44 protein-coding genes, 2 pseudogenes and 1 riboswitch (1 of these 47 only partly in view) are annotated in these 57,671 nt (G+C 56.7%); of the genes and pseudogenes, 21 read left to right on the top strand and 25 right to left on the bottom strand.

What is annotated here, in order from left to right; all coding sequences use genetic code 11:
- On the top strand, window positions 1-1,187 hold the 3' portion of the coding sequence (locus ENTHG_RS16785; protein ID WP_044182171.1) for an MFS transporter. Its footprint begins 28 nt before the window's first position; only the last 1,187 of its 1,215 coding nucleotides appear in the window; its start codon lies beyond the left edge, outside the window; it ends in the stop codon at window positions 1,185-1,187.
- Window positions 1,188-1,218: 31 nt separating this feature from the next.
- Entirely contained in the window at window positions 1,219-1,974 is a 756-nt protein-coding gene (gene aroD, locus ENTHG_RS16780) for a type I 3-dehydroquinate dehydratase (RefSeq protein ID WP_044182553.1), read from the top strand.
- A 37-nt stretch (window positions 1,975-2,011) separates the two neighbouring features.
- Here the strand turns inward: aroD and ENTHG_RS16775 are convergent, their stop codons facing one another.
- A complete protein-coding gene (locus ENTHG_RS16775; RefSeq protein ID WP_044182169.1) occupies window positions 2,012-2,908 on the bottom strand; it encodes a LysR family transcriptional regulator in 897 nt (298 codons plus the stop codon).
- Between the two features lie 228 nt (window positions 2,909-3,136).
- Between ENTHG_RS16775 and ENTHG_RS16770 the strand changes: the two genes are divergently transcribed.
- The gene (locus ENTHG_RS16770) at window positions 3,137-4,447 is read left to right on the top strand and encodes an MFS transporter (protein ID WP_044182166.1); all 1,311 of its coding nucleotides are present in this window, start codon (window positions 3,137-3,139) and stop codon (window positions 4,445-4,447) included.
- A 37-nt stretch (window positions 4,448-4,484) separates the two neighbouring features.
- On the opposite strand, the gene ENTHG_RS16765 is transcribed toward ENTHG_RS16770, so the two are convergent.
- The gene (locus ENTHG_RS16765; protein WP_044182163.1) at window positions 4,485-5,663 is read right to left on the bottom strand and encodes a sugar efflux transporter; all 1,179 of its coding nucleotides are present in this window, start codon (window positions 5,661-5,663) and stop codon (window positions 4,485-4,487) included.
- 223 nt (window positions 5,664-5,886) lie between these two features.
- Here ENTHG_RS16765 and sgrR point away from each other — a divergent pair, with 223 nt between their 5' ends.
- The 4 genes from sgrR to thiQ all read left to right on the top strand — a co-directional run bounded on the left by sgrR (window position 5,887) and on the right by thiQ (window position 10,958).
- Complete coding sequence (sgrR, locus tag ENTHG_RS16760) at window positions 5,887-7,542, top strand: HTH-type transcriptional regulator SgrR (protein ID WP_044182162.1); 1,656 nt, start codon at window positions 5,887-5,889, stop codon at window positions 7,540-7,542.
- A gap of 36 nt (window positions 7,543-7,578) precedes the next feature.
- A riboswitch (TPP riboswitch) is annotated at window positions 7,579-7,678 on the top strand.
- A gap of 31 nt (window positions 7,679-7,709) precedes the next feature.
- Window positions 7,710-8,693 carry a thiamine ABC transporter substrate binding subunit gene (gene thiB, locus ENTHG_RS16755; protein ID WP_044182159.1) on the top strand — a complete coding sequence of 328 codons (984 nt, stop codon included), beginning with the start codon at window positions 7,710-7,712 and terminating at the stop codon, window positions 8,691-8,693.
- Complete coding sequence (thiP, locus tag ENTHG_RS16750) at window positions 8,669-10,279, top strand: thiamine/thiamine pyrophosphate ABC transporter permease ThiP (RefSeq protein WP_044182157.1); 1,611 nt, start codon at window positions 8,669-8,671, stop codon at window positions 10,277-10,279. Before thiB ends, thiP begins: the two co-directional genes overlap by 25 nt.
- Window positions 10,263-10,958, top strand: coding sequence for a thiamine ABC transporter ATP-binding protein ThiQ (thiQ, locus tag ENTHG_RS16745; RefSeq protein ID WP_044182154.1), 696 nt, complete (start codon window positions 10,263-10,265; stop codon window positions 10,956-10,958). Before thiP ends, thiQ begins: the two co-directional genes overlap by 17 nt.
- Here the strand turns inward: thiQ and ENTHG_RS16740 are convergent.
- The 7 genes from ENTHG_RS16740 to araC all read right to left on the bottom strand — a co-directional run bounded on the left by ENTHG_RS16740 (window position 10,951) and on the right by araC (window position 18,159).
- On the bottom strand, window positions 10,951-11,715 hold the full coding sequence (locus tag ENTHG_RS16740) for a DedA family protein (RefSeq protein WP_044182151.1): 765 nt from the start codon (window positions 11,713-11,715) through the stop codon (window positions 10,951-10,953). The two genes, thiQ and ENTHG_RS16740, sit on opposite strands and share 8 nt — an antisense overlap.
- 146 nt (window positions 11,716-11,861) lie before the next feature.
- Window positions 11,862-13,355, bottom strand: coding sequence for a tripartite tricarboxylate transporter permease (locus ENTHG_RS16735; RefSeq protein WP_044182148.1), 1,494 nt, complete (start codon window positions 13,353-13,355; stop codon window positions 11,862-11,864).
- Window positions 13,356-13,363: 8 nt separating this feature from the next.
- Window positions 13,364-13,801, bottom strand: coding sequence for a tripartite tricarboxylate transporter TctB family protein (locus ENTHG_RS16730; protein ID WP_044182145.1), 438 nt, complete (start codon window positions 13,799-13,801; stop codon window positions 13,364-13,366).
- Window positions 13,802-13,856: 55 nt separating this feature from the next.
- Window positions 13,857-14,807 (bottom strand): tripartite tricarboxylate transporter substrate binding protein, encoded by a 951-nt coding sequence (locus ENTHG_RS16725; protein ID WP_044182143.1) that lies wholly within the window; start codon window positions 14,805-14,807, stop codon window positions 13,857-13,859.
- Window positions 14,808-14,857: 50 nt separating this feature from the next.
- Window positions 14,858-15,784 carry a dihydrodipicolinate synthase family protein gene (locus tag ENTHG_RS16720; protein WP_044182140.1) on the bottom strand — a complete coding sequence of 309 codons (927 nt, stop codon included), beginning with the start codon at window positions 15,782-15,784 and terminating at the stop codon, window positions 14,858-14,860.
- Between the two features lie 27 nt (window positions 15,785-15,811).
- Window positions 15,812-17,044 carry a PfkB family carbohydrate kinase gene (locus ENTHG_RS16715; RefSeq protein ID WP_044182137.1) on the bottom strand — a complete coding sequence of 411 codons (1,233 nt, stop codon included), beginning with the start codon at window positions 17,042-17,044 and terminating at the stop codon, window positions 15,812-15,814.
- A 269-nt stretch (window positions 17,045-17,313) separates the two neighbouring features.
- Window positions 17,314-18,159, bottom strand: a complete 846-nt coding sequence (gene araC / locus ENTHG_RS16710) for an arabinose operon transcriptional regulator AraC (RefSeq protein WP_044182134.1) — start codon at window positions 18,157-18,159, stop codon at window positions 17,314-17,316.
- A gap of 335 nt (window positions 18,160-18,494) precedes the next feature.
- On the opposite strand from araC, the gene araB reads away from it, so the two are divergent.
- The 7 genes from araB (at window position 18,495) to rluA (ending at window position 29,475) form a co-directional block, all read left to right on the top strand.
- Window positions 18,495-20,189 carry a ribulokinase gene (gene araB / locus ENTHG_RS16705; RefSeq protein WP_044182131.1) on the top strand — a complete coding sequence of 565 codons (1,695 nt, stop codon included), beginning with the start codon at window positions 18,495-18,497 and terminating at the stop codon, window positions 20,187-20,189.
- Window positions 20,190-20,199: 10 nt separating this feature from the next.
- The gene (gene araA, locus ENTHG_RS16700) at window positions 20,200-21,702 is read left to right on the top strand and encodes an L-arabinose isomerase (RefSeq protein ID WP_044182129.1); all 1,503 of its coding nucleotides are present in this window, start codon (window positions 20,200-20,202) and stop codon (window positions 21,700-21,702) included.
- Between the two features lie 137 nt (window positions 21,703-21,839).
- Window positions 21,840-22,535 carry an L-ribulose-5-phosphate 4-epimerase gene (araD, locus tag ENTHG_RS16695; RefSeq protein WP_044182126.1) on the top strand — a complete coding sequence of 232 codons (696 nt, stop codon included), beginning with the start codon at window positions 21,840-21,842 and terminating at the stop codon, window positions 22,533-22,535.
- Window positions 22,536-22,682: 147 nt separating this feature from the next.
- Complete coding sequence (locus tag ENTHG_RS16690; RefSeq protein WP_044182123.1) at window positions 22,683-23,312, top strand: YdcF family protein; 630 nt, start codon at window positions 22,683-22,685, stop codon at window positions 23,310-23,312.
- Window positions 23,313-23,335: 23 nt separating this feature from the next.
- Window positions 23,336-25,714 (top strand): DNA polymerase II, encoded by a 2,379-nt coding sequence (polB, locus tag ENTHG_RS16685; RefSeq protein ID WP_071825894.1) that lies wholly within the window; start codon window positions 23,336-23,338, stop codon window positions 25,712-25,714.
- A 183-nt stretch (window positions 25,715-25,897) separates the two neighbouring features.
- Window positions 25,898-28,804 carry an RNA polymerase-associated protein RapA gene (rapA, locus tag ENTHG_RS16680; RefSeq protein WP_044182120.1) on the top strand — a complete coding sequence of 969 codons (2,907 nt, stop codon included), beginning with the start codon at window positions 25,898-25,900 and terminating at the stop codon, window positions 28,802-28,804.
- 11 nt (window positions 28,805-28,815) lie between these two features.
- Window positions 28,816-29,475, top strand: coding sequence for a bifunctional tRNA pseudouridine(32) synthase/23S rRNA pseudouridine(746) synthase RluA (gene rluA / locus ENTHG_RS16675; protein WP_044182117.1), 660 nt, complete (start codon window positions 28,816-28,818; stop codon window positions 29,473-29,475).
- A 108-nt stretch (window positions 29,476-29,583) separates the two neighbouring features.
- Here rluA and djlA read toward each other — a convergent pair whose 3' ends face one another.
- A complete protein-coding gene (gene djlA / locus ENTHG_RS16670; RefSeq protein WP_044182114.1) occupies window positions 29,584-30,396 on the bottom strand; it encodes a co-chaperone DjlA in 813 nt (270 codons plus the stop codon).
- Between the two features lie 197 nt (window positions 30,397-30,593).
- Between djlA and lptD the strand changes: the two genes are divergently transcribed.
- Genes lptD through apaH form a run of 6 tightly spaced genes read left to right on the top strand, consistent with a single transcriptional unit; the run spans window position 30,594 to window position 37,311 of the window.
- Window positions 30,594-32,936, top strand: a complete 2,343-nt coding sequence (lptD, locus tag ENTHG_RS16665; protein WP_044182111.1) for an LPS assembly protein LptD — start codon at window positions 30,594-30,596, stop codon at window positions 32,934-32,936.
- A 56-nt stretch (window positions 32,937-32,992) separates the two neighbouring features.
- Window positions 32,993-34,279 carry a peptidylprolyl isomerase SurA gene (surA, locus tag ENTHG_RS16660; protein WP_044182108.1) on the top strand — a complete coding sequence of 429 codons (1,287 nt, stop codon included), beginning with the start codon at window positions 32,993-32,995 and terminating at the stop codon, window positions 34,277-34,279.
- Window positions 34,279-35,265, top strand: a complete 987-nt coding sequence (pdxA, locus tag ENTHG_RS16655) for a 4-hydroxythreonine-4-phosphate dehydrogenase PdxA (protein WP_044182105.1) — start codon at window positions 34,279-34,281, stop codon at window positions 35,263-35,265. Before surA ends, pdxA begins: the two co-directional genes overlap by 1 nt.
- Window positions 35,262-36,080 (top strand): 16S rRNA (adenine(1518)-N(6)/adenine(1519)-N(6))-dimethyltransferase RsmA, encoded by an 819-nt coding sequence (rsmA, locus tag ENTHG_RS16650; protein ID WP_044182102.1) that lies wholly within the window; start codon window positions 35,262-35,264, stop codon window positions 36,078-36,080. Before pdxA ends, rsmA begins: the two co-directional genes overlap by 4 nt.
- Window positions 36,081-36,458 (top strand): Co2+/Mg2+ efflux protein ApaG, encoded by a 378-nt coding sequence (gene apaG, locus ENTHG_RS16645; protein WP_044182098.1) that lies wholly within the window; start codon window positions 36,081-36,083, stop codon window positions 36,456-36,458.
- A gap of 4 nt (window positions 36,459-36,462) precedes the next feature.
- The gene (gene apaH / locus ENTHG_RS16640; protein WP_044182093.1) at window positions 36,463-37,311 is read left to right on the top strand and encodes a bis(5'-nucleosyl)-tetraphosphatase (symmetrical) ApaH; all 849 of its coding nucleotides are present in this window, start codon (window positions 36,463-36,465) and stop codon (window positions 37,309-37,311) included.
- Between the two features lie 35 nt (window positions 37,312-37,346).
- Here apaH and folA read toward each other — a convergent pair whose 3' ends face one another.
- The 8 genes and pseudogenes from folA to ecpA form a co-directional block, all read right to left on the bottom strand.
- The gene (gene folA, locus ENTHG_RS16635) at window positions 37,347-37,826 is read right to left on the bottom strand and encodes a type 3 dihydrofolate reductase (RefSeq protein ID WP_044182088.1); all 480 of its coding nucleotides are present in this window, start codon (window positions 37,824-37,826) and stop codon (window positions 37,347-37,349) included.
- Between the two features lie 154 nt (window positions 37,827-37,980).
- The gene (gene kefC / locus ENTHG_RS16630) at window positions 37,981-39,843 is read right to left on the bottom strand and encodes a glutathione-regulated potassium-efflux system protein KefC (RefSeq protein ID WP_044182086.1); all 1,863 of its coding nucleotides are present in this window, start codon (window positions 39,841-39,843) and stop codon (window positions 37,981-37,983) included.
- Complete coding sequence (gene kefF / locus ENTHG_RS16625; protein WP_044182083.1) at window positions 39,836-40,366, bottom strand: glutathione-regulated potassium-efflux system oxidoreductase KefF; 531 nt, start codon at window positions 40,364-40,366, stop codon at window positions 39,836-39,838. The genes kefC and kefF overlap by 8 nt, the downstream gene beginning before the upstream one ends.
- Before the next feature lie 106 nt (window positions 40,367-40,472).
- Entirely contained in the window at window positions 40,473-41,171 is a 699-nt protein-coding gene (locus ENTHG_RS16620; protein WP_044182080.1) for a fimbrial biogenesis chaperone, read from the bottom strand.
- Window positions 41,140-42,773, bottom strand: a pseudogene (gene ecpD, locus ENTHG_RS16615) (fimbrial adhesin EcpD). Before ecpD ends, ENTHG_RS16620 begins: the two are co-directional and overlap by 32 nt.
- Window positions 42,763-45,241: pseudogene (locus ENTHG_RS16610) on the bottom strand (TcfC E-set like domain-containing protein). The pseudogenes ecpD and ENTHG_RS16610 overlap by 11 nt, the downstream one beginning before the upstream one ends.
- A gap of 76 nt (window positions 45,242-45,317) precedes the next feature.
- Entirely contained in the window at window positions 45,318-45,986 is a 669-nt protein-coding gene (locus ENTHG_RS16605) for an EcpB family pilus assembly chaperone (RefSeq protein ID WP_044182547.1), read from the bottom strand.
- Between the two features lie 61 nt (window positions 45,987-46,047).
- On the bottom strand, window positions 46,048-46,632 hold the full coding sequence (gene ecpA, locus ENTHG_RS16600) for a common pilus major fimbrillin subunit EcpA (RefSeq protein ID WP_044182077.1): 585 nt from the start codon (window positions 46,630-46,632) through the stop codon (window positions 46,048-46,050).
- 651 nt (window positions 46,633-47,283) lie between these two features.
- On the opposite strand from ecpA, the gene ENTHG_RS16595 reads away from it, so the two are divergent.
- Window positions 47,284-48,291, top strand: a complete 1,008-nt coding sequence (locus ENTHG_RS16595) for a hypothetical protein (protein WP_044182074.1) — start codon at window positions 47,284-47,286, stop codon at window positions 48,289-48,291.
- A gap of 2 nt (window positions 48,292-48,293) precedes the next feature.
- Here ENTHG_RS16595 and ENTHG_RS16590 read toward each other — a convergent pair whose 3' ends face one another.
- The 7 genes from ENTHG_RS16590 to ENTHG_RS16560 all read right to left on the bottom strand — a co-directional run.
- Window positions 48,294-48,527: a YgdI/YgdR family lipoprotein gene (locus ENTHG_RS16590; protein WP_044182072.1), complete on the bottom strand. Its 234-nt coding sequence runs from the start codon at window positions 48,525-48,527 to the stop codon at window positions 48,294-48,296.
- A gap of 140 nt (window positions 48,528-48,667) precedes the next feature.
- The gene (carB, locus tag ENTHG_RS16585) at window positions 48,668-51,892 is read right to left on the bottom strand and encodes a carbamoyl-phosphate synthase large subunit (protein WP_044182069.1); all 3,225 of its coding nucleotides are present in this window, start codon (window positions 51,890-51,892) and stop codon (window positions 48,668-48,670) included.
- A 17-nt stretch (window positions 51,893-51,909) separates the two neighbouring features.
- A complete protein-coding gene (gene carA / locus ENTHG_RS16580; RefSeq protein ID WP_044182066.1) occupies window positions 51,910-53,058 on the bottom strand; it encodes a glutamine-hydrolyzing carbamoyl-phosphate synthase small subunit in 1,149 nt (382 codons plus the stop codon).
- Window positions 53,059-53,514: 456 nt separating this feature from the next.
- Complete coding sequence (gene dapB / locus ENTHG_RS16575) at window positions 53,515-54,336, bottom strand: 4-hydroxy-tetrahydrodipicolinate reductase (protein WP_044182062.1); 822 nt, start codon at window positions 54,334-54,336, stop codon at window positions 53,515-53,517.
- 261 nt (window positions 54,337-54,597) lie between these two features.
- Window positions 54,598-55,506 carry a triphosphoribosyl-dephospho-CoA synthase CitG gene (gene citG, locus ENTHG_RS16570; protein ID WP_044182059.1) on the bottom strand — a complete coding sequence of 303 codons (909 nt, stop codon included), beginning with the start codon at window positions 55,504-55,506 and terminating at the stop codon, window positions 54,598-54,600.
- Between the two features lie 22 nt (window positions 55,507-55,528).
- A complete protein-coding gene (citF, locus tag ENTHG_RS16565) occupies window positions 55,529-57,064 on the bottom strand; it encodes a citrate lyase subunit alpha (RefSeq protein ID WP_044182056.1) in 1,536 nt (511 codons plus the stop codon).
- Between the two features lie 10 nt (window positions 57,065-57,074).
- Window positions 57,075-57,671, bottom strand: a 597-nt coding sequence (locus tag ENTHG_RS16560) for an aldolase/citrate lyase family protein (protein WP_044182053.1), incomplete at its 5' end; no start/stop codon positions are given.

Genomic DNA, 57,671 nt, shown 5'->3' with positions numbered 1-57,671 from the left:
CTGGGCTATATCTTAATTACCTGATTCACGGTATGGGGGTATTGTTAATTACCCTCAACATGGCGAATCTGCAGGAACAATGGGGAACCGACGCTGCCGGCGTCTCCATTGTCATTTCGTCGCTCGGGATTGGTAAGCTCGCTACGATCGTGACAGGCTTCCTGTCCGACCGTTTCGGTCGTAAACCTTTTATCTATCTCGGCATAGCCAGCTATGTGGTGTTCTTCCTCGGTATTCTGCTGACGAAAAACATCTATCTGGCTTATTGCTGCGGCATTATGGCGGGTCTGGCGAACAGCTTCCTCGATTCCGGTACTTATCCGGCGCTGATGGAATCTTTCCCTAACTCCGCCAGCCGGGCAAACGTGCTGATCAAAGCCTTTGTTTCTGCCGGGCAGTTCCTGTTGCCGTTCATTATCAGCGCGCTGATTTGGGCGAACATGTGGTATGGCTGGTCGTTTATCATCGCTGCAGCACTGATGGTTCTGAGCGCGATCTATCTGATAAAAATGCCTTTCCCGGACCATCGGGCGAAGAAGGAAACCGCAGAAAAATCACCAGCCGCCGCCGTTGCCCCGAAAGCGGACTCCGGCAAGCTGGATATGGTCATCTTTACCCTGTACGGCTATATCGGTATGGCGACTTTTTATCTGGTCAGCCAGTGGTTAGCGCAGTACGGCGAGTTCGTTGCCGGGATCCCGCATGAGTCAGCAATCAAGCTGCTGAGCGTCTATACCGCCGGTTCCCTGACATGCGTATTTGTCACTGCGGCCTTTGTCAAAGAGGTATTTAGCTCAGCCGTCGCCATGATCATCTACACCTTCCTGTCGATGATTTCACTGCTGATCGTCTGCCTGTTCCCTACGCCAATGATTGTGACCGGCTTCGCCTTTATCATCGGCTTTGCCGCCGCTGGCGGCGTGCTGCAGATAGGCGCGACCATTATGGCTATGAGCTTCCCCAATGGAAAAGGCAAAGCCACCGGGATCTTTTATACCGCTGGAAGCCTGGCAAGCTTTACGATCCCACTTATCACGGCAAAACTATCGAAGATGGGTATCGCCAGCATTATGTGGTTCGATCTTCTGATCGCTATCGTCGGCTTTGTTATCGCCCTGTATATCGGTTATCGTCAGCTACAGGCGCGTGCGGCTCTGAAATCTTCCGGCGTAGCGGCAACAGCCTGATTGCCCGGAATAAAGAATAATGGATACCAACATGATTCAAGCAGTAACAGTTAAAAACGTCACTTTTCAGGAAGGCCAGACCCTGATTTGTGTGCCGCTGATCGGCAAAACCCTGGAAGAAGTGCAGCGCAACGCTCAGGCGCTGGCCACCTCCGGTGCGGACATCATCGAATGGCGTGTTGATCATTTCAACGGCGTTGAAGAGATGGCGCAGGTGCTCAACGCGCTGGCAGAAATCCGTCGCGCGCTGACAGATATGCCGCTGCTGTTCACCTTCCGCAGTAAAAAAGAGGGTGGCGAAAAGGAAATCAGCGACGAAGCCTACTTTGCGCTCAATCGTCAGGCTGCCGCCAGCGGCCTGGTGGATGTTATCGACATTGAACTGTTCAATGACGAAGCGCAGGTTCGCGCGGTAGTGAACGATGCCCATGCCAGCGGCGTGAAGGTGATCATGAGCAACCATGATTTCCATAAAACGCCCGCTCAGGAAGACATTATCCACCGTCTTCGTCGCATGCAGGAGCTGGGGGCGGATCTGCCGAAGATCGCGGTGATGCCGCAGTCGCCGCAGGATGTACTGACCCTGCTGTCGGCCACGCTGACCATGAAAGAAAAGTACGCCACCCGTCCGATCATCACCATGTCGATGGGCAAAATGGGCGGCGTCAGCCGTGTGACCGGCCGTCTGTTCGGCTCAGCGATGACCTTCGGCACCGTTGGCCAGGCCTCGGCGCCGGGACAGATCGCCATTGCTCAGCTGCGTGAAGTGATGGATATCTTGTCCTGATGATCACCGTGCCCGGAGCAAACCTCCGGGCGCGTTTTCAACCGGTGCGTTGGCTGTCATCAATAACAAACTCTTTAAACGACTGAATAGCAGGGGAAAGCACTCGCTCTTTCATTGTGGCGAGATAAATATAGCGCGGAGGGATCTTATTTTTTATCGTCAGGATATGGACATTGTAATTGGCGAGCGCGGAGATCCGCGGCATGATCGCTATCCCATAATCGATACTGACCAGCCCCGCCATCGCCGTGTCCTCTTCAACATAACAGGCGATATCCGGCACCATTTTTTGCTGCATGAAAACATTATCGATAAACGGGCGTAATCCGCTATTTTCTGCAAAGTAGACGTAGGGATAATGAATCGTCTCAGCCAGCTCGACCTCATGTTGATATAAGCGCGCCAGGGGATGATCTTTAGCGGTAACGACAACCAGCTCCTGCTGAATGATCGGAATAAAATCGATATCCGGCTCATCGGCAATATAGGAACAGAGTGCTAAATCCGTCTTACCCGCTTTCAGTTCCTGTAATAAATTGAGCGAGGTTCCCTGGGTAAAGGAAAAGGTTACGTTGTGATGAGAAGGTGAAGCAGAATACTTCTGAATTAACTGCGGTACAACATATTCGCCCATTGTATAAATAAAAGCGATGCGGATATTCTCCTTGCTTTCCAACCCGCTTTTTTGCAATGTCAACCGCCCCTTCTCCAGCGACGCCAGCGCATCTTCTACATAGGGAAGAAAACGTTTCCCGTTCTGCGTAATCTCTACGTTGCGCCCTTTACGGGCAAAGAGCGAGACGCCGAGTTCCTTCTCCAGTTCAGATATGGCATGGCTTAGCGAGGGTTGAGTGATAAAAAGGCTCGATGCCGCCTCCGTGTAATGCTGCGTTTCCGACAAACGCTTGAAATAGTAAAGTTGCTTTAGGTTCATTATTTTTGACCGTATAATATAAAAATCAATCACTGCAACAAATATAACATACCCACACCTATTAAGCGGGTATAAAAGCGTAAATATCGGCATAACCGACGAAAACCATTCAGGTGTGTGAATATGATGTAAAAGAACAGAAACAATATGCTGAATAAAGGCCTCAATAAAATATTTCTGCATGTATGGTTACATACAAAAATATTTTAAATCTTAAAGGAAAATAATATGAGGACGATAGACAGCCAGCAAAGCGCTGTTCCCTTAGCGGGCCAGCCACGGAGAAGCCGGGCGCGTATTGTTATTTTACTGTTACTGTCTGTTGGTACAATGATCAACTATCTCGATCGTACCATTTTGGGCATTGTTGCTCCGGCGCTGACCAAAGAGATCCATATCGATCCGGCGATGATGGGCATCGTCTTTTCCGCCTTCGCCTGGACTTATGCGCTGGCGCAAATTCCTGGCGGTATGTTTCTCGACCGTTTCGGCAATAAAATTACCTATGCGCTCTCTATCTTTTTCTGGTCGCTGTTTACCTTATTACAGAGCTTTTCCGTGGGTCTGAAATCGTTACTGCTGCTCCGTCTGGGGCTGGGAATTAGCGAAGCGCCCTGCTTTCCGGTCAATAGTCGGGTGGTCGGCACATGGTTCCCACAGCATGAAAGGGCGCGGGCAACGGCAACGTATACGGTTGGTGAATATATTGGGCTGGCCGCTTTCTCGCCGTTGCTTTTCCTTATTCTTGAACACCATGGCTGGCGCACGCTATTTTTCCTGACCGGCGCGCTAGGTATTATTTTCACTTTTATCTGGTGGCGTTTTTACCGCGAGCCGCATGAATCCACCCTCGCCAATAAAGCGGAACTGGAATATATCGGCGCGAATAACGGCCAGAAAACCGCTGAAAACGTGCCTTTTAACTGGCCGGATGCAAAGCGTCTGCTGTGCTGCCGACAGGTTATTGGCGCCAGCCTTGGGCAGTTCGCGGGGAATACCACGCTGGTCTTCTTCCTTACCTGGTTCCCGACCTACCTTGCCCAGGAGCGCCAGCTGCCGTGGCTTCACGTCGGCTTCTTCGCCACCTGGCCATTTATGGCGGCAGCGGTCGGCATTATTTTCGGCGGCTGGGTTTCCGACAGATTATTAAAGAAAACGGCATCCGTAAATTTCAGCCGTAAGCTGCCTATTATTGCCGGTTTATTACTGTCGAGCTTTATTATCACCGCGAACTGGGTTTCCAGTAACACGCTGGTCATTATTATTATGTCGGTTGCTTTCTTTGGTCAGGGCATGGTTGGCCTGGGCTGGACGCTTATATCCGATATCGCGCCTAAGAATATGGCCGGGCTGACGGGCGGTATTTTTAACTTCTGTGCAAATATGGCATCCATTATCACGCCGCTAATTATCGGCTTTATTATCTCCGGCACCGGTAATTTCTTTTATGCGCTGATCTATATTGGCGTAACGGCTCTGGTTGGCGTGGTGGCTTACGTGTTTATCATTGGCGATATCAAGCGCATCGTCCTGCAATAACGTACAGCTCCCGGCGTCACGCCGGGAGCGTGCTCGACTACACGTCTTTTACCCTGCTGGTCAGAAAAAGCGTCAGCAGCGAAATCGCCGCAATCACCCAGTACACTCTGGCATGGCCGAAGCTTTGCGCCAGCGCACCCTGGATTACGCCTGCCAGGATCACCCCGGTTGAGATGCTGTTGGTGAACAGCGTAGTGGCGGAGCCTGCGCGGCCCGGCATCAAATCCTGAAACCACAGCATGCCGATCCCGGCGATAATGCCGATAAAAATCGCATTAAAAATTTGCAGGCCAAGCAGCGCCTCATGGCTGTGAAACATCAGTAGCCCAAGGTAAAACACCACCCCGGAGGCGACCGCGCTTACCATCATCCTGCGCTTGCCAAAACGCTTAACGTAGTAGCCCGCCAGGATCATCGCCGGGATCTCCAGCCCTGCCGCCGTGCCCATCAGTACGCCTGCCAGGCTGTCCGGCAGACCAAGCTCGCTGCTGATCCATAACGGCATATCAATGATGTACATGGTGTTGCAGGTCCACATCAGCGTGGAGGCAATAAACAGCATCCTGACGTTGCGATCGCTCCAGCCTTTCACCTCAGTTACGGCAACGTCCGTGGGCTGTTCAATGCGTTTAGCCGACGGCAGCCATAGCGCAATCACCGCCAGGCTCAGGGCGAATATCCCGGCGGCAACGACGTACATGGCGGTAAACCCGTAATTGAGCGCCAGCATAAATGCCAGCGGCGGGCCAATGACCCAGGCAACGGAGATTTGCGCACGCATGATCGAGCTGAACATCACCACTTCCCGCGCGGAGCTGTCGGCATACTCCCGCGCCAGCGCGAACAGTTGCGGCATGGCCGTGCTCGCCAGCGAGGCCAGCATTACGCCGCAGGTGATAAGCGTCAGGTAGTGGCGGTTGAAGGCGAAAAGAAGGGCGTTACCTACCGCCATCAGGCAACAGAACATAATCAGCTTTTTGCGATCGCCCTGCCTGTCGGAGCGGTGGGCCAGCGTCAGGCTTACCGCAATACCCGCGATGGCGTTGACGGTATAGAACAGTCCAACCCAGAAAGGCTGTACCCCCACCTCGCGGCTTAAAAAGAGGCTCAGCGTCGGTGACTGTAACGCTCCTGCCACCCCAACCATAAACGTGACGACCATAAAAGCGAGGTAGACACCGTTCAGGCGGCGTCCCATCGTCATCAACCAAAGCATAGTGTTCCCTTGCGTGAGTAGAAACGAAAAAAGCCAGCAGATAATAACTGCTGGCGTGGTGATTAGCACCAATACTCAGTCACACATGATAGCTGCGGTTCAGCGTTGAGGAACTGATTTTGTCACTTCCTTCTCCCACCGCTTCCTCGCTTCATCACGGACAATTATTGGCTTAATATAGGGATTAATAAATTGCTGACTTTTTATCAGGAGTTCCCCTTTTATGTCGTCAGGTCGTCTGCAACAGCAGTTCATTCGTCTATGGCAATGCTGCGAGGGAAAATCCCAGGAGACCACGCTCAACGAGCTGGCGGACTTACTTAGCTGCTCGCGGCGGCATATGCGCACGCTGCTCAACACGATGGAGTCCCGCGGCTGGCTGACCTGGCAGGCAGAGGCCGGGCGCGGCAAGCGTTCACGCCTTACCTTTCTCTATACGGGCCTGGCGCTCCAGCAGCAGCGAGCGGAAGATCTGCTGGAGCAGGATCGCATCGATCAGTTGGTCCAACTGGTGGGCGATAAAAACGCCGTCCGCCAGATGCTGGTATCGCACCTGGGCCGCAGCTTCCGCCAGGGGCGGCATATTCTGCGGGTGCTCTACTATCGTCCACTGCGCAATCTTCTGCCGGGCAGCGCCCTGCGCCGCTCTGAAACCCATATGGCGCGCCAGATATTCAGCGCCCTGACGCGCATAAATGAGGAAAATGGGGAACTGGAAGCGGATATCGCCCATCACTGGAAGTCACTTTCCCCGCTGCACTGGCGTTTTTATCTGCGCCCCGGCATCCATTTTCACCACGGGCGGGAACTGGAGATGGACGATGTCATCACCTCCCTTGACCGGGTGCGCGCTTTGCCCCTTTATTCGCACATTACACAGGTGGTTTCGCCTACGCCCTGGACGCTGGATGTCCATCTTAACCAGCAGGACTGCTGGCTTCCGTGGCTGCTGGGTCAGGTGCCCGCCATGATCCTGCCGCAGGAGTGGCCGACGATGGCCAACTTTTCCAGCCATCCGGTAGGCACCGGCCCTTACGCGGTAACCCGCAATAACGCCAGCCAGCTCAAGATCCATGCCTTTGACGACTATTTTGGCTACCGGGCGCTGATTGATGAGGTCAACGTCTGGGTGCTGCCGGAAATTGGCGAGGACCCTACCGGCGGCCTGACGCTGGAGGGGCCAACCGAGGGCGAAAAAGCGGTGGAAAGCCGCCTCGAAGAGGGGTGCTACTACCTGATGTTTGATAACCGTTCCCACCGCGGCGCCAGCCAGGCGGTGCGGGAGTGGGTAAGCCAGATTTTGTCGCCTAACAACCTGCTTTATCACGCCGACGCGCAGTACCAGCGCTACTGGTTCCCGGCCTACGGCCTGCTGCCGCGCTGGCATCATGCCTGTCCAGGCAGAGGCGAAAAACCGGCCGGGCTGGAGACGCTAACGCTCACCTTCTATCGTGACCATAACGAACATAAAGCGCTTGCCAGCACCATGAGCAAGCTGCTGGCGCAGCAGGGCGTGCGCCTGGAGATCGTGGAGGTGGATTACGATGAGTGGCACCGGGGCGAGGTCATCAGCGATATCTGGCTCAACAGCGCCAACTTTACCCTGCCGCTGGATTTCTCGCTGTTCACCCACCTTTATGAAGTGCCGCTTATTCAGCACTGTATTCCCATCGACTGGCAGGCCGACGCCGCCCGCTGGCGCGCCAAAGAGATGAATCTTGCCGCCTGGTGCCAGCAGCTGCTGGCCACCAAGGCTATCGTGCCGTTAACCCATCACTGGCTGATGATACAGGGGCAGCGCAGTATGCGCGGCCTGCGGATGAACACGCTGGGCTGGTTTGATTTTAAGTCGGCGTGGTTTGCGCCGCCGGATCCATAGCCCTTTGCGAAAACGAACAAAGTCATTACACTGTTGCCGTGCTCAACGGGGTGCTGCGCGTAAGCGTGTGCTGAGAAAATACCCGTCGAACCTGATCCGGATAACGCCGGCGAAGGGATTTGAGGCTCTCGCTCAAAAACCTTTGCCACCTATTTTCGAGGTGCAAAGTGCTCAAGAAAGTTCTGCCGTTCCTGCTGCTTGTCGCAGCGCCTGTTTTCGCTAAGCCCACGCTGACCGTCTACACCTATGACTCCTTTGCCGCCGACTGGGGGCCTGGCCCGGCGGTAAAAAAAGCCTTTGAAGCCGACTGCGGTTGCGAGCTGAAATTCGTGGCGCTGGAAGATGGCGTCTCGCTGCTCAACCGCCTGCGTATGGAGGGCAAGAACAGCAAGGCTGACGTGGTGCTGGGGCTGGATAACAACCTGATTGAAGCAGCAACGCAAACGAAACTGTTTGCGAAAAGCGGCGTCGCGGCCGGGGCGGTGAATGTGCCCGGCGGCTGGAAGAACGATACCTTCGTCCCGTTTGATTACGGCTGGTTTGCCTTCGTCTATGACAAAACTAAACTGAAAAACCCGCCGAAAAGCCTGAAAGAACTGGTCGAAAGCGAGCAAAAATGGCGCGTGATTTATGAAGATCCGCGCACCAGCACACCGGGGCTTGGCCTGCTGCTGTGGATGCAAAAAGTCTACGGCGACGAAGCGCCGCAGGCGTGGCAGAAACTGGCGCAGAAAACCGTCACCGTCACCAAAGGCTGGAGTGAAGCCTACGGCCTGTTCCTGAAAGGGGAAGGCGATCTGGTGCTGAGCTACACCACCTCTCCGGCTTACCACATCATCGAAGAGAAAAAGGATAACTACGCGGCGGCAAATTTCAGCGAAGGGCACTATTTGCAGGTTGAAGTTGCCGCCCGCACCGCTGCCAGCAAGCAGCCGGAGCTGGCGCAGAAATTCCTGCAGTTTATGCTCACACCTGGCTTCCAGAATGCCATCCCTACCGGCAACTGGATGTATCCGGTCAGCAATGTCTCCCTGCCGGCTGGCTTTGAGACGCTGGTAAAACCGCAGAGCTCGCTGGAATATACCTCGCAGGACGTCGCCGCCGGGCGCAGCGGCTGGATTAGCGAATGGCAACGCGCCGTCAGCCGTTAATCCCAGGCTGGCTGATCCCCGGCCTCAGCGCCGCCGCCCTGATGGTGGCGGTGGCGCTGGCCGCCTTTTTCGCCCTGTGGCGCTACGCCCCGGAGAGCGCGCTGTCCACGCTCTGGCAGGACAGCTACCTCTGGCACGTGGTGCGCTTTTCGTTCTGGCAGGCCTTTCTCTCTGCCCTGCTCTCCGTCGGCCCGGCAATTTTTCTCGCCCGCGCCCTCTACCGCCGCCGCTTTCCCGGCCGTCTGGCCCTGCTGCGCCTGTGCGCGATGACGTTAATCCTGCCGGTGCTGGTGGGGGTGTTCGGTATTCTGAGCGTCTACGGGCGTCAGGGATGGCTGGCGTCCCTCTTTGCCTCGTTCGGTATGGAGTGGCGTTTCTCGCCATACGGATTACAGGGCATTCTGCTGGCGCATGTTTTCTTTAACCTGCCGATGGCCGCCCGGCTGCTGTTGCAGACGCTGGAGCAGATCCCCGGCGAACAGCGGCAGCTGGCGGCGCAGCTGGGTATGCGCGGCTGGTCGTTCTTCCGTTTTGTCGAGTGGCCGTGGCTGCGGCGGCAGATCCCCTCCGTCGCCGCGCTGATTTTTATGCTCTGCTTCGCCAGTTTCGCCACCGTGCTGTCGCTGGGCGGCGGACCACGAGCGACCACTATTGAGCTGGCTATTTACCAGGCGCTCAGCTACGACTTCGATCCGGGCCGCGCGGCGCTGCTGGCGCTGATTCAGATGAGCTGCTGTCTGGGCCTGGTTTTACTCAGCCAGCGGCTCAGTAAAGCGATAGCGCCAGGCAGCCATCAAATCCAGGGCTGGCGCGACCCCTACGACCGACGCTGGAGCAAAATCGCCGATATCGTGCTGATCACGCTGGCGCTTATGCTGCTACTGCCGCCGCTGCTGGCGGTGATTCTCGATGGCCTTAATCTGAGCCTGCCCAGGGTGCTGGCCCAGCCAGTGCTCTGGCAGGCTATCTGGACGTCGGTGCGCATTGCGCTGGCGGCGGGGCTGCTCTGCGTTACGTTTACGATGATGCTGCTCTGGAGCAGCCGCGAGCTGCGCGCCCGCCAGCAGCAGCTCGCCGGGCAGGCGCTGGAGCTGAGCGGCATGTTGATTCTGGCGATGCCGGGCATTGTGCTGGCGACCGGCTTCTTTCTGCTGCTCAACGACACCGTCGGCCTGCCCGCCTCCGCCGACGGCATTGTCATTTTCACCAATGCCCTGATGGCAATACCTTACGCCCTGAAAGTGCTGGAAAACCCGATGCGCGACACCACCGCCCGCTACAGCCTGCTGTGCCAGTCGCTGGGGATGAGCGGTTTTCGCCGTTTACGGGTGGTGGAACTGCGGGCGCTGAAGGTGCCGCTGGCCCAGGCGATGGCCTTCGCCTGCGTGCTCTCCATTGGTGATTTTGGCGTAGTGGCGCTGTTTGGCAATGACGATTTCCGCACGCTGCCCTTCTATCTTTACCAGCAAATCGGCTCATATCGCACCCAGGACGGCGCGGTCACCGCGCTGATACTGCTGCTGCTCTGTTTCCTGTTATTTACCGTTATTGAAAAACTTCCGGGCCGCCATGCTAAAACTGATTGATGTCACCTGGCTATACCAGCATTTACCCATGCGCTTTACCCTGTCGGTCAGGCAGGGGGAGCAGGTCGCGGTGCTCGGCCCAAGCGGCGCGGGGAAAAGCACGCTCCTGAGCCTGATTGCCGGTTTTCTGCCGCCTGCCAGCGGTACCATCATGATTGCGAATCAGGATCACACCCGCACCCCGCCAGCGCGCCGCCCGGTCTCGATGCTGTTTCAGGAAAATAATCTGTTCACCCATCTCACCGTGCGCCAGAACATGGGGCTGGGGTTAGACCCCGGCCTGAAACTGTCGGCGACGCAGAAGAGTAAGCTTGACGCCATCGCCGCCGCCATGGGGCTGGAAGATCTGTTGAACCGCCTGCCCGGTGAACTTTCCGGCGGCCAGCGTCAGCGGGTGGCGCTGGCGCGCTGCCTGGTACGCGAGCAGCCTTTACTGCTGCTGGACGAGCCCTTCTCCGCTCTCGACCCGGCTCTGCGTCAGGAGATGCTTACGCTGGTCAACGAGGTGTGCGAGCGCCAGCAGCTAACGCTACTGATGGTGTCGCATAACGTGGAGGAGGCCGCGCGCATCGCATCAAGGGCGGTGGTGATTGCCGACGGGCGGATTGCCTGGGATGGGGAGACCCGCACCCTGCTGAGCGGCAACGCGCCGGTCTCCGGGCTGCTGGGGATCAGGTAACCACTTTCGCCAGAATATCAATATAGACCGGCATCAGCGGATGGCGCACCAGCAGGAAAACGGCAATCCCGGCGGCGCACAGCAGCGCCGGGGCCAGCCAGAGCAGCCGCTGTCGCGGCAGGTACTGCGTCAGCCTGTCGATGCCGGACCGGCCGCTGCGCCACAGTCGCCAGCACAGCCAGAACGCCAGCCACAGCAGGAGCGCCGCTGCCAGCAGCAGCCATTTAAAACCGCCGCTCTGTTCATCGGCGGGGATATCAATTGCCGCTCCGGCGAGAATTCCGGGCAGAAAGTAGAACGGCGGCCAGAACAGGCAGCCAATCAAATTAGGCGGGATAAACTTCCTGACCGGCAGATCCAGCATCCCGGCGACCATTGGCACCAGCGGCCGCGTCGGGCCGACAAAACGCCCCACCAGAATAGTGAACATGCTGTGCTGATGCAGCGCATGCTCCGTTTTATCCAGCAATGCTTTGTTTTTGCGTAAAAAAGACCAGCGATGCAGCGGCTTCTTAAACCGCCACCCCAGCCAGAACGAGATCCAGTCGCCAAGCAGACAGCCGACAATGCCCGCAAGCCAGGCGTGCCAGAAATTCACTTCGCCGCTGCCGATCAGCGCGCCCAGCCCGGCCATCATCACCGTTCCCGGTAAAATAAGCCCCACCAGCGCCAGCGACTCCAGAAAGGCGACCAGCAGAACGGCTATCAGGGTATAGGCCGCGGATTGCGTAATAAAATGATCCAGCAGTGCTTGCATAACGTACCCGGCAGTATGATCAGCAGAGGATTGTGCGGTGAGGCACTATTTGCGTCAATACATGATTTGTATCAATGAATTTAGCAGCAAGACAGGAATTTACGTAGAAGAAAACGGACCGCTCCCGGTAGAAGCGGTCCGTTTTATCAGGCCCGGCGCTGGAACGACCGGAAGATATTAATCAGCTGTAGAGCGACCACCAGGAAGAAGCAGGCAGCCAGAACCATCGAAATCGGCCTTGCAACGAACGCCATCGGATCGCCCCCGGCCTTAATCATTGAGGACAGAAGGTTTTTCTCAAGCATTGGCCCAAGGATCATGCCCAGAATAATCGGCGAAATAGGATACTCTTTGCGCTGTAGCCAGTACCCGATCACCCCCATCACCAGCATCACCACCACCGAAGAAACGGAATTATCAATGGCAAAGGAGCCGACAATACTGAAGATCAGGATAATCGGGTACAGAATGGCTTTATCGATCCAGATAATGCGCTTGATGAAGCTTACGGCCAGCGTCGCCAGCGGCAGCAGCGCCAGGTTGGCAATCAGGAACAGAATAAACACCGCGTAGAGTTTATCGGCCTGAAACAAAAACAGCGTTGGCCCAGGGTTCATATCCTTCATATACAGCACGCCAATGATAATCGCCGCGGCAGAGTCGCCGGGAATACCGAACACCAGCGAGGGGATCCAACTGCCCGCCAGGCTGGCGTTATTGCTGCTGGAGGAATCAACAATCGCCTCTTCCGAACCGTGGCCGTAGAGCTGCGGCTGTTTAGAGAATTTCTTTGAAATCGCGTAGCTAATCCACGCCGCGATATCCGCACCGGCGCCAGGCAGCGCGCCGATCAGCGTGCCGATAATACTGCTGCGTCCAAGATTTAACTTACGCGACCAGACAACCTGCCCCATCCCCTTGAACAGATTTATCCCCGACTGCGTTTCCGGCACGTTGCGCACCGCTTCCGTTACCCGGTCGCGGTAATACTCTATCGCCCCGGAAATCGCGAACAGACCGATCATGGCGGGAATAAAGTTCACCCCTTGCAGCAGGCTTATCTGATCAAAAGTAAAACGCGGCACGCCGGAGATTTGATCGTAGCCAATACAGGCCATTAACAGCCCCAGGCATAACGTAACCATCCCCTTTAGCGGATGGTTGCCAACCACCAGCGTGGCGCAGGTCAACCCCAGCAACGACAGCCAGGTATATTCATAAGAACTAAACTTGAGGGCGAATTTCGCCAGCACCGGCGCTGCGCCCATCAGAATAAACGAACCAATAATACCGCCGATCACTGAGCTGACCAGGCCAATCCCTAATACCCGGTTAACCTTGCCCTGCTTCACCAGTTCATTGGAATCTGCAACATAGGCGGCGGAGGCTGGCGTTCCCGGTATTCTTAACAGCGCTCCAGGAATATCCCCGGCATAAATCGACGAAGCCCCAACGGAGATCATCAGCGCCAGCGCCGGAATCGGGTCCATAAAAAAGGTAAAAGGCACCATTAACGCCACGGCCATCGTCGCCGTTAAGCCAGGGATAGAGCCAACAAATAAGCCAAATGCGCTGGCCGCCAGCACCGCTAAAATAGCGCTGAGATTAATATAGGCAAGTGCCTGAATAAAGATGTCCATATCCCCCCCTAAAACCCGATGCCCGCAGGCAATGCCACCAGCAGCACTCTGGCAAACACGTAATAGATAATGAGCGATGCGGCAATAGATACTACCGCAGCCAGCGGGAGCTTAACGCCGCGGATCTTCATTAAAATAAACAGCAATAAGCAGGAGCAGATAACAAAGCCTAAAATATCCAGCAAAAAGACGAACAGCATCACCACAATAATAATCAGCGCCAGCGCTTTACATTCCGCCATGCTGAATAGTGACTGCCGCTGGCCTCGATTTTTGATATCAACAGCGGCATCGATGGCGGTAAAAAGCAGCAACAATCCGCTAATCAGCGTTGGCATAAACCCCGCGCCATGCTGCCCGATACCGCCGTATTCCGTCACGCTGATAGAAAAAATGGTGATGGCGAAAATAAGAATAATAAAAGGGGTTAACGGTAATGCACGCATAGACATATCCCTTCATAGCGGCGACGGCTCAAAGCCGCCGCCAGGCTTATGGTGACTATTTTATTTTGCTAATTAACTTGCCGTATTTTTCATCTTCCTGGGCCATAAAGGTCTGCATTTCAGCGCCGAAGAGCGGATAAACTTCAAAACCTTGTTTAGTTGCGAACTCCTGCAATTTACCGTCGGCGAAAACCGCCTTCATCGCCTCGGTTAATTTCTGCGTGACTTCGTCTGCCGTTCCGGCGGGGACAACCAGCGAGTTCCAGGTGGCAAGGCTATATTTATAGGGTGTAGCCTGCTGGAACACCGGGATATCCTTATACAAACCTTCCGGTTTTTCCGCCATTGTGGTCAGGTTACGCACCATTTTGGCGTCAACCATGCTTTTGGCTTCGCCCGGCGAAGAGGTCGTAAAATCGATCCCGCCGGACACCAGTTCCATCAGCGCCGAGTTCGCGCCCTCAGACGGAACCCAGGTCACCGCGGAAGGCGGCAGCCCCATGCTATCCAGCATCCCGATTAAATTAAGATGCCAGCCGGAGTTCAGGCCGCTGCCGGACGCCTTCAGCTTGCCGGGATTCGCCTTGATGTAATCGGTCAACTGGACAATATTTTCAAACTGAGAATTCGCCGCCACCTGTACGCCGCCAAGATTCACCGCCAGGCGGGTGATCGGCGTGTAATTTTTATAGCTCAGGTTGGTCATGCCCTGATGATGCATCATCGCAATTTCGACCGTGGCGATCCCCAGGGTATAACCATCCGGTTTCGCCCGCGCAATCGCATCATGGCCGACGACGCCTGCGCCGCCGGTACGGTTCACCACGTTGACGTTAACGCCAAGCTGCTTCTGTAAACCTTCCGCCACCAGCCGCGCTACGGTATCGGTATTGCCGCCCGCGCCCCAGGGAACGATTATCTGGATCGGTTTATCCGGCCATGCGGCCAGCACGGAAGAAGAAACAAAGAGTGAAGCAACAGCCAAACCAGTGAGGATACATTTCATATTCAGGACTCCTGTCAGATGTTCTCGTGTAGGTAACAGAGCGTTGGTTGTTATTTTTTCGCGAGCTGTTTACGCTGCCATTCCGCGCCGTCGGCAATCTGCTGCAAAATCACTCCCAGACCCCAGTATTTTTTCAGCACATCATCCGCCGTCACGCGACAGTGCGTGCTGGAGAAGGTGCCGATGCGCTGATGGAAAATTTTGGCGTTTTTCGGATAGCCGAGCGTTTCAGTCACGGCGCTAAGGGATAAAAACAGGGACAGCGGCTCAGCGACATCCGGGTGCTGCGCGCCGTGGTGATAGAGCCAGTGATAGAGGTCCGGATGAAAATTGGTAAACACGCCGCAGAAACCTTTCGAGCCGGCCAGCATCGCGTCCCAGGCGATGGCGGCATTGGCATTGACAATCGCCATCGGCGTCTCTTTTACCAACGCTACCCGGCGCGTCACGGTCGGCAGGTCGCAGCTTACATCTTTCAGCACCCGGAAACGGCCGCTATTGGCGCAGTACATCAGTTCTTCATCAGAAAGCAAACGGCGGTACGGCGCCGGACACTCATACAGCCCCAGCGCCATGGTCGGCGGTAGCGCGGCCAGAATCGCGTCCAGATGGTGTTTGAAAACCTCGGTTCCTTCGTTTTTAGGATCAAGGTGGTTGGTCACCAGCACCAGCGCATCAATACCGGTCTGGGCCATCGCCGTCAGCTCGCTAATTTGATCGTCCAGACCGTCAGAAATATGGCCAGACGCAATCACCGGTACCCGCTGCCGGGTATGTTCAACAACGAATTTCGCCAGCGCGACGCGCTCTTCAAGGCTTAAAAACTGCATTTCGCTGGACTGACAGACGGCGAATAAGGCATCGGCACCGTTGGCGATATACCAGTCAATTAATTTTCCGAGGCCCGGATAATCAATTTTATTATCCTCCGTGAAGGGCGTTAACATCACCGGAATAATTCCCGCAATACTTTTCATTCTTACAATCCTTGCATGAGCTATAAGTTAGAATGTCTGAATGGCGACATTCTGTTGTTTAATTCTGGCGGCGACTAATGCTTCATCCGGCATATTCGCTGCGCCTTCCTGCTCTACCGCCAGCGACGCAAAGGCGCTGGCGTACCAGGCGGACTTAACCAGCGATTCCCCCCTCGCCAGCGAGGCGGCCAGCGCGCCGTTGAACGCGTCGCCTGCGCCCGTGGTATCCACTGCCACGGCGGAGAACGCCGGAATATGCGAGTAGTGCTGACCATCAAAAATTAAAGCGCCCTGCTTGCCCATCGTAATAATGACGGCGCACTGGGCGGCATCATAAATATGCCTTGCCGCCTGCATGGCGCTGGGGATGTCGTGGACCTGTACGCCGGACATCGCCATCGCTTCGGTTTCATTCGGCGTCACAATATCCGCCAGAGGTAATAAGCTCGCCACCTCAGGCGACCACGGCGCGGGGTTTAATATCGTCGTTACGCGGAGTTCTTTGGCGCATTTCAGCGCTAATTTCGTTGCCGCCAGGTTATTTTCCATTTGCACAACGAACACATCAGACTCGGCAATAAAAGGGGTAAGCTGAGCAATATCATTCTCGCTAATTTTATGGTTAGCGCCCGGGAGAATAGCAATCATATTCTCACCTTCATCGTTAACATAAATAACGGCGCTGCCGGTGATCGCGTCTTCTGATTCATACAGGGTAAACGAACTCATCCCCACCGATTCGATATGCTTTCGGGCGAACGCGTTGAACTGATCCCCCCCTACTTTGCTGGCAAAATGAACCTGAGCGCCCGCGCGATGGGCCGCCAGCGCCTGGTTAGCGCCTTTTCCGCCGGGCCCGATAGTCACTTCCCTGGCGATGAGCGTTTCGCCGTGCTGAGGAAAACGGTGTACTTTGGCGACGATATCAACGTTAAACGAACCCAATATACAAACTTTCCCAACCATAACGCGTCCTTTTTCATCCTGAGGTGTTAAATAGTCAATACCTTGTTGCCGCGGGTTGAGCAGCAGGCGCATATCGATTCCGCCCTGCTGAAACAAGGCATTTTGCATCAAGTGTTTTTTTAACGAGGCGCCGCCATGATGCCGTACCACAATTCCCTTATTTTGCAGCCACGTCAGATCGCTGCGAATAGTCTCTTTCGTCACCTTAAAATAGTCAGCGAGATCGTTTACGCTGCATTCGTCTTTTGTGCGTAGTAATAAGATGATTTTTTCACGGCGGGTCTCTCGATACATAATCATTCCTTTTATTTTTATTATGGCGTTCAAAAAGAAGATTACCGCGAGTTAACTCAAGAAAAAAACAGAGAAACAAAAACAAGCAAAAATACACAAACAATTCATCATTCATATGAATGAATCAACGTAAATGCATCATCGAAATATATATAAAATTATTGTGTATTTATATTAATTACATTCATCGTAGTGATAAATAAGAGGCGAAGGCATTACCCCACTAGCTTGATGCTGAGGAAGAGGTAAACCTCAGCATCGGTTTAGTTTTACTCGCACCCGGCACGAAATTCGCTGGGGCTGGCGCCGGTACATTTTTTAAACACCCGTGAAAAATAGAGCTGATCTTCGAAGCCGACGTTGCGCCCGACGCTGGCGATGGGCATTCGGGTGGTGCTTAGCAGCAGCTTGGCCTGGCTGATGCGCTGATCCTCACGCCAGCTCAGGACGCTGACGCCCAGCTGCTGGCGAAACAGGTGCGACAGGCGGGAAGGCGACAGACAGACATGCTGAGCGACGCTTGCAATATCAAACTGGCTGTCCGCCAGATGATCGCTGATGTACTGACAGGCGTCGCGCACGCGGTTATCCAGCGGCGGATGCAACGATTCATTAATGGCATCCATACGGCGCAGGAGGAGCTGTTCCAGCAGATTGATCGCCAGCAGTTCCGCATAGCGCCCTGCACTCTGCCCGGCATCGATAATTTGCGCGAACAGGTCGCTAAACTGCGCGATATAGGCCTCATCCGGGCGGTAAAAACCGGTGTGCGCAAAGATAGTCGGCCAGCTGAGCCATTCGTTCCAGTAGGCTCTGGGACGGAAATAGACCCACTGGTGATACCACTCTTTGGCATCGGGGTGGCGGCCATAGTGGTGAATTTCCCCTGGCGGGAACAGCAGCATATCGCCGGGGCGGCAAATATACTGTTCGCCATGGTTATTGACCACGCCTTCGCCGCGCAGGGTGAAGTTGAGGATATACCCCTTCATGCCAAGCGGGCGGTCGATGAAAAAATCGAGGTAGCCGTCAGCTTCAATGGGGGTCAGCCCGGCCACCAGATGGGCGTTGAACGAGTAGCCAGGCAGCAGTGGATCGTTTTGCGATTCAGCCATAAACGCAATACTCCGGTTATCTCAAAGGAAACCAATTGTCCATATTGAGACGCTTTTCATATTTCAGGCAATTTACATCCATTCCGGGGAACAGGCACCACTTTTAACCCTTCCAGATAAAAGAAGTTACGCTATTTCCCCCTTTCCAGGCCAGAAAAAAGCATCAACCAAAGTGTCTATAAAGGCGGCAGAAATGTCCACATCGAATCTTTGCACGGCGTCACACTTTGCACAGCCATAGCATTTTCATCCATAAGATTAGCGGATCCTGCCTGACGTTTTTCTCCCCCGATCACTATGTTTCTCCCTAAGGTTATTTTTCATGGAGCAACACGATGGCAATCACAATCGGCCTCGACTTCGGCAGCGACTCGGTACGCGCCCTGGCGGTAGACTGCGCATGCGGCGATGAGATCGCCACCAGCGTGGAGTGGTATCCGCGCTGGCAGGAGGGACGCTACTGCGACGCCCCGCACAACCAGTTTCGCCACCACCCGCGGGATTACATCGAATCGATGGAGTCCGCCATAAAAGGCGTTCTGGCTCAGCTCAGCGCCGAACAGCGCGCGGACATCAAAGGCATCGGCGTTGACAGCACCGGCTCAACCCCGGCCCCCATTGATGCCGAAGGCCGCGTGCTGGCGCTCCGCCCGGAATTCGCTGATAACCCCAACGCGATGTTCGTGCTGTGGAAAGACCACACTGCGGTGGAAGAGGCGGAGGCCATTACCCGTCTTTGCCATACGGCGGGCAAAACCGATTACTCCCGCTACATCGGCGGCATTTACTCCAGCGAATGGTTCTGGGCGAAAATCCTGCACGTAACTCGCGCCGACAGCGCCGTCGCGCAGGCCGCCGCCTCATGGATTGAACTGTGCGACTGGGTGCCGGCCCTGCTTTCGGGCACCACCCGCCCGCAGGATATTCGCCGCGGTCGCTGCAGCGCCGGGCATAAATCCCTGTGGCACGAAAGCTGGGGTGGCCTGCCGCCTGCCAGCTTCTTTGACGAGCTGGACCCGCTGCTTAATAAACATCTCCCCTGCCCGCTGTTTAGCGAAACCTTCACCGCCGATATTCCGGTAGGCACGCTGACCGCCGAGTGGGCGCAGCGCCTGGGGCTTTCTCAGGAAGTGGTTATCTCCGGCGGCGCGTTCGACTGCCATATGGGTGCGGTGGGCGCAGGCGCGCAGCCCAACACGCTGGTGAAGGTGATAGGCACCTCCACCTGCGACATTCTGATTGCCGACAAGCCAAGCGTTGGCGACCGTGCGGTTAAAGGCATTTGCGGCCAGGTCGACGGCAGCGTGGTGCCGGACTTTATCGGTCTGGAAGCGGGCCAGTCCGCCTTTGGCGATATCTACGCCTGGTTTGGCCGAGTGCTTGGCTGGCCGCTGGAACAGCTTGCCGTTCAGCATCCTGAACTGAAAACGCAGATCAAGGCCAGCCAGAAAGCCCTGCTGCCCGCCCTCACCGACGCCTGGGCGAAAAACCCTTCCCTCGAACATTTGCCGGTGGTGCTCGACTGGTTTAACGGTCGCCGCACTCCCAACGCTAACCAGCGCCTGAAAGGGGTGATTACCGATCTGAACCTGGCCACCGACGCCCCGGCGCTGTTCGGCGGGCTGATTGCCGCCACCGCCTTCGGCGCGCGGGCGATTATGGAGTGTTTCACCGAACAGGGCATCAGCGTGGATAACGTGATGGCGCTGGGGGGCATCGCCCGTAAAAACCGGGTCATCATGCAGGCCTGCTGCGATGTGCTTAACCGCCCGCTGCAAATTGTCGCCTCCGATCAGTGCTGCGCGCTGGGCGCGGCGATTTTTGCCGCCGTCGCCGCCGGGGTTCACAAAGATATTCCCGCCGCACAGCAGCAGATGGCCAGCCAGATTGAAGACACCCTGCAGCCTGCTTCTGCGCAGGCGAAACGCTTCGAACAGCTCTATCGCCGCTACCAGCAGTGGGCGGAAAGCGCCGAGCTTCACTATCTCCCCGTAGCCGCGCCGACGCCGCAGGCAGCGCTTACTCATTAAGGAAACGATAATGACGATTTTTAATAACTATGAAATATGGTTTGTGATTGGCAGCCAGCACCTTTATGGACCGGAAGCGCTGCGCCAGGTGACTCAGCACGCCGAACAGGTGGTGAACGCCCTGAATGCGGAAGCCAAACTGCCCTGCAAACTGGTCTTAAAACCGCTCGGCACTTCGCCGGATGAGATCACCCATATCTGCCGCGACGCCAACTACGATGATAAATGCGCCGGTATGGTGGTGTGGATGCATACCTTCTCGCCTGCCAAAATGTGGATCAACGGCCTGACTATCCTCAACAAGCCGCTGCTGCAGTTCCACACCCAGTACAATGCCGCCCTGCCCTGGGACAGCATCGATATGGACTTTATGAACCTCAACCAGACCGCCCACGGCGGCCGCGAGTTTGGTTTTATCGGCGCGCGTATGCGCAAGCAGCATAGCGTCGTTACCGGCCACTGGCAGGACAAACGCGCCCATGCGCGTATCGGCGGCTGGATGCGTCAGGCCGTGTCGAAACAGGATACCCGCCAGCTGAAAGTGTGCCGCTTCGGCGACAATATGCGCGAAGTGGCGGTAACCGACGGCGATAAAGTGGCCGCGCAGATGAAGTTCGGCTTCTCGGTGAACACCTGGGCGGTGGGCGACCTGGTACAGGTGGTGAACGAAGTGAGCGACGGCGACGTGAGCGCGCTGATCGACGAATACGAAAGCAGCTACCGCCTGACGCCAGCGGCGCAAGTCAACGGCGACAAGCGCCAGAACGTGCTGGATGCCGCCCGCATTGAACTGGGCATGAAACGCTTCCTCGAACAGGGTGGCTTCCACGCCTTCACCACCACGTTTGAAGACTTACACGGCCTGAAACAGCTGCCGGGCCTGGCGGTACAGCGCCTGATGCAGCAGGGCTACGGCTTTGCCGGGGAAGGCGACTGGAAAACCGCCGCTCTGCTTCGCATCATGAAGGTGATGTCAACCGGTCTGCAGGGCGGCACCTCATTTATGGAGGATTACACCTACCACTTCGAAGAGGGCAACGATCTGGTGCTCGGCTCTCATATGCTGGAAGTGTGCCCCTCCATCGCGCTGGACGAAAAACCGATCCTCGACGTGCAGTTCCTCGGCATCGGCGGCAAAGCCGATCCGGCGCGCCTGATCTTCTCCACCAAAACCGGCCCGGCCATTAACGCCAGCCTGATCGATCTGGGGGACAGGTTCCGCCTGCTGGTGAACTGCGTCGACGCGGTAAAAACCCCGCACGACCTGCCGAAACTGCCGGTGGCTAACGCGCTGTGGAAAGCGCAACCGGATCTGCCTACCGCGTCCGAAGCCTGGATTCTGGCAGGCGGCGCGCACCATACCGTCTTTAGCCATGCGCTGGATCTCAACGACATGCGCCAGTTCGCCGAACTGCATGAAATTGAGCTGGCAGTGATCGATAACGACACCCGTCTGCCTGCGTTCAAAGACGCCCTGCGCTGGAACGAAGTCTATTACGGTTCGAAACGTTAAGAGGCTCTCCCCTCACCCTAACCCTCTCCCCAACGGGGAGAGGGGACCGATCGGGCGCGGGCTGCTTGCCCCCTTCGTCCCGCCGGGAGAGGGCCGGAGTGAGGGGAACCTGACTCGTCAGCTATTCGGAGCACATTATGTTAGAAGATCTCAAACGCCAGGTGCTGGAAGCCAACCTGGCCCTGCCAAAGCACAATCTGGTCACCCTGACCTGGGGGAATGTCAGCGCCGTTGACCGCGAGCGCGGCGTGCTGGTGATTAAACCTTCCGGCGTCGACTACAGCGTCATGACCGCTGAGGATATGGTCGTGGTCAGCCTCGATACCGGAGAGGTGGTGGAAGGCAGCAAAAAACCCTCGTCCGACACGCCGACGCACCGCCTGCTCTATCAGGCTTTCCCCACCATTGGCGGCATTGTGCATACCCACTCGCGCCACGCAACCATCTGGGCGCAGGCGGGGCAGCCAATCCCTGCGACCGGCACCACCCACGCTGATTACTTCTATGGCGCGATCCCCTGCACCCGGAAAATGACCGACCAGGAGATCAACGGCGCTTACGAATGGGAAACCGGCACGGTGATTGTGGAAACCTTCCGCGAAAAAGGCATCGATCCGGCGCAGATGCCCGGCGTGCTGGTGCACTCCCACGGCCCTTTCGCCTGGGGTAAAAACGCCGATGATGCGGTGCATAACGCCATCGTGCTGGAAGAGGTCGCCTATATGGGTATCTTCTGCCGCCAGCTTGCGCCGCAGCTGCCGGAGATGCAGCAAACGCTACTGGATAAACACTACTTGCGTAAGCACGGCGCAAAAGCCTACTACGGCCAGTAACGCAAACCCGGAGCAGGCGTTTTTATGCCGCATCCGGGTTCCCTGTCTCTTTGTATATTCCGAATTCCTTATTCCACGCCGTGAAGATGTTGAATCTGCGCACGGAAACGGTAACCCTGTCGCCTGATTTTACAGGCTGGGGGCAACGTGACGCGTAAAAATCTACTTAAACTGGCGCTGTTGTGCATCGTGACCGCGATAATCATCATCGTCTATAACGCCGTGGCTATCTGGCAATTTAGCAAACAGGATCAGACTCGCCACGCCGACTGCGCGATTGTCGCCGGGGCGGGCGTCAAAGGCTCCCGGCCCGGCGCGGTGTTTCAGGCAAGGCTGGATCATGCCATCTGGCTCTATCACGAAGGCTTTGTCGAAACGCTGGTTCTGACCGGAGGGTTTAGCCCCGGCGCCGCGCGCTCTGACGCCGCCATCGCCAAAGAGTATGTACTGACCCGGAATGTGCCGGCGTCGGCCATTTTTATCGAAGAGCGCTCGACCGTTACCCGGGAAAACCTGCGCTACGCCGCAGAAATTATGGCGCAGCAGCGGCTGAAAACGGCGCTGCTGGTGAGCGATCCTCTGCATATGATGCGGATGCGTTTTATCGCCTGGGATAACCGAATTGAAGGCTGGAGTTCGCCCGTCACCGCCAGCCGCTACCAGAGCTGGTCTACCCAACTGCCGTTTTTACTGCGGGAAGCCTTCTATTACACCGGCTATCGTATCCTGCGCTACATGCCGCTTATACCTGTACAAAAAGTCAGTATTGGTGAATAAACCAGGCTATAATCTCGCCGATTATGGCACAGAGAGAACACGGCGTGGCGCAGGCGCAAGAAGGCTTTTTACTGACCCGACACTGGCGGGATACTCCCCAGGGCACCGAGGTGGAATTCTGGCTGGCGACGGACAGCGGGCCGCTACAGGTGCGCCTGCCGCCTCAGGAGTCAGTGGCGTTTATCCCCTCTTCGCAGGTCAGCCTGGCGCAGCGTCTGCTTGCCGGTGAAAGCCAGTATCGTCTGACACCGCTGCAGCTTAAGGATTTCCATCGCCAGCCGGTGCACGGGCTTTACTGCCGGGCGCACCGTCAGCTTATGCGCTATGAAAAACTGCTGCGCGATGGCGGCGTTACCCTCTACGAAGCGGATGTCCGCCCGCCGGAGCGGTTTCTGATGGAGCGCTTTATCACCGCGCCGGTGTGGGTAGATGGCGATATGCAAGGTGACAGGTTGCTTAACGCTCGCCTGAAACCCAACCCCCACTATCGCCCTTCCCTGAAATGGGTATCGCTGGATATCGAAACCACCCGCCACGGCGAGCTGTACTGCATCGGTCTTGAGGGCTGCGGCGACCGCACGGTGTATATGCTCGGCCCGGAGAATGGCGATGCCAGCGGGCTCGATTTTCGCCTGGAGTACGTTAACAGCCGTCCACAGCTGCTGGAAAAGCTCAACGCCTGGTTTGCCGAATACGACCCGGATGTCATTATCGGCTGGAACGTGGTGCAGTTTGACCTGCGGGTGCTGCAAAAAAGCGCCGATCGCTACCGCATCCCGCTGGTGCTGGGCCGCGGTAATGCCCCGCTGGAGTGGCGCGAACACGGCTTCAAAAACGGCGTTTTCTTCGCCCAGGCGGCAGGCAGGCTGATTATTGACGGTATCGACGCGCTGAAATCCGCCTTCTGGAGCTTCTCCTCCTTTTCGCTGGAGGCGGTGTCGCAGGCGCTGTTAGGCGAAGGGAAGGCTATCGATAACCCATGGGATCGCATGGACGAGATCGAGCGCCGTTTCGCCGAAGATAAACCCGCCCTCGCCACCTACAATCTTAAGGATTGCGAACTGGTAACCCGCATCTTCCATAAAACGGAGATCATGCCGTTTTTACTGGAGCGGGCGACGGTAAACGGGCTGGCGGTAGACCGCCACGGCGGGTCGGTGGCGGCTTTCAGCCACCTCTATTTCCCGCGTATGCACCGCGCGGGGTTTGTCGCGCCCAACCTCGGCGATGTGCCGCCGCAGGCCAGCCCCGGCGGCTACGTGATGGACTCGCGCCCCGGCCTGTACGACTCGGTGCTGGTGCTGGATTATAAGAGCCTCTACCCTTCAATCATTCGCACTTTTCTTATCGATCCCGTCGGGCTGATCGAGGGAATGGCGCAGCCGGATAAATCGCACAGCGTCGAGGGGTTTCTCGGCGCATGGTTTTCCCGCGAGAAGCACTGCCTGCCGGAGATCGTCACCGGGATCTGGCAGGGCCGTGATGAGGCCCGTCGCACGGGCAACAAGCCCCTCTCTCAGGCGCTCAAGATCATCATGAACGCCTTTTACGGCGTGCTCGGCACCAGCGCCTGCCGCTTTTTCGATCCCCGGCTGGCCTCGTCGATCACCATGCGCGGCCATGCGATCATGCTGCAGACCAAAGCGCTGATCGAAGCGCAGGGCTATGACGTCATTTATGGCGATACGGACTCCACCTTTGTATGGCTGAAAAAGGCGCATAGCGAAGAGGACGCCGCCCGTATTGGCCGCGAGCTGGTAGCGCAGGTCAACGACTGGTGGGCGTCGCATCTGGCGGCGGAGGGGCTGACCAGCGCGCTGGAGCTGGAGTTTGAGACCCATTTTTGTCGCTTTTTGATGCCGACGATTCGCGGCACGGAGACCGGCAGTAAGAAGCGCTATGCCGGGCTGATTCAGGAAGGCGAATCCCAGCGCATGCTGTTTAAAGGGCTGGAGACGGTACGCACCGACTGGACGCCGCTGGCGCAGCAGTTCCAGCAGTCGCTCTATCTGCGTATTTTTCGCAACGAGCCTTATCAGGACTACGTGCGCGAGACCATCGCGCAATTGATGGCGGGCGAGCTGGATGACAAGCTTATCTACCGCAAACGCCTGCGCCGTCCGCTGGCGGATTACGAACGCAACGTGCCGCCCCATGTTCGCGCGGCGAGGCTGGCGGATGAACAAAATCTTAAAAGAGGCCGCCCGGCACAGTATCAGAATCGCGGCACCATCAAATATGTCTGGACCACGCAGGGGCCGGAACCGGTGGATTACCAGCAGGCGCCGCTGGACTACGATCACTACCTGACAAAGCAGCTCCAGCCGGTTGCCGATGGAATATTGCCTTTCCTCGAAGATGATTTTGCTACACTACTGACTGGGCAGCTGGGACTGTTTTAACATCCTGGCCACAGCGGCCCGCAAGCGACAACCTGAAAGAGAACGGCGACAACGAGTAGTGACGAAAGCATTGCCATCCATTACCATAGCGCCCTTTCTATTCCTGGCCCCAAATTTAGACGCCCGCCTGCTTTTCAGGCGGTGACGAACTATTGCCTGCAATCTGAGATATAGAGTTCATTTATGCCTTTTAAACTTGGTCAACGCTGGATAAGCGATACGGAAAGCGAACTCGGACTGGGAACAGTCGTTGCGATGGATGCGCGAACCGTTACGCTGCTTTTTCCCGCAACAGGTGAAAACCGCCTGTATGCCCGTAGCGACTCCCCCGTCACCCGCGTCATGTTCAATCCTGGCGACACGGTGACCAGCCACGAAGGCTGGCAGTTGGCTGTTGAAGAGGTACAAGAAGAAAACGGCCTGCTCGCCTACATCGGCATGCGTCTGGACACCCAGGAACCCAACGTGATGCTGCGCGAGGTGATGCTCGACAGCAAACTGGTGTTCAGCAAACCGCAGGATCGCCTGTTCGCCGGCCAGATTGACCGGATGGATCGCTTCTCTCTGCGTTATCGCGCCCGCAAATACCAGAGCGAGCAGTACCGGATGCCGTGGAGCGGCCTGCGCGGCCAGCGCACCAGCCTGATCCCGCATCAGTTGCATATCGCCCACGATGTTGGCCGCCGTCACGCTCCGCGCGTGCTGCTGGCGGATGAAGTCGGCTTAGGTAAAACCATCGAAGCCGGGATGATCCTGCACCAGCAGCTGCTGTCAGGGGCGGCGGAGCGGGTGTTAATCATCGTGCCCGAAACCCTGCAACACCAGTGGCTGGTAGAGATGCTGCGCCGCTTCAACCTGCGCTTCGCGCTGTTTGACGATGAGCGTTATGCCGAAGCCCAGCACGACGCCGATAACCCGTTTGAGACCGAACAACTGGTGCTCTGCTCGCTGGACTTTGTGCGTCGCAATAAGCAACGCCTTGAACACCTGTGCGACGCGGAGTGGGATTTGATGGTGGTGGACGAAGCGCACCACCTCGTCTGGAGCATGGATGCCCCGAGCCGCGAGTATCAGGCCGTTGAACAGCTGGCCGAGCGGGTGCCGGGCGTCCTGCTGCTGACCGCAACGCCGGAACAGCTGGGGCTGGAAAGCCATTTCGCCCGTCTGCGCCTGCTCGATCCGAACCGTTTTCACGATTTTGAACAGTTTGTCGAAGAGCAGCAGAACTATCGCCCGGTGGCCGACGCGGTGGCGATGCTGCTGGCGGGCAAACGCCTGAGCGACACGGAACTCAATACCTTAAGCGATCTGATTGGCGAGCAGGATGTTGAACCGCTGCTGCAAGCCGCCAACAGCGACCGCGACGGCGCGGCCGATGCGCGCCAGGAGCTGATTTCCATGCTGATGGACCGCCACGGCACCAGCCGCGTGCTGTTCCGTAACACCCGTAACGGCGTGAAAGGCTTCCCGAAGCGGGAACTGCATACCGTTAAGCTGCCGCTGCCGACCCAGTATCAGACGGCCATTAAAGTGTCCGGCATTATGGGCGCGCGCAAAAGCGCCGAAGAGCGGGCGCGGGATATGCTCTACCCGGAGCAGATTTACCAGGAGTTTGAAGGCGATACCGGCACCTGGTGGAACTTCGATCCGCGCGTTGAATGGCTGATGGGCTATCTCACCAGCCACCGCTCGCAGAAGGTGCTGGTTATCTGCGCCAAAGCCGCTACCGCGCTGCAGCTGGAACAGGTTCTGCGCGAGCGTGAAGGCATCCGCGCCGCCGTGTTCCACGAAGGCATGTCGATTATCGAACGCGACCGGGCCGCCGCCTGGTTTGGCGAAGAGGACAGCGGCGCGCAGGTGCTGCTGTGCTCGGAGATCGGCTCCGAAGGGCGTAACTTCCAGTTCGCCAGCCACCTGGTGATGTTTGACCTGCCCTTTAACCCGGATCTGCTTGAACAGCGTATTGGCCGTCTGGATCGTATCGGCCAGGCCCATGATATTCAGATTCACGTGCCTTACCTGGAAAAAACCGCCCAGAGCGTGCTGGTGCGCTGGTTCCATGAAGGTCTGGACGCCTTCGAGCACACCTGCCCGACCGGACGCGCCATCTATGACCGGGTGCATACCGATCTGATTGGTTACCTGGCCGCGCCGGAAGAGACCGAAGGCTTTGACGAGCTGATTAAATCCTGCCGCGAACAGCACGAGGCGCTGAAAGCACAGCTGGAGCAGGGGCGTGACCGCCTGCTGGAGATCCACTCCAACGGCGGCGAGAAAGCCCAGCAGTTGGCGGAAAGCATTGAAGAGCAGGATGACGATACCGGCCTTATCAGCTTCGCCATGAACCTGTTCGATATCGTGGGTATCAACCAGGATGACCGCGGCGAGAACCTGATTGTGCTGACCCCTTCTGACCACATGCTGGTGCCGGATTTCCCCGGCCTGCCGGAAGATGGCTGCACTATCACCTTTGAGCGTGACGTGGCGCTGTCGCGCGAAGACGCACAGTTTATTACCTGGGAGCACCCGCTGATTCGCAACGGGCTGGATCTGATCCTCTCCGGCGATACCGGCAGCAGCACCATCTCGCTGCTGAAAAACAAAGCGCTGCCGGTCGGCACGCTGCTGCTGGAGCTTATCTATGTGGTAGAAGCCCAGGCGCCGAAGCAGCTGCAGCTCAACCGCTTCCTGCCGCCTACGCCGATCCGCCTGCTGGTGGATAAAAACGGCACCAATCTGGCCGGGCAGGTGGAGTTTGAGAGCTTCAACCGTCAGCTGAGCGCGGTCAACCGCCATACCGGCAGCAAGCTGGTAAATGCAGTGCAGCAGGATGTTCACACCATTCTGCAAAAAGGCGAAGCGCAGGTGGAGAAAGCGGCCCTGACGCTTATTGAGGCGGCGAAACGCGAGGCGGATGAGAAATTGTCGGCAGAACTTTCCCGTCTGGAAGCGCTAAAAGCCGTCAACCCGAACATTCGTGATGACGAACTCGCCGCGATTGAAAGCAACCGCCAGCAGGTTATGGAAAGCCTGTCGCAGGCGGGCTGGGGTCTTGACGCGCTGCGTCTCATTGTGGTGACGCACCAGTAACGGAGCAGGCTATGGTAATGGAGTCCTACAATCCGCCGCAGGAACCCTGGCTGGTCATTCTGTATCAGGATGAGCACATTATGGTGGTCAACAAGCCCAGCGGCTTGTTGTCCGTGCCGGGGCGTCTGGAGGAGCACAAAGACAGCGTGATGACGCGCATCCAGCGCGACTTCCCGCAGGCGGAGTCGGTGCACCGCCTGGACATGGCGACCAGCGGCGTGATTGTGGTGGCGCTCACCAAAGCCGCCGAGCGCGAGCTTAAACGTCAGTTTCGGGAACGCGAGCCGAAGAAACAGTACGTGGCCCGCGTCTGGGGACATCTGGAAAAAGAGGACGGTCTGGTAGATTTACCGCTGATTTGCGACTGGCCTAACCGGCCAAAGCAGAAGGTCTGTTTTGAAACCGGCAAAGCGGCGCAGACGGAGTATGAGGTGCTGGAGCGCGGGCAGGATAACACCACGCGCGTGCTGCTAAAGCCGATAACCGGCCGTTCCCACCAGCTACGCGTGCATATGCAGGCGCTCGGCCACCCCATTCTGGGAGATAAGTTCTACGCCACGCCGCAGGCGCTGGCCATGGCGCCGCGCCTGCTGCTGCATGCGCAAACGCTGACCATCACCCACCCGGCCTATGGCAACAGCATGACGTTCAGAGCGCCGGTAGATTTTTAGCCCATCTTCCCGGATGCGGCGTGACGCCTTATCCGGGCTACCCATCCCTCACATCTCCCTTTGCCCGCGCAGGCGGGCAGGTTTTTATACGTTCCTTTTGCAGCAGCCTTACTTAAAGCCTTTCTGCTCTTTAATCAGCTCGTACGCCTTTTGAATTTCCTGCGCTTTCTGCTTCGCCATCTCCATCATCTCTGGCGGCAGGCCTTTGGCCACCAGCTTATCCGGGTGATGTTCGCCCATCAGCTTGCGGTAGGCGCGCTTGATGGTAGTGGCATCGTCCGTTGGCTTCACGCCCAGCACGTTACAGGCGTCTTCCAGCGTTGGACCGCGTTGCGCCTGCTGCCAGCCGCCGCCTGCCTGCTGCTGATAACCGCCGCCAAACTGCGCGCCGCCCTGCATCATGCGCAGAAACTGATCGAACTGGATACGTGAGATCCCCAGCTCTTCGGCGATAACGTACAGCACCTCACGTTCATTCGGGTGCAGCGAACCATCGGCGAAGGCGGCCTGGATCTGAATTTCCAGGAACATTCTGATTAAATCGAAACGACCGAAACAGACGCTGCGAAACTGACGCATTTTTTCACGTAACGGATAGTTATCCGCTTTGCCTACGCGAAATGCCTGTTGCGCCGCGCCACGCGAGTCGCCATGCAGATTCATGCGGTCCATAAACAGCGTTGCAACCTGAATATCGGCCTGCGTCACCCGTCCTTTCGACTTTGTTAAATGGCCCATCACTTCAAAGGTGGTGGCAAAAAAGAGGGTCTGACGCTCTTTTTGATTGGCAAACCACGCCATTTTTCGGCTGCGCGCCTTGTCGAACATATGGCCTACCAACAGCCCGAGAACCGCGCCCCAAAAGCCCCCGCCCATAATCAGAGCGATAACCACGCCAACCACTTTGCCCCAATACTGCATATACTCCCCAAATCGTCATGCCGTCGGCTAAAATTTGCTTTATCATACCCGTCATTCTATGCCGTGCACAGGCACAGTCTTCTCTGAACTGGCTCGAAAACGGGCAGGATTAAAACTAGCGCTGCGAAGATGAGTACGTTAGTCTCTGACCGTTTGCCAGCGTAAAGCCACAGATGACGGAACAACAAATACAACGTATGAAAAAACGTATTCCCACCCTCCTGGCCACAATGATCGGCGCTGCCCTCTACAGTCAACAGGGGACGGCTGCCAGTCTCGCCTCGCAATGTATGCTTGGCGTACCCAGCTATAACCGTCCTCTGGTTCAGGGCGATCCCAATAATTTGCCGGTCACCATCAATGCCGATAATGCCAAAGGCAATTACCCGGACAATGCCAATTTTAGCGGCAACGTCGATATCAATCAGGGTAATAGCCGACTGCGCGCGGATGAAGTCCAGCTTCATCAACAGCAGGCGGAAGGCCAGGCCGATCCGGTGCGGACGGTGGATGCACTGGGTAATGTGCACTACGACGATAATCAGGTCATCCTGAAAGGTCCGAAAGCATGGGCAAACCTGAATACGAAAGACACCAACGTCTGGAAAGGTGATTACCAGATGGTGGGTCGTCAGGGGCGCGGCACCGCTGATTTAATGAAACAGCGCGGCGAGAACCGTTACACCATTTTAGACAACGGCACCTTCACCTCCTGTCTGCCGGGCTCCGACACCTGGAGCGTAGTGGGCAGTGAAGTGATTCACGACCGCGAAGAGCAGGTGGCTGAAATCTGGAATGCGCGCTTTAAGCTCGGCCCGGTGCCGATCTTCTACAGCCCCTACCTGCAACTGCCGGTGGGCGATAAGCGCCGCTCGGGCTTCCTGATCCCGAATGCGAAGTACAGCACCAACAACTCCTTTGAGTTCTCGCTGCCCTATTACTGGAACATCGCCCCCAATTTCGATGCGACTATTACCCCGCACTATATTGATAAACGCGGCAATATTCAGTGGCAGAACGAGTTCCGCTATCTGACGCGCGCGGGCTCCGGCACCGTCGAGTTCGACTATCTGCCGTCTGATGATGTCTACCAGGATGACCACCCCACCGAGGGCGATCGTCACCGCTGGCTGTTCTACTGGAACCATTTTGGCGTTATGGATCAGGTGTGGCGTTTCGGCGTGGATTACACCAAAGTCAGCGATCCGGACTATTTTAACGACTTTTCGTCAAAATACGGTTCCAGCACCGACGGTTATGCCACGCAAAAATTCAGCCTCGGCTATGCCATCGAAAACTTTGACGCCACCGTCTCCACCAAGCAGTTCCAGGTATTTAACCGCGAGAATAGCAACTCCTATTCCGCCCAGCCGCAGCTGGACGTTAACTACTACCAAAACGATTTGGGGCCGTTCGACGCGCATATCTACGGTCAGGCGGTGCACTTCGTGAACACCAACTCCTCACGCCCGGAAGCGACCCGTGTGCACCTTGAGCCGACGCTCAACCTGCCGCTCTCCAACGCGTGGAGCAGCCTTGATACCGAAGTGAAGCTGATGGCGACCCACTATCAGCAGAAAAATCTGGATGACTATAACGCGGAAAACGGCACCGACTATAAAGAGTCCGTTAACCGTACCCTGCCGCAGTTTAAAGTGGATGGGCGGCTGATTTTCGAACGCGATATGAGCGTTGCCGACGGCTATACCCAGACGCTGGAGCCGCGCGCTCAGTACCTTTATATCCCTTATCGCGACCAGAGCCATATCAACAACTATGACTCTTCTCTGTTGCAGTCTGACTACAGCGGCCTGTTCCGCGACCGCGTTTACGGCGGTCTGGACCGCATCGCCTCAGCGAACCAGGTGACCACCGGCGTCACATCTCGTGTATATGATGATGCCGCAGTTGAACGTTTTAACGTTTCCGTTGGTCAAATCTACTATTTCACTGAGTCTCGCACGGGCGATGACAGAATTAACTGGGAGAAAGACAACAAAACCGGTTCGCTGGTGTGGGCCGGGGATACGTACTGGCGTATCTCCGATCGCTGGGGCTTACGCGGCGGCGTGCAGTACGACACGCGCCTCGACAACGTGGCCAACAGTACCGCATCGATTGAGTATCGCCGCGATGAAGACCGTCTGGTGCAGCTGAGCTATCGCTACGCCAGCCCGGAATATATCCAGGCGACGCTGCCGAACTATTCAACCTCAGAACAGTATAAAGACGGGATTTCGCAAGTGGGCGCAGCGGCGAGCTGGCCGATTGTCGACCGCTGGTCTGTCGTTGGCGCTTACTACTACGATACTAATACAAGTAAACCTGCCGACCAGATGTTAGGTCTGCAATATAGCTCCTGCTGTTATGCCATTCGCGTTGGCTATGAACGCAAAATCAACGGCTGGGAAAACAACCAAAGCAAGTATGACAACGTCATCGGGTTCAATATTGAGCTGCGCGGTCTGAGTTCGAATTACGGTTTGGGCACCCAGCAGATGCTGCGCTCGAACATTTTGCCGTATCGTAGCTCGTTATGATGTCGTTGATTTGCCAAGTAATCACCCGCATTGCGGTTAATGGAAATGGAAAAGGTATGAAGAACTGGAAAACGCTGCTTCTCGGTATCGCTATGGTCGCGAATACCAGTTTCGCTGCACCACAGGTTGTCGATAAAGTAGCCGCCGTCGTAAATAACGGCGTGGTGCTCGAAAGCGACGTTGATGGTTTGATGCAATCCGTGAAGTTGAACGCGGGCCAGGCAGGCCAGCAGTTGCCGCCTGACGCCACCCTGCGTCATCAGATTCTGGAACGTCTGATCATGGACCAAATCATGTTGCAGATGGCGACGAAAATGGGCATCAAAGTCTCTGACGATCAGCTTGATCAGGCGATCGCCAACATCGCCCGGGAAAACAACATGTCCCTGGATCAGATGCGCAGCCGTCTGGCCTACGACGGGGTGAATTACAACACCTACCGTAGCCAGATCCGTAAAGAGATGATTATCTCCGAAGTGCGCAACAACGAAGTGCGTCGTCGTATCACTATTCTGCCGCAGGAAGTCGAGTCGCTGGCGCAGCAGGTGGGTAATCAGAACGATGCCAGCACCGAACTGAATTTGAGCCACATCCTGATTCCGCTGCCGGAAAACCCCACCTCCGATCAGGTGAACGAGGCGGAAAATCAGACCCGTTCCATTGTTGAAGAGGCGCGTAACGGCGGCGATTTCGGCAAGCTGGCTATCACCTACTCCGCTGACCAGCAGGCGCTGAAAGGCGGCCAGATGGGCTGGGGCCGTATCCAGGAGCTGCCGTCTATTTTCGCCCAGGCGCTGAGCACGGCGAAAAAAGGCGATGTCGTCGGCCCGGTTCGTTCCGGCGTTGGCTTCCATATTCTGAAAGTTAACGACCTGCGCGGTCAGAGCCGGAGCATCTCCGTGACCGAAGTGCATGCGCGTCATATTCTGCTGAAACCGTCGCCGATCATGAGTGACGATCAGGCCCGCGTGAAGCTGGAACAGATCGCTGCCGATATCAAGAGCGGTAAAACCACCTTTGCTAACGCGGCGAAAGAGTTCTCCCAGGATCCGGGTTCCGCTAACCAGGGCGGCGATTTAGGCTGGTCGACGCCGGAGGTCTACGATCCGGCATTCCGTGACGCGCTGATGAAGCTTAATCGCGGGCAGACGAGCGGCCCTGTGCACTCCTCTTTTGGCTGGCACCTCATTGAGCTGCTGGATACCCGCAACGTCGATAAAACCGACGCGGCGCAAAAAGATCGCGCGTACCGCATGCTGATGAACCGTAAGTTCTCAGAAGAAGCGGCAACCTGGATGCAGGAACAGCGCGCCAGCGCTTACGTGAAAATCCTGAGCAACTAATGAACGCGCATCGTGTCGTTATCACTCCCGGCGAACCTGCCGGGATTGGCCCCGATCTGGTGGTGCAACTTGCCCAGCAGGCATGGCCGGTGGAACTGGTGGTGTGTGCCGATGCCGGGCTGCTCCTTGAGCGGGCGGCTCAGCTTGACCTGCCGCTCACCCTGCGTGACTACTCCCCTTCGCAGCCCGCCGAGCCTCAGCAGGCAGGCAGTTTAACCGTGCTGCCCGTGGCGCTGAAAACCCCGGCCGTGGCGGGCGAGCTGAATGTGCTTAACGGCGCTTACGTCGTTGAGACGCTGGCTCGCGCCTGCGATGGCTGCCTGAGCGGCGAGTTTGCCGCGCTGATTACCGGCCCGGTGCACAAAGGGGTGATTAACGATTCCGGTACGCCCTTCACCGGCCACACCGAGTTCTTTGAAGAACGCGCGCAGAGCCACAAAGTGGTGATGATGCTGGCGACAGAAGAGCTGCGCGTCGCGCTGGCGACCACCCATCTGCCTGTCAAAGCGGTGGCGGAGGCGATTACGCCGGATCTGCTGCGCGACGTTATCGCTATTCTGCATAGCGATCTGCAGCAAAAGTTTGGCATTCGCCAGCCGCATATTCTGGTCTGCGGCCTTAACCCGCACGCGGGCGAAGGCGGCCATATGGGTACGGAAGAGATCGAGACGATTATCCCGGTGCTCAACGAAATGCGGGCGCAGGGGATGCATCTTAGCGGGCCGCTGCCCGCCGATACGCTTTTCCAGCCCAAATATCTGGACGACGCTGATGCGGTACTGGCGATGTACCACGATCAGGGTCTGCCCGTGCTAAAATACCAGGGCTTTGGCCGCGCCGTGAATATCACGCTCGGCTTGCCCTTTATTCGTACCTCTGTTGACCACGGCACCGCGCTGGAACTGGCGGGTCAGGGGAAAGCAGACGTCGGCAGTTTCCTTACGGCGCTTAATCTCGCCATTACCATGATTGTTAATACTCAATGAATAATAGAGTCCATCAGGGCCACCTAGCCCGTAAACGCTTCGGGCAAAACTTTCTCAACGATCAGTTTGTGATCGACAGCATTGTCGCGGCGATCAATCCGCAAAAGGGCCAGGCGATGGTCGAAATCGGCCCGGGCCTGGCGGCGCTTACCGAACCGGTTGGCGAGCGTCTGGATAAACTGACCGTGATCGAACTGGATCGCGACCTTGCCGCGCGTTTGCAGACCCACCCCTTCCTGGGGCCAAAGCTCACCATCTATCAACAAGATGCGATGACCATGAATTTCGGTGAGCTGTCGCAAACCCTGGGGCAGCCGCTGCGCGTGTTTGGCAACCTGCCCTACAACATCTCCACGCCGCTGATGTTCCATCTGTTTAGCTATACTGATGCCATTGCTGATATGCACTTTATGCTGCAAAAAGAGGTGGTCAATCGGCTGGTTGCAGGGCCGAACAGTAAGGCGTATGGTCGATTAAGCGTCATGGCGCAATACTACTGCCAGGTTATCCCGGTGCTGGAAGTGCCGCCAACCGCCTTTACGCCGCCGCCTAAAGTGGATTCCGCCGTTGTGCGTCTGGTTCCGCATACGACGATGCCGTATCCGGTGAAAGACATTCGGCTACTGAGCCGGATCACCACCGAAGCGTTTAACCAGCGTCGTAAGACCGTTCGCAACAGCCTCGGCAATCTTTTCACGCCGGACGAGTTGACGGCGCTGGGCGTAGACCCGGCCATGCGTGCGGAGAACATCTCTGTCGCACAGTATTGCCAGATGGCGAACTATCTCGATAACGCGCCGCCGAAGGAGAGTTAAATGATCAATTCGCCCCGAGTCTGTGTTCAGGTGCAAAGCGTCTATATAGAGTCGCAGTCCTCCCCCGAGGAAGAACGTTACGTTTTCGCTTACACCATCACTATCCGGAACCTGGGGCGAACACCGGTCCAGCTGCTTAAGCGTTACTGGCTCATCACTAACGGCAACGGCCGTGAGACAGAGGTCCAGGGAGAGGGCGTTATCGGCGTACAGCCGCATATCGAGCCAGGGGAAGAGTATCAATACACCAGCGGCGCGGTTATCGAAACGCCGATGGGCACCATGCAAGGCCACTATGAAATGGTTGATGTTAGCGGCAACGCCTTTAGCATCGACATTCCGGTTTTCCGTCTTGCCGTTCAAACACTAATCCACTAATACCATGTCTACATATCTGATTGGCGACGTTCACGGTTGCTACGATGAACTGATCGCATTGCTAAACCAGGTGCAATTCACCCCGGGGCAGGACACGCTATGGTTAACGGGTGATTTAGTCGCGCGCGGGCCCGGCTCGCTGGACGTATTGCGCTATGTAAAATCCCTGGGCGACAGCGTTCGCCTGGTGCTGGGCAACCATGATTTACACCTGCTGGCGGTGTTTGCGGGTATCAGCCGCAACAAGCCGAAGGACCGGCTCAATCTTCTGCTGGAAGCGCCGGACGCCGACGAGCTGATCAACTGGCTGCGCCGTCAGCCGCTGCTGCAAATTGACGAAGAGAAAAAGCTAGTCATGGCCCATGCCGGTATCACGCCGCAGTGGGATCTGGAGACCGCTAAAAGCTGCGCGCGCGACGTCGAAGCCATCCTTGCCAGCGACTCCTACCCTTTCTTCCTGGACGGTATGTACGGCGACTACCCCAATAACTGGGCGGAAGAGCTGAGCGGTATGGCGCGCCTGCGCTTTATCAGCAACGCCTTTACGCGGATGCGCTACTGCTTCCCCAACGGCCAGTTGGATATGTACTGCAAAGACGTGCCGGAACAGGCTCCCGCGCCGCTCAAGCCGTGGTTTACTATCCCCGGCCCGGTATCGCAAGCGTACAATATTGTTTTTGGTCACTGGGCTTCGCTGGAAGGAAAGGGAACGCCGGAGGGGATCTACGCGCTGGATACAGGCTGCTGCTGGGGCGGCACCCTCACCTGCCTGCGCTGGGAAGATAAAACCTACTTTAGCCAACAGTCCAACCGACAGATGGATTTAGGCGAAGACGAAGCGGTGGCCTCATAGCGGCCCACCGCCGCGTTATTTCTCAGACGAGATGATTACCGGCGCTCAAGGATCTCAAAGCAGTAGCTGTGAGAGTTCTGCGCGTCGGCGTCATGAAATTCGCTGAACACCGATTCCCACTGGTCAGGATCGTAGTCCGGGAAATGGGTGTCCCCTTCCACTTCGGCATCGATATGCGTCAGGTAGAGCTTTTGCGCCTTCGGCAAAAATTGCTCATAAACGCGCCCACCGCCGATCACCATGATCTCTTCCACATCGCCGCAGGCGGCAATGGCTTCGTCGACCGATTTTACCCACTCCACCCGATCGTCAGTGCCGGGCTGGCTGCTGATAACGATATTTTTACGCCCCGGCAGCGGGCGTCCAATCGACTCCCACGTCAGGCGCCCCATGACGACAGGTTTATTTAACGTGTTGCGCTTAAACCAGGCGAGATCGGCGGGTAAGTTCCACGGCATGGCATTTTCCATACCGATGACGCGATCCACCGCTAACGCCGCAATCAGACTGATCATTATAATTTCCCGGATGCAAAAATTGCCGCCACTATACGGAAAGCGCAATCTTTCGTCGACTGGCGGCAGGTAAAGAGCGTGAAAATTTTCCTGTTCTGCAAGCTGACCCACGCCGTACCGGCGCGGGCCTTGCGTTCCCCCGCAGGCTTAGCCGTTACGCCTGCGGCTTTGTTTCAGGCGCGTCCGCCGTATCGCCGGTGTGACGGCCCTCTTCCGTGCCCTGCCAGCCATGGCGCTGCGCCACGGAGAGGTGCGCCCGGTCTTCGCTGATAATCTCCGTCAGCATCGCGCTGGTGCGCTTAAACACGGCGGCTCTGGCCTGGGTGTTGTTATCTACCCCGGCCATCTCCTCTACCATCTGCGTATTGAAGCGGCGGAACAGGTCAGCATGCTCGCGCGCCTCGTAACGCCCCAGCCCCAGCCCTTCAAGCGCCTGCCTTCCTGCGCTCAACGCCGCTTCGAACGTTTCACGCTCTGGCTTTTCTACCCCCGCCTGCCGCAGGCGGATGTAGTGGTCGACGTCCCTGGCGCGGGCGATAATTTTCAGCGCGGGAAAATGTGTCTTCACCAGTTCGGTGAGCTGTAGGTTCGCCTGCGGGTCGTCAATGGCGTTAATCAACACCTCCGCTTTTCCGGCACCGGCGGACTCCAGCAGATCCACCCGCGTCGCATCGCCGTAAAACACCTTCATGCCGAACTTGCGCAGGGTCTCAATATGGTCGGGGTCGTGATCGAGAACGACCATTTTGACCCCACCAGAGAGTAGCAGACGCCCGGCGATCTGGCCGAAACGACCGAAGCCGGCGACAATCACCCGCGGCGCATCCTCGTCGATCTCATCGGCTTCCCGCGACTGCGCCGTGGCGCTCGTTTCCAGCCGGGTTAACAGCACCAGCAGAATCGGGGTGGCCGCCATCGACAGCGCCACCGCCAGCGTCAGCGCTTTTCCCCACTCCGCGTCCAGCACGCCCGCCATCTGCGCCGCGCCAAACACCACAAAGGCGAATTCACTCCCCTGCCCCAGAAGCGCCGCGAACCAGCGCCGCTGCCTGCCGGGCACGTTGAGCGGGCGGGCGATGAGCCACAGCACCGCCGTTTTAATCACTAAAAAGCCCGCCAGCAGAATCAGAATGCGCAGCGGATGCGTCACCAGCGTGCCGAAATCCACCGACATGCCGACGCCGATAAAAAACAGCCCCAGCAGCAGCCCTTTGAATGGCTCAATATCGCTCTCCAGCGCGTGGCGATACTCGGAACTTGCCAGCATAACCCCCGCCAGAAACGCCCCCATCGCCATCGACAAACCGGCTTCTTCCAGCAGCAGACCAAAGCCGAAAACCAGAAACAGCGCCACGGCGCTAAAGACTTCCCGCAGGCCGGAGCGGGCGACAAAGCGCAGCGCCGGACGGGCGACATAGCGTCCCAGCACCACCACCAGCGCCAGCGCGCCAACCACCTTCAGCGCCGAAAGGACAAACGCGCCGGTGGTGGTGGCCGCGCCGCTGGCCGCCAGGAGCGGAATCATCGCCACCAGCGGAATGGCGGCGATATCCTGAAACAGCAGCACGGAAAACGCGCTGCGCCCCATTTGTGAAACGGTGAGGTTGCGTTCATTCATCGCCTGCATGGCGATAGCCGTGGAGGAGAGCGCCAGCGTCAGGCCAATCAGCAGGGCCACCGGCCAGGCCAGCCCCAGCGCCATGCAGAACGCCCCCAGCAGCAGGCCGCAGGCGGCCATCTGTAACGCGCCGCCGCCAAATACCGATACCCGGAGTTTCCACAGCCGCTGCGGGTCCAGCTCCAGCCCGATCACAAAGAGCATCAGCACCACGCCGATTTCCGCAAAATGCAGGATCGACTGCGCGTCGGTCACCAGCCGTAGCCCCCACGGGCCGATGATGCAGCCAGCGATAAGGTAGCCGAGCACAGAGCCAAGCCCAAGGCGCACGGCAATCGGCACGATTAATGCCGCCGCCCCCAGGTAGATAAGCGATTGAATCAGGGTATGGCTATCCACGCGGCGCCTCCTGCCAGTCGAGCAACCGTTGTCTGTAATGACGGGCCTGCGCCTGCAGCGTCTCATCATCGCAAATAAACGTGCAGTGGGTAACGAAAGGCGGCAGCCAGTTCATGCCGCAGTAGAGTGCGGTCGCCTGTAATGGCTGAGCCAGCACCCCAAAACCGGGGTGGGAGCCAATATCGAAATGGTGCTCGCCGCCGCCGGTGGTCACCGCCCAGAGCAGGCTTTTTCCGTGCAGCGCGCGTGCGTTATGACCATAGGCCCAACCGTGCGCCAGCACTTTATCCAGCCATAGCTTGAGTAACGGCGGCACGCTATACCACTGCATCGGATGCTGCCAGACAACCAAATCTGCACGGCTAAGCGCTTGCTGCTCGGCGGCAATATCAATATTGAAATCGGGGTAAAGGTGGTAAAGCGAGCGGATTTCCACCCCTTCCAGCTGTTCTGCCTGCTCGATCATGCGCTTATTGGCATGGGAGTGCTGCGGATAGGGGTGGGCATAAATTATCAGAATCATAAATTAGCCACGGCGTGAATAGATTGATACATATTATGTGATGCTGTGAATGATATGCTACGCAATGCGTAAATAATCACGCCGGGAGCCGAAGCGATCCGGCCTCTCATGGCGGCATCTGACAGTCGTGACTCATCCTGATAAATTTATCGTCATAGACGATGTAATGGTTGCCTGGCTGGCGCAACGAGGGCTGGGTTATCTTATCGCCAGGGCGCAGGTACCAGGCGTCACCCTCTTCTTCTGTGCTCTCACACCCCGGTTTTATCAATAGCTTAAACCAGGTATTACCGGTGTTGCTGACGGTGCCGGTTTTCTTATCGAAGGCCCAGTGAAACTGTACCTGACGCGGGCGCACCACCAGAATGGTATCCATCACCACCACCGGCTCCATACTCACCTGCCCCCCTGTCGGGCTGCGCATCAGCAGATTACGGGTGGGGATCTCACGAAAAGAGACCCGGTAATAGCGCTCGCGGTTATCCCTGGGGCCGTGATAATAAAACTTGAAGTATTCACTTGCGCCCGCCTGGAGCGTCAGCTGACGCGGGGCAAACAGCAGCTCGCCCCCAGCCGGGCGGGAGCGTGTCTCCCGCTCGCCGGGACGGTCGATAGCCGACAGCGAGACCCGATACAGCCGCGCAGTCTTATTGTTGTTCAGAACTTTTTTGGCAGCGAACGCCTGCTGCGCGCCAAGCGAAAAGGTCAGGTTACCCACGGAAATCGCTAACGCCTGCGGGAGTGCCAGCATACACAGGCTGGCCAGTACTAATTTACTGAATATTACGCCACGTCGCCTGGACATGAATCTCTCCTGAAGCGCTGACTTCGCCAAACCAGTCGTTATCCGTCACCGTCTTGCGCGAAATGGGATCGTCCATCGCAATGGAGAAGTGCACGGTCGTTTTATCCATTTGCCCGGCGTCACCGGAAATATCGGTCCACGGCGTTGTCAGCCACAGCGCCTCCGTCATATCACGCCAGCTGTCATCACAGCCGGCGTCATAACGCTTGATCGAACCGTTTTCAGTAACAAAAGAGAGCGAAGCCGGGAATGGAACCTGCGCCGTACCATCCGCCGAGCTAAACAGGCAGTACGATCGTCCGCCTGTTATCTGCGACGGGCCGGTCACCTTAATCAGCACTTCATCGGCGGCGGTCTTACCGCTGGTGGTGACGATATAGCCAAAATCCAGCGCCGGTTTACCGCTGCCGACATACCCCTCTTTCGTGGGGGCTGAGGTATAGTCATCCGAAATAATGCTGATGCTGAAATCACGAGGTTTGATGACCAGGCTGTTAGAGGTTGAAAACTCATACCAGCCAGACTCCGGCGAAGCCGTATTTTGAAAGCGGAAATTAATCAGGTTCTGCGTATCGGCGTCGCCAATTCCCAGCGCCACCATCTGCCTGAAAAAGTTGCTGGAGAAAAAGACATAAATCGCGTTCGCGCTTTTCATATCGTTAAAGTTGTAGGTACCGCTGCTCGTTTTCCACGCGTTTCCATCGAGGCTGAACTGCAGGTCGTAGATGCCCACCGCCGACGCCAGCGCAGGGTGGTTGATGGCCGGGAAAATACGAATACTGCTGTTGGTTAGCCCATTGGTCTGGAGGGTGTAATTCACCATCCGGCAGCTTAACCCTGAGCGAGAGCCAATCGTTTGTAGGCGACAATCGGTATTGCCCTCCCCGAGGGTCGGGATACCATCGCTATTGATAAATACTTCGGCGAGCGAATGGGTATTAATCAGACGCAAATTGGCCGCTTTGGTGTGGGTCACCTTACCGACAAACCAGTCCCCGGAAGCCTGATCTTTACAGCGCCCGCCATTATTCGCATCGTAGGCTTCCGATGTCTCACAGGCGTTGATGGTCATGGAGAAGCTGCTGCCCACCGGCATCTGTTGCAAATACTGATAGAAGGCATCGGACATCATGCCGTGCATCCACTTCAGTCCGCCGCTGGTCACCGTTGCGCCGTAAAAACCACTGGCGTCCGTAGTTTGCGGCAGAATAAGGCTGGTTGCCATATCACAGCCGACATACCAGTTGATACAGCGTAATCCCAGCAGCGGGTGGGAAACCGGCGAGTTTTCCAGCCACATATCGAACTTCCTGCCGGCGTGAAGTACCGTGTTATGGCCATCATCGATATAGCCCAGGCTCTGCTGGTAGATGATGCCGGAACCGTTATATTTTAAGCCCGTCCAGCGGTTGGCCCCCGTCATACGCGGGTCCAGCACGCCACCGGGCGTGACAAAAAAGTTGTCATCGGAATTGTTTTCTACAAACACAAATTCGCGCGCCTGCGCGTCGCTCCAGATTTTTTTGTTACCTCGGCAAACGCCCGCGACAACGACAGTGCGGTGATGACAATCACTAAAATAGCCAGCCACTTAGCTTTCATACTCTGCTCCTGCTTGCTGTACGACCGTCCAGGATGACAGGCCTTTACACACAACATCCCCCACCCAGACGGCCCCGCGGGCCTGGCTCAGTTCGAGTGCGACCTCGCAGGTTTTGTTCGCGCCATAATTAAAATCGATGGTGGGGTACTTTTTATCGACGTCCATGACAAACTCCCCTTCCCCATTGGTGCGGGTACGGCCAATATGGTTATTGATATGCGCATGAGTCAGCAGCGTGCCGTCTTCCGCGCGGATGCGCCCGGAGACGGTGATCATCTGCTTCACCTCGGGTTCAATTACCGCGACGTTACCAGGATAGAGCGTCAGGTGGTTTATGCGTCCGCTGACGATGTCGTAGCTGTCGAGAGAGTCCTTGCTGTTCTGCAACTCCACGTCATAGTGGCTGTAGGGCGAGAGCGGCAGATAGTTACGCCTGCCGCTCAGCTGTACAATCCGCCCGTTGACCTTCGCGCTCAGCCTGCCGTCATCTTCCAGCCCGGTATTGAAGATCACGCCGGCATTGCCGTCTGAGCGCCCGCTGGCGGCGATGTTTTTACCCTGCCAGCCAACGCTGCCGTTGGCGGTCAGATTAGTATTCACGTAGCCGTCAGTACCGCTATTGACGTTCAATGAGCCATTGGCATAGCGCGTTTCGAATTGCGTATACGCGCCGCCGCTGAGGGTTTTGTCATCGCCGGTATCGCCGGAAATTGCTCTGGAAAGATTGGCGCCTACGGTGCGAATCGCCCCTTCATTGAACTGTTTGCGCGCGGAAAGGTTGGCCATTGCGTAGCCGTTTTGATGCGTCATACCGGCACTGAACCAGTTGCCGAGCGGCATTGATAAATCAAGGGCGATATATTTCCCGGTATCGGCACGGCTGTAGCCATTGTTATAACGCTGAATACCGGCGCGCAAACCCAGGGTGGCTAAAGATCCGCTGTACACGGTCTGGTAGTAATCCACCGTGTAATAATGGCTTTGATACTGACGATCGTCGTTATAGCTCATGCTGAAGGTGCCCAGTTTCGACCACAGGGCATTCAGGTTCAGCGTGCCGCCGATAGCCCGATTGTCGACACTGTTGCGTCGCAGCCTGTCGCCGATGTGGGTCTTCTCCTGATTGACCCATAACGAACTGAAACCGCCGGGCAGCGTGGCGCTGATACTGCTGATGTTGCTCCATGAACGGTCGCTGGCCAGCATATTTTGCAGGTTGATATTTAACGTGCCGGTCAGCGGTAGGGTAATTCGGGTCTCGCCAATGGCGTTTTTATCGTAGCCGTAGCCGGTAGCTGCCCAGCTAAAGAGGCCTAGCGAGCCGGATGCCGACGCGCCAGCCAGCCAGCCAGCTATCCTTCTTTGAAAACCGTTTTTTGCCCCTCTCTGACCAGCGGTCCATATTGAAGTGACCGCCCCATACCTGCCAGGCGAGCGGCGCGCCGAAGCCTCGCCCCTGGCTAAACAGTTTGTTGACCCGCTGCGTGTGCCTGCTGACAATCCGCCCGTTGACAATAATCTCTACCTCAATGTCGTAGATACCGTACGGCAGCCCGCGGGTATCCACTTCATGGTTGCCCATCGCAAAGTTTTGCACGCTCAGCAAACGCCCATCGCGCATCAGATGCACCTCACCGGCCGCCGGTAAGAAAGCGACGACCGGCGTCGCCGACTGGCTGTTATCAAATACCGTTGAGCTGGCGTGGTTACCCCACGAAGCGCCATAAATCTTCCCGGCTGAAATGGCGGTCATCGGCCCGAGCGACTGCAGGTTCCAGGTATCGAGCATACCGGCAGCAAAGCGATGCCCGGCAAAATCGCGTTCATACATCGCTTTATAGAGTTCGTTATCCTGATGGCTACTGCCGATACCGTACAATGAGCCGTCGATCATCATGTGGTGCTCACGCAGGGCGCTGACGCTATTGAGTGACAGAAAACTGGAGGTATTGTTGCCGCCGCTGCGCATCTGGTTACTGTAAACCCCCAGGTTATAGCCGAGGTTACTACTGAGCGTATTGACGCTGGACTGGCCGATATCTTCGCTGCGCGAACGCAGGACGGTGCCGAGCGCCTCGCGTTTCACCACCAGCTGCAGCAGGAGCTGTCGTAGGCTGAGGTGCAACTGTGCCGCCCCGGTTAGCGGGATCGCCAGCACCTCATTGAAAGCGCGATCGGCAAGCTGGGTCAGTTGCTCACGGGTCGCGTCGCTGACGCGGGCGCTGTCATCGTTTTCTTCAAGGGTTATCCGCCGCACCCGCAGCGTGCCGCCATCAAGCCAGATAAACGCGGTGCCGATGCGCTGGTCATTCCGGGTATCGTGACTGCCTTCAAGATGGATAAAAAGTGGAATACTCATCCCATCCTGCAACGCCAGGCTAAAGGCGTGTGGGATGATAACGCCGCCGATTTGCTGCGCGCGCCCGGCAGCCAGGCTGAGGCTATACGGGGTCAGAGAAAGCACCATACCGCAGACAAGCAGCGTGTTTAATCCTGTAGGGATCCGTCGAAAAGGCATAGTTCTCATCCATCAGCACACAGGTCTATTTCACGGGAACAAACTGCTCACCCTGCCAAAGCGCGACCCGGCCTTTGGGGTCGGCGATATTGACGCGCGTAAAGCGGCGGGATTTCCCCGGCATCAGGTAGTAATTTTCCTTGCATTGCCTGCCGTCGGCAGCTTTCAGACAGGGGCCGTAGGCGATGATATGCAGGGTGGCATTCCCGGTGTTGGTCAGCGTGTCGCCGGCAAACTGGTAGCGGAAATTCACCTTGCGCGGGGCCACCACTAAAATGGTGCCGATACGGGCGGAGGCCGTGGCTACCGCGCTACGCCCGGCATTGTTACTCCGGGCATCGCTTAACGCCTGATCAAACCAGACGATGCGGTAATACCGTTCTTTGTCGTCAGCCGGGCCTTTGTAAAAAAACTGCACGATGTCACTGGCCATAGCAGGCAACAGCAGACTGGCCGGAGAGAGCAAGAGTTCATCCTGGGTTTCCATTGGGATCGTCTTACCGCCCTCCACCGGCGAGGAAATGCGCTCCAGCTGGATAGTGATCAGGCGGCCGCTGTCGGTGGTGTTTTTAATCTCTTTACTCAGGGAGCTATTGCCGCTGAACATAAAGGAAGAAATGTCGCCGACATCCAGCGCCAGAGCAGGCTTCAACACGCCCAACAGCAGGCCGAGGGCCAGAAGGTGTTTTTTCATAAGCATTCAGTCCGGGGAAGCAGGCAGAGGGAAGCCCCCTCTGCCCGGTGCGGCAAGAAAATCAGATAGTCCAGGTGGCGTCAAAACGTACGCTAACGTCGCCGCTCCAGATCCCTTCCGGCAGCGCGCTGTAATCGGACACGGCCGTCACGCCGTCGCTGGTGCCGCTGATGATGGAGAAGTTAAAACCGTCCTGCGCGGTGGTGCGGGCGGAGGAGTTGTAGAGGGTAGAGAGCACGCTGAGGCCGTTGCCCAGTACGCCACCGGCAGTGTCGATCATTACGGTAGGTACGTTTTTATCTACCGCCACACCGTTATAAGTGACGCCCACGTCCAGTGTTGAACCAGATGTATCCAGCTGGGTCAGGGTGCTGGTGATCAGTTGCGAGGTCAGTTTGAACGCGGTAGCGGAGCTATCGCCTGCAATAGCCACGTCAAACAATCCTTTTTGCGTGTTGAAACCTTTAATTCCTTCCGCATACTGGAACGCCAGGCTACCCAGCGGCGTGACAACCAGTTTACTGCTGGTATCTTTTTTTGCTGTCGCAGCCCAGGTGGCAACGGCCTGCGCCGTGACATCAGCCTGGGCTACGCCTACGCCGCTAAACATCATGACCAGAGCAGTTGCAATAACCTTTTTATTCATCACTTTTACATCCTTATTTTAATGAGGGACACCGCGTCCCGGGATATCACTTATCAAACTGATTCGTATAAGCTTCATATAATTAATTTATAAACATCAGGGTGACGCTGACCGCACCCTTTTATTGCAGAGGGTATTTATTGATTTGGTATAAATATCATTCCAGTAATCTATTTAACGACAAATAGATTGACCACTGGCAAGTATATTAAGCCGCCAAAAATATTCTGCTTTTATAAATTAAGAATGCGAACAACCTATACTGCAATAGCACGCTGTCGAGAATCAGTTTAATAAAAGTGATGTTAAAAGGTATGTTTTTCATCTGAAATGGCCTTATTACTTTTTAAATAAAATGCAGTAGCCGCGCAGGAAGGCCGCTGCCCCGCCTGTTGATAACAATTCTTAAATAAGACGTATAAGAGTAAACGGCGAACATCCCCACGAATCAGTTACGCCACGAATGCATTCATCCATATCATCATCCATAGCGAATGTTTACCAACGCCTGGCGGCTATCCCCCCTTTGAATGAGCGGAGCTTTATTAATAGCAGCCGGTAAGGTATTTTATCCCTGCAAACATAAAGGATTTATCTGCCGGGACGATAAAAATCCGCACCCGACTGGCTTACACATAAAAAGGGAGTTTTATGAAAAAATATCTGGTCCTGCTGCCTTTCATTTTATTGTGCGGCTGTAAAGAAGCCGCCATCTCCGGGCGCTGGCAGGGAGATGACAAAGACTGGTCCCAGGCCTGGGTGAAAGAACGCTTCCTGGAAGCCAACCCAAATATTGCCGCGCAGGACGTTAACGTCTCAAAGCTTGATGAGCAAAAATTCACCATTGCCATCAACCAGAAGAACCTGACCTATGACGCGATCAAGGGCATGGTGCAAAACGTTGAGCATCATCGCGATGCGTTAACCCTCAGCGATATGACCGTTGAATGGAGCGTTGCGGAAAATGAGAGCGAACAAAAAGAGGTGGCCGGGTGGATTCAGGAGCTGACTTTTGTACAGAGCCTGCCCTCAGCCCCTAGCCAGACGCAGCTGGACTGGAGCAGAGCGCGGGTGATTGTCTATCAGCTGCAATCCAAAGCCTCCAGCATTTATGCCGCCTTTGATACAGGGGAACAGCCGGTCTACTGTGGCATTGATGTTCCGCTGAAAACGCCGCTGCCGCCGATTCTTGATCTTGATATCAGCAAGCCGCTAACCCGGCAGGATATTCCAGCGGACATCCAGGCGCGATATAACCCACAAGAGCTGGAAAAAGAACTGCAAAACAAAAATGCCCGCCGCGAGCGCATGAGTTTCCTGGGTAACTTTTTCGCTATCAGCTATCCGCATAAGACACTATTCAAAGATAGCTTCCTGCAAAATCTCAAGGAGCGTGAACGCCCGGTAAAAGATTATTTCGTACTTAAAGATAGCAGGCTGACAATTTCGGCTGGTGAGCTGGAAAATACTACCAGAAGAAGTCCAGGCTCCGGTGCGACAGCGCTGAAAAATTACGATTTTGGGGGGCTGTTACATGATAAGTGCGAGAACATGATCGGCAAAAATTCGCCGGAAATGATGAATAAAATCCACCAGGCGTGGCGCTATCGGGCCATGAAGCTGGAGCTGAATCCGCAGTGGCGGCCCGATAACGATTGAGCTTAGTTATCCAGCTCGCTCATATCCTTAACCTGGTTCTGGTTAATTTGCTCGGTTTTGCCGGTCTGCGCGTTTTTATAGGAGACCAGGCCGGTATCGCTGTCCACTTCCGGCTTGCCGTCGGTCACAATGGTCTTGCCGTCGGTGGTTCTCACCGCCTGATTAGAGGAACAACCGGCCACGGTCATCAGCGTCGCGGCGGCAAAAAGTGAACTTAACAGAATTTTCGAGCGCATGGTGTTCTCCCGTGCTTTTCAGATGAATGTCATTAACACTCATTAGTTTAGGCACTTTCACTGGAAGCGGGGGCAATACCAGACGGTTCTGAAGGATAGAGAGGCTGCCCGGCAGCAAAAACTGCCGGGCGGTGCGCTGATTACGGCTTAATCTGCGCGTGCATTTCCTGCACCGACGTCACCTTCTCGGTGGCATCGGCGTTTAACGCCATCGCGGTGGCGAAGCCGCCGTTCAGGGTCGTGTCATAGTGAACTTTATACTGCAGCGCGCTGCGGCGAATCAGCTTGGAGTCCTCAATCGCCTGACGGCCTGCGGTGGTGTTGATGATGTAGGTGTATTCGCCATTCTTGATACGGTCCTGAATGTGCGGACGGCCTTCATGCACTTTGTTCACCAGCCGCGGATTGATGCCCGCCTCGCCCAGCACGATGGCCGTGCCGTGAGTGGCGTCAAGCTCAAAGCCGAACTTAAGCAGCTTCGCCGCCAGGTCCACTACGCGCTCTTTGTCGCCTTCACGCACGGAGAGCAGCGCGCGCCCCTGTTTCTTCATCGTCGAGTTGCTGCCAAGCTGCGCTTTGGCGAACGCCTCGGCGAAAGTGCGGCCTACGCCCATCACTTCCCCGGTTGAACGCATTTCCGGCCCGAGCAGCGGGTCGACGCCTGGGAACTTGTTGAACGGCAGCACCACCTCTTTCACCGAGTAGTATGGCGGGATAATCTCTTTAGTAACGCCCTGCTGCGCAAGGGTTTTACCCGCCATCACGCGCGCCGCCACTTTCGCCAGCGGCACGCCGGTGGCTTTAGAGACGAACGGCACGGTACGGGCCGCGCGCGGGTTCACTTCAATCAGGTAGACTTCGTTGTCTTTCACCGCAAACTGGACGTTCATCAGGCCGCGCACCTGCAGTTCAAAGGCCAGCTTCTGCACCTGCTGGCGCATCACGTCCTGGATTTCCTGACTCAGGGTATAAGCGGGCAGCGAGCAGGCGGAGTCGCCGGAGTGAACGCCCGCCTGTTCGATATGCTCCATAATGCCGCCAATCAGCACCATCTCGCCGTCGCAGATAGCATCCACGTCCACCTCTACCGCGTCGTCAAGGAAGCGGTCCAGCAGCACCGGGGCGTCGTTAGAGACGCTGACCGCCGTCTGGAAGTAGCGACGCAAATCCGCTTCGTCATAGACGATTTCCATCGCCCGGCCGCCCAGAACGTAGGAGGGGCGCACCACCAGCGGGTAACCAATCTCTTTGGCTTTTTCCACGGCCTGCTCCAGCGCCGTTACCGTGGCGTTAGCGGGCTGTTTCAGTTTCAGGCGATCCACCGCCTGCTGGAAACGCTCGCGGTCTTCCGCGCGGTCAATCGCATCCGGGCTGGTGCCGATAACCGGCACGCCTGCCGCTTCAAGTTCCCGTGCCAGCTTCAGCGGCGTCTGGCCGCCGTACTGGACGATTACGCCTTTCGGTTTTTCGATGCGCACAATTTCCAGCACATCTTCCAGCGTTACCGGTTCGAAGTAGAGACGGTCGGAGGTGTCATAGTCGGTGGAAACCGTTTCGGGGTTACAGTTGACCATAATGGTCTCGTAACCGTCTTCGCGCAGCGCCAGCGAGGCGTGTACGCAGCAATAGTCGAATTCGATGCCCTGGCCGATACGGTTCGGACCGCCGCCCAGCACCATGATTTTGTCGCGATCCTGGTTCGGGTTCGCTTCGCACTCGTCGTCATAGGTGGAGTACATGTAGGCGGTGTCGGTAGCGAATTCCGCCGCGCAGGTGTCCACGCGTTTGTAGACCGGGTGCAAATTGTATTGGTCACGCAGCTTGCGGATTTCCGCTTCGCGCACGCCGGCGAGCTTCGCCAGGCGCGCATCGGCAAAGCCTTTACGCTTAAGCAGGCGCAGGAAATCAGCGTCGAGGCCATTGATGCCAAGCTCAGCCACCTTCTCTTCCAGACGCACCAGCTCTTCAATCTGTACCAGGAACCAGCGGTCGATGTTGGTCAGGTTGAAGACGCCGTCGACGGAGAGACCGGCACGGAACGCGTCGGCGATGTACCAGATACGATCCGCGCCCGCGTCTTTCAGCTCGCGGCGAATTTTGGTCAGCGCTTCCGGATCGTCGAGGCTGACTTTCGGGTCGAAACCGGTGGCGCCCACTTCCAGGCCGCGCAGCGCTTTCTGCATCGATTCCTGCTGGGTGCGGCCAATCGCCATCACTTCGCCGACGGATTTCATCTGGGTAGTCAGGCGGTCGTTAGCCCCGGCGAACTTCTCGAAGTTAAAGCGCGGGATTTTAGTGACCACGTAGTCGATAGACGGCTCAAACGAGGCCGGGGTACGGCCGCCGGTGATGTCGTTCATCAGCTCATCAAGGGTGTAACCCACCGCCAGCTTCGCCGCCACTTTGGCGATCGGGAAGCCGGTGGCTTTTGACGCCAGCGCCGAGGAGCGGGAGACGCGCGGGTTCATTTCGATAACAATCAGGCGGCCGTTTTTTGGGTTCACCGCAAACTGGACGTTAGAGCCGCCGGTTTCGACGCCGATTTCACGCAGTACCGCCATCGAGGCGTTACGCATGATCTGGTACTCTTTGTCGGTCAGCGTCTGGGCGGGTGCCACGGTGATGGAGTCGCCGGTGTGGATGCCCATGGCGTCGAAGTTTTCGATGGAGCAGACGATGATGCAATTATCGTTTTTATCGCGCACCACTTCCATCTCGTACTCTTTCCAGCCGATTAACGATTCATCAATCAGCAGTTCATTGGTCGGCGACAGGTCGAGACCACGAGTACAAATCTCTTCAAACTCTTCGCGGTTGTAAGCGATACCGCCGCCGGTGCCGCCCATAGTAAAGGAGGGGCGAATAATGCACGGGTAGCCGACATCCGCGGCGACAGCCAGCGCCTCTTCCATCGTGTGGGCGATGCCGGAACGGGCGGTTTCCAGACCGATTTTCTTCATCGCGATGTCAAAACGGCGACGGTCTTCGGCTTTGTCAATGGCATCTGCCGTCGCGCCGATCATAGTCACGCCGAACTCTTCAAGCACGCCCTGGCGCTCCAGTTCCAGCGCGCAGTTGAGCGCCGTCTGGCCGCCCATGGTCGGCAGCACCGCATCCGGGCGCTCTTTTTCAATGATTTTGCGCACCACTTCCCAGTGAATCGGCTCGATGTAGGTGGCATCGGCCATTTCCGGGTCGGTCATGATGGTCGCCGGGTTCGAGTTCACCAGAATGACGCGATAACCCTCTTCGCGCAGCGCTTTACACGCCTGCGCGCCGGAGTAGTCAAATTCGCACGCCTGGCCGATAACAATCGGGCCAGCGCCCAGAATCAGGATGCTTTTTATATCTGTACGTTTTGGCATGGTTTTAATACTCCTGATTACTTAGCGTTAGTACGATAGTGCTCAATAAGCTCGATAAAGTGGTCGAACAGGGGTGCGGCGTCGTGCGGGCCGGGGCTCGCCTCCGGGTGCCCCTGGAAGCTGAACGCCGGTTTGTCGGTGCGATGAATACCCTGCAAGGTGCCGTCGAACAGCGACTTATGAGTCACGCGAAGGGTCGCAGGCATGGACGCTTCATCTACCGCAAAGCCGTGGTTCTGGGCGGTGATCATGACGGTATTGTTGTCGATATCTTTTACCGGATGGTTGCCGCCGTGGTGGCCGAATTTCATCTTGACGGTTTTCGCGCCGCTCGCCAGCGCCAGCAGCTGATGGCCGAGGCAGATGCCGAACACCGGAATGTCGGTTTGCAGGAATTTCTGAATCGCCTCGATGGCATAATCACACGGTGCCGGGTCGCCGGGGCCGTTGGAGAGGAAAATGCCGTCCGGGTTCATGTTGAGCACCTCTTCGGCAGGGGTTTTCGCCGGAACCACCGTCAGGCGGCAGCCGCGGTCCACCAGCATACGCAGAATATTGCGTTTCGCGCCGTAGTCGTAAGCCACTACGTGGAACGGCAGTTCGCTTTCCGCTTTTGCCTGCGGGAGATCGCCTTTTAAGGTCCAGCTTCCCTGCGTCCAGCTGTAGGACTCAGTGGTCGTCACTTCTTTCGCCAGATCCATACCGTTGAGGCCAGGAAACGCTTTCGCTTTTTCCAGCGCCAGTTGCGCATCCACATTATCACCCGCAATGATGCAGCCATTCTGCGCGCCTTTCTCACGCAGCAGACGCGTCAGCTTACGGGTATCGATATCGGCAATCGCCACGATGTTATGGCGTTTCAGGTAAGAAGAGAGGTCTTCGGTGTTGCGGTAGTTGCTGGCGATCAGCGGCAGGTCACGGATGACAAGGCCTTGCGCATGGACCTGGGAAGATTCTTCATCGGCTTCATTGCTGCCGACATTGCCGATATGGGGATAAGTAAGAGTAACGATTTGGCGGGAGTAGGAAGGATCAGTGAGGATTTCTTGGTAACCGGTCATTGAAGTATTGAAAACGACTTCCCCAACCGCCGAACCCGTTGCCCCTATGGCCCGACCGTGAAACTGGGTTCCGTCTTCCAGAACCAATAGCGCTGACTTAATCAAAACACCCTCCAGAGAATATTCACTCACTTTATTTGCATATTAATTCATATACAGGCCATAAATCAATGCAAATTTGCGTAGCCGCGAATTTTTGGCAAACGGCGGCATTCTGAGTACATCGCGCTAAAAAGTCAACGCCCGGCATGATTTTTTCACCTGTTTTTTCACGGGGTAGGCTTACAACACGGCTAAGATGGGCAAAAAAGGTCATTTTTACCGCCAGAAAAACGTTTGCGTAACCGCTGAGATTTAATTTTCCGGTCAGAGCGGTGCATGAAAGAGAAACAGAGAGGTATTTAGGTCAAATCGGGAAAAAATGGCTAATAAAACAAGAAAAAATAGCCATCTAAGATACAAATCGTCATATAAAAGATAAAATTAAGGGGAGATAAATTATCTCCCCTTGCAATCAAACACTTATAATTGCAATAACCACATCACGACTGGTAATAAAAGCTATAAATTGTTGAGATCCAGCACATCTCGCATATCAAAAAGACCCGATTGTTTCTCTTTCAGCCATAAAGCGGAACGAACTGCGCCGTTAGCGAAAGTCATGCGGCTGGAGGCTTTATGAGAAATCTCCACGCGCTCGCCAATATCGGCGAACATTGCCGTGTGTTCGCCGATGATATCTCCGGCGCGAACGGTAGCAAAACCGATAGTGCCCGGCTCGCGTTCGCCGGTGTGGCCTTCCCGGGCGTAGACCGCGCAGGTTTTAAGATCTTTATCCAGCGCGCCAGCGATAGCCTCCCCCATTGCCAGCGCGGTGCCCGATGGCGCATCCACTTTATGACGGTGATGCGCCTCGATAATTTCGATATCGGTATAGTCGCCCATCACTTTGGCCGCCTTTTCCAGCAGCTTGAGCATGACGTTGACCCCAACGCTAAAGTTGGCGGCAAAGACGATAGCAATCTCTTGTGAAGCCTCGCGGATCGCCTGCTTTCCCGCCTCGTCGAAACCGGTTGTGCCAATCACCATGGCCTTACCATGCTGACGGCAAAAAGCCAGATGGTTAAGGGTGCCCTCCGGACGGGTAAAATCGATCAGCACGTCAAAATCGTCTTTCGCCGCCTGCAGATCGTCGGTGACGATCACGCCGATTTTTCCTGCTCCCGCCAGCTCACCCGCGTCGCTGCCCACCAGCGATGAGCCTTCGCGCTCCAGCGCCGCACCAGGCTGAACGCCATCCATTGCAAGGGAAGCCTGAATCAGCTGGCGTCCCATACGGCCACCAGCGCCCGCGATGGCTACGCGGATTTGTGCATCATGCATAGTTGTACTCTTTTGTTAATAAAGTGCTGACAATCGCTTCCAGATTAACCAGCCCGAATCCGGGCCGCTACCCAAAAACGCCGATAATTAGAAATTTATGTCAAACGTCTGGGGTTATCAGTAAAAACTATATTTTTGGCGGAAAAAAGCGAGGAATCCCGGGTGCGCTTACGCTTACCCGGGAGAATCGTAGCCCGGATAAACGCAGCGCATCCGAAAGAACCGTAGCCCGGATAAGCGCAGCGCATCCGGGAAGGTGAGTTAATGCAAAAAAATCGCGCCAGGAGGAAAATCATGCAAAAACCAGGTGACCGCCAGCAGATCGGCGCTGCCGCCGGGGCTGAGACGACGGGCAATCATCTCATCATCCAGCTGGCGCAGCGCTTCAAGACCGCCCTTCACCAGCACGCCGCCCTGCCACAGCAGCTTTTGCGCCTGTTGCTGAACGAAGTTGAGCCCCTCCAGGCCGCCTCTGGCGACCAGATTGGTGTCATCATTCCACGCCATCAGATGTAGCAGCGTCTGCAATAAGGCCAGATTGATGTCCCCCGTCTCCGCCATCACGCGGTTAAAGACCGGTAGCGCCTGGGTGCGTACGGTACGAAAGCCGCTCTCCGCTTCCCCCCTTGCCCCTGACAGGCCGTAACGCAAAAAATGCGCCTCGCCTCGGGTCATCTTCCCGACACCGGCATCCGACAGCTCATTCGCCACCATCCCCCGGCAAAACCTGGCCACCTCCTCGCAAAGCCGGTGCTGCTCAATCGGCTCATTTCTGGCCGTCAGACGCCCCGCCGCCGCCGCGAGCAGGCCAAAAGCGAAAATCGCGCCGCGATGGGTGTTCACACCGCCGGTCGCCTGCAGCATTTCTGTTTCGCAGGCCATCCCCACCGGCCTTAACATCGTCAGCACCTGCTCGGGGGCGATGTTAACGGTATCGAAACCCATGGTAAAAAACGGTTCCATCCACGGGGCGACCACGGCGGTACTGCACTCAAAGGTCGCCAGATCCATATCGTGATGCGCGCCCGTATTACGGATATCTACCAGCCCTGGCTTGGGCGTCAGGCGTACCTCCGTCAGCAGAGCGCGCTCGACGCGCGACACAATATCTTCTGCCCGCACCGTCAGACCGCTGTCCGCCCGCCGCTGGTTCACGACTATTTCGCTCATTGCCTCTCTCCTCCGGGCAGGGTTATACGCTGGCGCTGTCGGCTTTCACCTGGCGGATAACGTCAATCACCGAGCCATCGCGATAGCGGACAACCGCTACCACGCGGTCGGTAAATTCGATCGGCTGCGGCTTGCCGGTTAACAGCTCCGCCCGTTGCTGCAGCGCCTCGATGGTCATCAGCGGAACGCCCGCATCGCGCAGGTTATCAATCAGATCCTGACGCGCCGGGTTAACGGCAATGCCGTGGTCGGTCACCAGCACGTCAACGCTGGCCCCCGGCGTCACACGGGTAAGCACCTTTTCCACCACGCACGGAATGCGCCCGCGCACCAGCGGCGCGGTGATGATAGTCAGGTCCGCGCCCGCCGCCGTATCGCTGTGGCCGCCAGAGGCCCCACGCAGCACGCCGTTGGAGCCGGTCATCACGTTGACGTTAAAATCGGTATCAATCTCCAGCGCGCTCAGCATCACCACGTTCAGGCGCTCGCAGGCGATCCCTTTCGAGGTTGGGTTGGCGTACTGGTTAGCGGAAATTTCAATATGATGAGGGTTATTCGCCAGCGAACGCGCGGCATCGCCGTCGAAAGACTGGGTATCCAGCAGCGCTTTGATCAGCCCCTTTTCATGCAGATCGACCATCGTGCCGGTAATCCCGCCCAGCCCAAAACTGGCGGTAATGTTGTTACGGCGCATCTTATCTTCCAGAAAGCGGGTTACCGCCAGCGATGCGCCACCGGTGCCGGTCTGTAAAGAGAAGCCGTCCTTAAAGTAGCCGGAGTGCTCGATCACTTTCGCCGCCTGGCGGGCGATCAGTAATTCGCGCGGGTTGCTGGTCAAACGGATAGCCCCGGCGGTGATTTTTTCCGGATCGCCCACCTCGTCAACCTGCACGATCAGATCCACCTGATCCTGAGCAATGCTGGCGGGGTAGTTCAGGTAGTCCACCCACTCTTCGGTCAGCAGCACCACGCACCGGGCGGCATCGGCGTCCACTTTGGCGTAGCCCAGCGAGCCGCAGCGGGATTTACCGCTAAAGCCGTTGGCGTTGCCATACTCATCGCAGCACGGTACGCCAAGGAACGCGACATCAATATTTAGCTCGCCGGTCTGTACCAGATGCGCCCGGCCGGCGTGAGAGTGGATCTGTACCGGGTTTTCCATCAGCCCGGCGGAGATCGCCTCTCCCAGCTTGCCGCGCAGGCCGGAGGTGTAAATCTGGCGGATCACGCCGTTTTTGATGTGCTCGATCAGCGGCCAGTGGGCGTCGATCAGCGAGCTGGAGGCCAGGGTCAGGTCACGAAAGCCCATTTCCGCCAGCTTCGCCACCACCATATTGACCACTTTGTCACCGCCGCGAAACGCGTGGTGGAAGGAGATGGTCATGCCGTTTTGCAGGCCGGAGCGGCGAATCGCCTCTTCCAGCGAGGCGCAAATTTTACGCTGGCGCTTTTCGCTTTCACTGGCCAGCCACGGGCTTTTCGCCGTTACGCCCGCATAGGGCTCCAGGCCTTCCGGCATCACATAGCTCTGATTAAGCATGGTCACGGTCTCTTTCATTATTTCCTCCTTAATCACGAATGCCGGACGCCGACAGCGCGACAACCTTGCGCGCATGATCGATAATCGGTCCATCTATCATCTTGCCGTTCAGCGATACCACGCCTAAACCGCGCTCTTCGGCCTCTTCCGCCGCCGCAATCACTTCCCGCGCATGCTCCACTTCTTTCAGCGTTGGCGCATAGACCTGATGCAGCAGTTCGATCTGCCGCGGGTTGACCAGCGATTTGCCGTTAAAGCCAAGGTTTTTCGCCAGATTCGCCTCCGCAAGGAAACCCTCTTCATTGTTAATGTCCGACCACACCACGTCATAGGCGGCAATACCGGCAACGCGGGCCGCGTGCAGTACCGCGCAGCGGGCGTAAAACAGCTCGGTGCCGTCGCCGCGGCAGGTGCCCATATCCATCACGTAGTCGAAGGCCGCCAGCGCGATGGCGGACAGACGCGGGCTGGCGCGGGCGATTTCTACCGCGTTCACCACCCCCAGCGCCGACTCAATCGCCGCCATTAATCGGGTGCTGCCGACTTCGCGGCCGCACTCGCGCTCGATACGCTCGACGTGCGCTTCCAGCTCATGAATATCGTCTTTACTATCGGTTTTCGGCAG

Origin of the sequence: Phytobacter massiliensis JC163, from assembly GCF_000321045.1 — a bacterium.
GTDB classification, from domain to species: Bacteria; Pseudomonadota; Gammaproteobacteria; order Enterobacterales; family Enterobacteriaceae; genus Phytobacter_A; species Phytobacter_A massiliensis.
This window is presented reverse-complemented; position numbering and strand designations above follow the sequence as displayed.

Excerpts from the sequence above, each read along its gene's own strand:
- aroD (WP_044182553.1), top strand. The coding sequence starts at position 1,219 with ATGATTCAAGCAGTAACAGTTAAAAACGTCACTTTTCAGGAAGGCCAG.
- ENTHG_RS16775 (WP_044182169.1), bottom strand. The coding sequence starts at position 2,908 with ATGAACCTAAAGCAACTTTACTATTTCAAGCGTTTGTCGGAAACGCAG.
- ENTHG_RS16770 (WP_044182166.1), top strand. The coding sequence starts at position 3,137 with ATGAGGACGATAGACAGCCAGCAAAGCGCTGTTCCCTTAGCGGGCCAG.
- ENTHG_RS16765 (WP_044182163.1), bottom strand. The coding sequence starts at position 5,663 with ATGCTTTGGTTGATGACGATGGGACGCCGCCTGAACGGTGTCTACCTC.
- sgrR (WP_044182162.1), top strand. The coding sequence starts at position 5,887 with ATGTCGTCAGGTCGTCTGCAACAGCAGTTCATTCGTCTATGGCAATGC.
- thiP (WP_044182157.1), top strand. The coding sequence starts at position 8,669 with ATGGCAACGCGCCGTCAGCCGTTAATCCCAGGCTGGCTGATCCCCGGC.
- thiQ (WP_044182154.1), top strand. The coding sequence starts at position 10,263 with ATGCTAAAACTGATTGATGTCACCTGGCTATACCAGCATTTACCCATG.
- ENTHG_RS16740 (WP_044182151.1), bottom strand. The coding sequence starts at position 11,715 with ATGCAAGCACTGCTGGATCATTTTATTACGCAATCCGCGGCCTATACC.
- ENTHG_RS16735 (WP_044182148.1), bottom strand. The coding sequence starts at position 13,355 with ATGGACATCTTTATTCAGGCACTTGCCTATATTAATCTCAGCGCTATT.
- ENTHG_RS16730 (WP_044182145.1), bottom strand. The coding sequence starts at position 13,801 with ATGCGTGCATTACCGTTAACCCCTTTTATTATTCTTATTTTCGCCATC.
- ENTHG_RS16725 (WP_044182143.1), bottom strand. The coding sequence starts at position 14,807 with ATGAAATGTATCCTCACTGGTTTGGCTGTTGCTTCACTCTTTGTTTCT.
- ENTHG_RS16720 (WP_044182140.1), bottom strand. The coding sequence starts at position 15,784 with ATGAAAAGTATTGCGGGAATTATTCCGGTGATGTTAACGCCCTTCACG.
- ENTHG_RS16715 (WP_044182137.1), bottom strand. The coding sequence starts at position 17,044 with ATGTATCGAGAGACCCGCCGTGAAAAAATCATCTTATTACTACGCACA.
- araC (WP_044182134.1), bottom strand. The coding sequence starts at position 18,159 with ATGGCTGAATCGCAAAACGATCCACTGCTGCCTGGCTACTCGTTCAAC.
- araB (WP_044182131.1), top strand. The coding sequence starts at position 18,495 with ATGGCAATCACAATCGGCCTCGACTTCGGCAGCGACTCGGTACGCGCC.
- araA (WP_044182129.1), top strand. The coding sequence starts at position 20,200 with ATGACGATTTTTAATAACTATGAAATATGGTTTGTGATTGGCAGCCAG.
- araD (WP_044182126.1), top strand. The coding sequence starts at position 21,840 with ATGTTAGAAGATCTCAAACGCCAGGTGCTGGAAGCCAACCTGGCCCTG.
- polB (WP_071825894.1), top strand. The coding sequence starts at position 23,336 with ATGGCACAGAGAGAACACGGCGTGGCGCAGGCGCAAGAAGGCTTTTTA.
- rapA (WP_044182120.1), top strand. The coding sequence starts at position 25,898 with ATGCCTTTTAAACTTGGTCAACGCTGGATAAGCGATACGGAAAGCGAA.
- rluA (WP_044182117.1), top strand. The coding sequence starts at position 28,816 with ATGGTAATGGAGTCCTACAATCCGCCGCAGGAACCCTGGCTGGTCATT.
- djlA (WP_044182114.1), bottom strand. The coding sequence starts at position 30,396 with ATGCAGTATTGGGGCAAAGTGGTTGGCGTGGTTATCGCTCTGATTATG.
- lptD (WP_044182111.1), top strand. The coding sequence starts at position 30,594 with ATGAAAAAACGTATTCCCACCCTCCTGGCCACAATGATCGGCGCTGCC.
- surA (WP_044182108.1), top strand. The coding sequence starts at position 32,993 with ATGAAGAACTGGAAAACGCTGCTTCTCGGTATCGCTATGGTCGCGAAT.
- pdxA (WP_044182105.1), top strand. The coding sequence starts at position 34,279 with ATGAACGCGCATCGTGTCGTTATCACTCCCGGCGAACCTGCCGGGATT.
- rsmA (WP_044182102.1), top strand. The coding sequence starts at position 35,262 with ATGAATAATAGAGTCCATCAGGGCCACCTAGCCCGTAAACGCTTCGGG.
- apaG (WP_044182098.1), top strand. The coding sequence starts at position 36,081 with ATGATCAATTCGCCCCGAGTCTGTGTTCAGGTGCAAAGCGTCTATATA.
- apaH (WP_044182093.1), top strand. The coding sequence starts at position 36,463 with ATGTCTACATATCTGATTGGCGACGTTCACGGTTGCTACGATGAACTG.
- folA (WP_044182088.1), bottom strand. The coding sequence starts at position 37,826 with ATGATCAGTCTGATTGCGGCGTTAGCGGTGGATCGCGTCATCGGTATG.
- kefF (WP_044182083.1), bottom strand. The coding sequence starts at position 40,366 with ATGATTCTGATAATTTATGCCCACCCCTATCCGCAGCACTCCCATGCC.
- ENTHG_RS16620 (WP_044182080.1), bottom strand. The coding sequence starts at position 41,171 with ATGTCCAGGCGACGTGGCGTAATATTCAGTAAATTAGTACTGGCCAGC.
- ENTHG_RS16605 (WP_044182547.1), bottom strand. The coding sequence starts at position 45,986 with ATGAAAAAACACCTTCTGGCCCTCGGCCTGCTGTTGGGCGTGTTGAAG.
- ecpA (WP_044182077.1), bottom strand. The coding sequence starts at position 46,632 with ATGAATAAAAAGGTTATTGCAACTGCTCTGGTCATGATGTTTAGCGGC.
- ENTHG_RS16595 (WP_044182074.1), top strand. The coding sequence starts at position 47,284 with ATGAAAAAATATCTGGTCCTGCTGCCTTTCATTTTATTGTGCGGCTGT.
- ENTHG_RS16590 (WP_044182072.1), bottom strand. The coding sequence starts at position 48,527 with ATGCGCTCGAAAATTCTGTTAAGTTCACTTTTTGCCGCCGCGACGCTG.
- carB (WP_044182069.1), bottom strand. The coding sequence starts at position 51,892 with ATGCCAAAACGTACAGATATAAAAAGCATCCTGATTCTGGGCGCTGGC.
- dapB (WP_044182062.1), bottom strand. The coding sequence starts at position 54,336 with ATGCATGATGCACAAATCCGCGTAGCCATCGCGGGCGCTGGTGGCCGT.
- citG (WP_044182059.1), bottom strand. The coding sequence starts at position 55,506 with ATGAGCGAAATAGTCGTGAACCAGCGGCGGGCGGACAGCGGTCTGACG.
- citF (WP_044182056.1), bottom strand. The coding sequence starts at position 57,064 with ATGAAAGAGACCGTGACCATGCTTAATCAGAGCTATGTGATGCCGGAA.